At 71.6% G+C, this 50,869-nt stretch carries 40 protein-coding genes and 1 pseudogene (1 of these 41 only partly in view); 22 read left to right on the top strand and 19 right to left on the bottom strand.

The window, feature by feature from the left end; translation table 11 throughout:
• The 4 genes from AB0M95_RS05275 to AB0M95_RS05260 form a co-directional block, all read right to left on the bottom strand.
• Window positions 1–745 (bottom strand): DUF6444 domain-containing protein (locus AB0M95_RS05275; protein ID WP_363759781.1); only part of this gene is annotated, 745 nt, incomplete at its 3' end.
• A gap of 219 nt (window positions 746–964) precedes the next feature.
• The gene (locus AB0M95_RS05270) at window positions 965–2,341 is read right to left on the bottom strand and encodes an IS1380 family transposase (protein WP_363759778.1); all 1,377 of its coding nucleotides are present in this window, start codon (window positions 2,339–2,341) and stop codon (window positions 965–967) included.
• A gap of 522 nt (window positions 2,342–2,863) precedes the next feature.
• Window positions 2,864–4,270, bottom strand: a complete 1,407-nt coding sequence (locus AB0M95_RS05265; RefSeq protein WP_363759775.1) for a replication initiator — start codon at window positions 4,268–4,270, stop codon at window positions 2,864–2,866.
• A 707-nt stretch (window positions 4,271–4,977) separates the two neighbouring features.
• Window positions 4,978–6,498: a recombinase family protein gene (locus tag AB0M95_RS05260; protein ID WP_363759772.1), complete on the bottom strand. Its 1,521-nt coding sequence runs from the start codon at window positions 6,496–6,498 to the stop codon at window positions 4,978–4,980.
• A gap of 47 nt (window positions 6,499–6,545) precedes the next feature.
• Between AB0M95_RS05260 and AB0M95_RS05255 the strand changes: the two genes are divergently transcribed.
• The 3 genes from AB0M95_RS05255 (at window position 6,546) to polX (ending at window position 10,408) form a co-directional block, all read left to right on the top strand.
• Complete coding sequence (locus AB0M95_RS05255; protein ID WP_363759769.1) at window positions 6,546–6,953, top strand: aldo/keto reductase; 408 nt, start codon at window positions 6,546–6,548, stop codon at window positions 6,951–6,953.
• A gap of 174 nt (window positions 6,954–7,127) precedes the next feature.
• A complete protein-coding gene (locus tag AB0M95_RS05250) occupies window positions 7,128–8,645 on the top strand; it encodes an alpha/beta fold hydrolase (RefSeq protein ID WP_363759766.1) in 1,518 nt (505 codons plus the stop codon).
• A gap of 77 nt (window positions 8,646–8,722) precedes the next feature.
• Window positions 8,723–10,408 (top strand): DNA polymerase/3'-5' exonuclease PolX, encoded by a 1,686-nt coding sequence (gene polX, locus AB0M95_RS05245; protein ID WP_363759763.1) that lies wholly within the window; start codon window positions 8,723–8,725, stop codon window positions 10,406–10,408.
• Window positions 10,409–10,595: 187 nt separating this feature from the next.
• Here polX and AB0M95_RS05240 read toward each other — a convergent pair whose 3' ends face one another.
• From AB0M95_RS05240 to AB0M95_RS05200, 9 genes are all read right to left on the bottom strand, one after another.
• Window positions 10,596–12,206 (bottom strand): cation acetate symporter, encoded by a 1,611-nt coding sequence (locus AB0M95_RS05240; protein ID WP_363759760.1) that lies wholly within the window; start codon window positions 12,204–12,206, stop codon window positions 10,596–10,598.
• A complete protein-coding gene (locus tag AB0M95_RS05235; RefSeq protein WP_363759757.1) occupies window positions 12,199–12,531 on the bottom strand; it encodes a DUF485 domain-containing protein in 333 nt (110 codons plus the stop codon). Before AB0M95_RS05235 ends, AB0M95_RS05240 begins: the two co-directional genes overlap by 8 nt.
• 186 nt (window positions 12,532–12,717) lie before the next feature.
• Window positions 12,718–14,448: a cation acetate symporter gene (locus tag AB0M95_RS05230; RefSeq protein ID WP_363759754.1), complete on the bottom strand. Its 1,731-nt coding sequence runs from the start codon at window positions 14,446–14,448 to the stop codon at window positions 12,718–12,720.
• A 16-nt stretch (window positions 14,449–14,464) separates the two neighbouring features.
• Window positions 14,465–14,845, bottom strand: a complete 381-nt coding sequence (locus tag AB0M95_RS05225; RefSeq protein ID WP_358509280.1) for a hypothetical protein — start codon at window positions 14,843–14,845, stop codon at window positions 14,465–14,467.
• Window positions 14,846–14,923: 78 nt separating this feature from the next.
• Window positions 14,924–15,709 (bottom strand): LytTR family DNA-binding domain-containing protein, encoded by a 786-nt coding sequence (locus AB0M95_RS05220; protein ID WP_358509283.1) that lies wholly within the window; start codon window positions 15,707–15,709, stop codon window positions 14,924–14,926.
• A 132-nt stretch (window positions 15,710–15,841) separates the two neighbouring features.
• Window positions 15,842–17,035, bottom strand: coding sequence for a histidine kinase (locus tag AB0M95_RS05215; protein ID WP_363759750.1), 1,194 nt, complete (start codon window positions 17,033–17,035; stop codon window positions 15,842–15,844).
• Window positions 17,036–17,046: 11 nt separating this feature from the next.
• Window positions 17,047–17,568: an HIT family protein gene (locus AB0M95_RS05210; protein WP_363759747.1), complete on the bottom strand. Its 522-nt coding sequence runs from the start codon at window positions 17,566–17,568 to the stop codon at window positions 17,047–17,049.
• A gap of 91 nt (window positions 17,569–17,659) precedes the next feature.
• Window positions 17,660–19,180, bottom strand: a complete 1,521-nt coding sequence (locus tag AB0M95_RS05205; RefSeq protein ID WP_363759744.1) for a HAMP domain-containing sensor histidine kinase — start codon at window positions 19,178–19,180, stop codon at window positions 17,660–17,662.
• Window positions 19,177–19,917, bottom strand: a complete 741-nt coding sequence (locus AB0M95_RS05200) for a response regulator transcription factor (protein WP_363759741.1) — start codon at window positions 19,915–19,917, stop codon at window positions 19,177–19,179. The genes AB0M95_RS05205 and AB0M95_RS05200 overlap by 4 nt, the downstream gene beginning before the upstream one ends.
• 139 nt (window positions 19,918–20,056) lie before the next feature.
• Between AB0M95_RS05200 and AB0M95_RS05195 the strand changes: the two genes are divergently transcribed.
• The 4 genes from AB0M95_RS05195 (at window position 20,057) to AB0M95_RS05180 (ending at window position 24,116) form a co-directional block, all read left to right on the top strand.
• The gene (locus AB0M95_RS05195) at window positions 20,057–21,445 is read left to right on the top strand and encodes a ferredoxin reductase family protein (RefSeq protein WP_363759738.1); all 1,389 of its coding nucleotides are present in this window, start codon (window positions 20,057–20,059) and stop codon (window positions 21,443–21,445) included.
• 40 nt (window positions 21,446–21,485) lie between these two features.
• On the top strand, window positions 21,486–22,058 hold the full coding sequence (locus AB0M95_RS05190; RefSeq protein ID WP_363759735.1) for an FMN-binding protein: 573 nt from the start codon (window positions 21,486–21,488) through the stop codon (window positions 22,056–22,058).
• Entirely contained in the window at window positions 22,058–22,834 is a 777-nt protein-coding gene (locus AB0M95_RS05185) for an FAD:protein FMN transferase (RefSeq protein WP_363759731.1), read from the top strand. Before AB0M95_RS05190 ends, AB0M95_RS05185 begins: the two co-directional genes overlap by 1 nt.
• Window positions 22,835–22,907: 73 nt before the next feature.
• Window positions 22,908–24,116 carry an aminotransferase class I/II-fold pyridoxal phosphate-dependent enzyme gene (locus AB0M95_RS05180; protein WP_363759728.1) on the top strand — a complete coding sequence of 403 codons (1,209 nt, stop codon included), beginning with the start codon at window positions 22,908–22,910 and terminating at the stop codon, window positions 24,114–24,116.
• A gap of 16 nt (window positions 24,117–24,132) precedes the next feature.
• Here the strand turns inward: AB0M95_RS05180 and AB0M95_RS05175 are convergent, their stop codons facing one another.
• Window positions 24,133–25,071, bottom strand: coding sequence for a YegS/Rv2252/BmrU family lipid kinase (locus tag AB0M95_RS05175; RefSeq protein WP_363759725.1), 939 nt, complete (start codon window positions 25,069–25,071; stop codon window positions 24,133–24,135).
• Between the two features lie 131 nt (window positions 25,072–25,202).
• Window positions 25,203–27,974, bottom strand: coding sequence for an immune inhibitor A domain-containing protein (locus AB0M95_RS05170; RefSeq protein WP_363759722.1), 2,772 nt, complete (start codon window positions 27,972–27,974; stop codon window positions 25,203–25,205).
• A 328-nt stretch (window positions 27,975–28,302) separates the two neighbouring features.
• On the opposite strand from AB0M95_RS05170, the gene AB0M95_RS05165 reads away from it, so the two are divergent.
• The 12 genes and pseudogenes from AB0M95_RS05165 to AB0M95_RS05110 form a co-directional block, all read left to right on the top strand.
• Complete coding sequence (locus AB0M95_RS05165; protein ID WP_363759719.1) at window positions 28,303–29,661, top strand: FAD-linked oxidase C-terminal domain-containing protein; 1,359 nt, start codon at window positions 28,303–28,305, stop codon at window positions 29,659–29,661.
• Window positions 29,662–29,752: 91 nt separating this feature from the next.
• Window positions 29,753–31,525, top strand: a complete 1,773-nt coding sequence (locus AB0M95_RS05160; RefSeq protein WP_363759716.1) for a protein kinase — start codon at window positions 29,753–29,755, stop codon at window positions 31,523–31,525.
• Window positions 31,526–31,670: 145 nt separating this feature from the next.
• On the top strand, window positions 31,671–33,203 hold the full coding sequence (locus AB0M95_RS05155) for a carboxyl transferase domain-containing protein (RefSeq protein WP_363759794.1): 1,533 nt from the start codon (window positions 31,671–31,673) through the stop codon (window positions 33,201–33,203).
• A gap of 4 nt (window positions 33,204–33,207) precedes the next feature.
• Window positions 33,208–35,352: a biotin carboxylase N-terminal domain-containing protein gene (locus AB0M95_RS05150; protein WP_363759713.1), complete on the top strand. Its 2,145-nt coding sequence runs from the start codon at window positions 33,208–33,210 to the stop codon at window positions 35,350–35,352.
• Window positions 35,353–35,368: 16 nt separating this feature from the next.
• Window positions 35,369–36,166, top strand: coding sequence for an enoyl-CoA hydratase-related protein (locus AB0M95_RS05145; RefSeq protein WP_363759710.1), 798 nt, complete (start codon window positions 35,369–35,371; stop codon window positions 36,164–36,166).
• The gene (locus AB0M95_RS05140) at window positions 36,163–38,004 is read left to right on the top strand and encodes an acyclic terpene utilization AtuA family protein (RefSeq protein WP_363759707.1); all 1,842 of its coding nucleotides are present in this window, start codon (window positions 36,163–36,165) and stop codon (window positions 38,002–38,004) included. Before AB0M95_RS05145 ends, AB0M95_RS05140 begins: the two co-directional genes overlap by 4 nt.
• Complete coding sequence (locus tag AB0M95_RS05135) at window positions 37,970–38,473, top strand: DinB family protein (protein WP_363759704.1); 504 nt, start codon at window positions 37,970–37,972, stop codon at window positions 38,471–38,473. The genes AB0M95_RS05140 and AB0M95_RS05135 overlap by 35 nt, the downstream gene beginning before the upstream one ends.
• Before the next feature lie 79 nt (window positions 38,474–38,552).
• Window positions 38,553–38,795: a hypothetical protein gene (locus AB0M95_RS05130; protein WP_363759701.1), complete on the top strand. Its 243-nt coding sequence runs from the start codon at window positions 38,553–38,555 to the stop codon at window positions 38,793–38,795.
• Between the two features lie 72 nt (window positions 38,796–38,867).
• Window positions 38,868–39,719 carry a helix-turn-helix transcriptional regulator gene (locus tag AB0M95_RS05125; RefSeq protein WP_363759698.1) on the top strand — a complete coding sequence of 284 codons (852 nt, stop codon included), beginning with the start codon at window positions 38,868–38,870 and terminating at the stop codon, window positions 39,717–39,719.
• 176 nt (window positions 39,720–39,895) lie between these two features.
• Window positions 39,896–40,153 carry a hypothetical protein gene (locus AB0M95_RS05120; protein ID WP_363759695.1) on the top strand — a complete coding sequence of 86 codons (258 nt, stop codon included), beginning with the start codon at window positions 39,896–39,898 and terminating at the stop codon, window positions 40,151–40,153.
• A 179-nt stretch (window positions 40,154–40,332) separates the two neighbouring features.
• The gene (locus AB0M95_RS05115; protein ID WP_363759692.1) at window positions 40,333–40,566 is read left to right on the top strand and encodes a hypothetical protein; all 234 of its coding nucleotides are present in this window, start codon (window positions 40,333–40,335) and stop codon (window positions 40,564–40,566) included.
• Window positions 40,563–40,868 (top strand): annotated as a pseudogene (locus tag AB0M95_RS05110) (PIN domain-containing protein); the annotation flags it as partial. The gene AB0M95_RS05115 and the pseudogene AB0M95_RS05110, both read left to right, overlap by 4 nt.
• Window positions 40,869–40,966: 98 nt before the next feature.
• Here AB0M95_RS05110 and AB0M95_RS05105 read toward each other — a convergent pair.
• Both AB0M95_RS05105 and AB0M95_RS05100 read right to left on the bottom strand, forming a co-directional pair.
• Window positions 40,967–41,266 (bottom strand): hypothetical protein, encoded by a 300-nt coding sequence (locus AB0M95_RS05105; protein WP_363759800.1) that lies wholly within the window; start codon window positions 41,264–41,266, stop codon window positions 40,967–40,969.
• A gap of 121 nt (window positions 41,267–41,387) precedes the next feature.
• A complete protein-coding gene (locus AB0M95_RS05100) occupies window positions 41,388–44,864 on the bottom strand; it encodes a BTAD domain-containing putative transcriptional regulator (RefSeq protein ID WP_363759689.1) in 3,477 nt (1,158 codons plus the stop codon).
• A 132-nt stretch (window positions 44,865–44,996) separates the two neighbouring features.
• Between AB0M95_RS05100 and AB0M95_RS05095 the strand changes: the two genes are divergently transcribed.
• Both AB0M95_RS05095 and AB0M95_RS05090 read left to right on the top strand, forming a co-directional pair.
• Window positions 44,997–46,196, top strand: a complete 1,200-nt coding sequence (locus tag AB0M95_RS05095) for an SGNH/GDSL hydrolase family protein (protein WP_363759686.1) — start codon at window positions 44,997–44,999, stop codon at window positions 46,194–46,196.
• Window positions 46,197–46,351: 155 nt separating this feature from the next.
• Complete coding sequence (locus tag AB0M95_RS05090) at window positions 46,352–47,059, top strand: DUF998 domain-containing protein (protein WP_363759683.1); 708 nt, start codon at window positions 46,352–46,354, stop codon at window positions 47,057–47,059.
• Between the two features lie 343 nt (window positions 47,060–47,402).
• On the opposite strand, the gene AB0M95_RS05085 is transcribed toward AB0M95_RS05090, so the two are convergent.
• Window positions 47,403–48,053, bottom strand: a complete 651-nt coding sequence (locus AB0M95_RS05085; RefSeq protein WP_363759680.1) for a TetR/AcrR family transcriptional regulator — start codon at window positions 48,051–48,053, stop codon at window positions 47,403–47,405.
• Between the two features lie 347 nt (window positions 48,054–48,400).
• Here AB0M95_RS05085 and AB0M95_RS05080 point away from each other — a divergent pair, with 347 nt between their 5' ends.
• The gene (locus tag AB0M95_RS05080; RefSeq protein WP_363759677.1) at window positions 48,401–48,970 is read left to right on the top strand and encodes a DUF6328 family protein; all 570 of its coding nucleotides are present in this window, start codon (window positions 48,401–48,403) and stop codon (window positions 48,968–48,970) included.
• A 119-nt stretch (window positions 48,971–49,089) separates the two neighbouring features.
• Here the strand turns inward: AB0M95_RS05080 and AB0M95_RS05075 are convergent, their stop codons facing one another.
• Window positions 49,090–50,869 carry the 3' portion of a glycosyltransferase family 39 protein gene (locus tag AB0M95_RS05075; protein ID WP_363759674.1) on the bottom strand. The gene runs 470 nt beyond the window's last position, so the window shows 1,780 of its 2,250 coding nt (coding positions 471–2,250); its start codon lies off the right edge, out of view; its stop codon occupies window positions 49,090–49,092.

Here is a 50,869-nt window from a genome sequence, read left to right as displayed (position 1 = left end):
CGCGGAACCCGGTCTCATCGAAGTGCGCGATCGGGGCCGCGGCGATCTCCTCACAGGCGCGGGCCAGGAACCCCTCCAACCGCCCGGCGGCTCGTCCGGCCATGTTCAGCACGCTCGCGCCCGAGATCGGAACGCCGAACAACTCCTCCAGGGCCTTGGCGGTGCGGTCCTTGGACAGGAACTGCCCCATGTACAGGTACACGATGATCGCGGTGATCCGGGAGCCGTACTGCACCGGCGCCGTCACCTCCTGCGGGGCGCTGCCGCGGGTGACGACCCCGCACCCACACCGCCGCTCGATCAGCTGATGCTCGGTCACCTCGACCGTGACCGGCGGGATATCGAACACCTGCCGGCGCTTCACGCCGGCCTCGGGCGCGCCGGCCAGGTCGTGCCCGCAGCCTCGGCACCGCTCCGGCTCGTGCCGCAGGCGGATGTCAGGCCGATCGACCTGCATCAACGTAGCCCCCGGGGTTCCCTTCGGACGTCCCGGCTTCCGCTGACCGCTCTTGCGCAGCGATTTCGGCGCGGGCTTGACCAGCCCATCGGAGCTCGGCGGCTTGGAGGAGTTACCCGAGTTCAGCCCCAGCCGGGCCTCCAGATCCGCGATCCGCGCGTTCGCCTTGTCCAACGCAGCCCGTGTGTCCGCCAGTTCTCTGCGCGTGGTTTCCAGCGCCGTGTCCAACCGCACCACCAGCGCTGCGAGCTCGTCGTACGACGGCTTCGGCACGGAGGACGTGGACACCCGACAGATGATCGCGGATCACGCACTGCCGATCAAATCGGACAGCCTCACGAAAGACGTAACCAGTTACTCACGATCTTCGTTTGGTCAGCTGAGCGGTTCGGCTGGGTGTTGAATTCGCCGTCGTGTCAGCCCGGTGGCCCGGCTGTCGCGCCGGGTGGGCGGGGTTCCACGGGCCCGGGATGTCCTTTCTTGGTTGTTGGGGCGGCTTTGTGCTGGTCAGGTCGGTGTGGGCAGTGCTTGGAGCCGGGTGAGGGCGGCAGTGAGCCAGCCGGCCCAGGGCCAGCGCGCGGCGATGCGTAGTCGTAGCCTGCGGCCGCCGCGAACCAGCCGGCCGGCGACGGCGAACAGGCGTAACCGAAGGCGCTTGGGCTCATACCGGCGGGCGTCGACGCCGTGCAGGGCGAGCATCTGCATCCAGGCCAGCAGTTCACAGGCCAGCGCGACAATCTCGCACCAGATCTGGTTTTGAGCGAAGTCGTGCAGCGGCAGATTGCGCAGGCCGGTGTCCTTGGCAGCGCGGATGCGGTCCTCGCAACGCGCACGGCGGCGGTGGCGCAGCTCCAGATCGGCGAGCTGACCCTGCTTTGTGCTGGTGACAAAGCAGGTGAAGCGGTGCCCGTCGAGGTCGGTGAACCGCAGCTGGGCGCCGGGGTGCGGGCGCTCCTTACGGACGATCAGGCGCATCCCGCGCGGCCAGGCCGACAGATCGAGCATGCCGGTGAGCTCGGCGACCCAGGCGCCGGGCCGCACCTGCCGGTCGGCGTCGTAGGCGGGCGTCCACGCATCGGCGGGCAGGGCCAGGATCGCCTCCCCGATGTCGGCGGTGAGGGTGAACCCGATCGAGTAGGCGAGCCACCGGCCCGGCCGGGTCAGCCAGGACAGGAACTCATGGGTGCCGCCGCCGGAGTCGGTGCGGATCAGCACCTTGCGACGGCGCTGCTTGGGAAGCTGGGCCAGGGCGAGTGAGGTGGCGTCGATGTGGTCGGCGGCGGTGTTGGACCCGGCGTTGCCGGGGCGCAGCAGCAGGGCCAATGATTCGCCGGCGCCGGCGGGGCCGTGGTCGGCGAAGACCGTCATCGGGTGGAAGCCGAAGGTCTTCTTCCAGGTCGGCGCCGCATCCTGCTTGTCGGAGTGGGCGGTGACGATGGTGGCGTCGATGTCGATGGGGATCAGATCGCCATCGGCGCCGGGCGCATCACCTCCAGCCAAGGCCCAGGCCCGCTCACGCGCGGCGGCACGGGCGGCGCGGATGGCCTTCAATGCCCGGGCCGGGTCGGCAGCCAGCCGGTCGATCAGCCGGGAGACGGTGGGATCGGAGGCCACCAGGCCGAACATCTGCGGCTGGGCGCGCAGCATCGCGATGTCGGCCAGGCAGTCCCCGCCCAGGGCGAGAGTGATGGCCAGATCAGTGATGACCTTGCCGGGATCGTGGATGGCCCGCGCGGGTCGCCATCGCTGCAACTGCTGCGATAGCGCCCGCTGCAGACCGGTGACGCGCAACGTCTCCAATAGAAGCAGCGCGCCGGCCTGTGAGATGAGTCCGGATGCGTCGGCGGACGCCACGATCTTGCGCGGGGAGACGATAGTCTTCACGTGAAAAGTGCCTTCTGAACTGGCGTGGACTGGACCCTAGACAAGCCCTATCCTCCCAGTTCAAAGGCACTTTTCTCATGTAAACGATCAAGCTGGCTCAAATTCGCCATGAAAGCCGCAGGCTAGTTAACTGCTAGAAATGCCTCCGGCGGGGGATTCGGCTCCGGGACTGGCACGAGCGTTGCCGAAGGTCCGTAACGGGTTGCTGTGGAAGCCTGCCCATCCCGTGCGCCGTCATCCCGGGCAGAGCCAAGCAGACCAGGGCCAGGGGCACAAGACCGTTCGTCCGGTAGGGCGCTGCGTCTTGTGCCCCTGGCCCTGGCCCGCTTCCCCTCCGAGGCGGGATGACGGCAGACGGGACCACCAGGCAGGCCCCTTGCCGCCGGGGAAAAGACCCGCGCTCATGCGCGTCGGTGTCTCTGTTCCCGTCGCGGTGTCGCCGGCCCCAACCGCTTCGCGGCCCCTTCGGGGTGCTTCGCATTGGCGCCGGCCACACCACTACCGCACGGGGATAGCCCGCCATCAGCCGGGCGACTGTTCCCGAGCCTGTTGCCGTGCGATCTGCCGAGCTGTGGAGATGCGTTGCCGTGCCAGCTCAGCCCAGAACCGTTCCCCGTCCCGGTGGCCGCTTCCAGTGAACCGCCATTCCCCGACCGTGACCGTCTGCCGTTCGGCCGGATCGGGCAGCCCCCGACGCTTGCGCGCCTCTTCCGACTGATAGTCGGCCCGAGCCTGCCGCAGCGTGCCCAGGGTCGTTGAGTAGTGACGGCTCTTGGTCGAGAAGTGCCCCCGGTAGCCGAGCATGTGGGCCCACCGCCGCAGCGGGATGAGCCGATATTCGGGAAGGTCGTTCAGGACGAAGCACGTGTAGATCATGCGCCGGGCGTGCTCGGTGACGTCCAGGAAGGCGACGTCACGCATCTGCCGGATCGGCCGGTCCACCGTTCCGGAGGCTTCCGCGCCCTTGGTGGCGTACTTGGCGATGTAGGAGGCCACCCGCTGATCTGCGATCCCTTCCAGCGAGGTAGAGACGTAGATGGGTTCGACGTCGAGTTGCCGGCCCCAGCGAGCGACGAACGAGGCACCGTCCTCCGGCACCGGGACCGAGAGGGACGCCGCAGCCTCCCCAATGGCCGCCTGTAGTAGGGGCACGCTGGCCCAGCCTGGGGGGGCCGCCCCGGGGCCGTCCGGTCCGTCCAGCCGGATCACGGCATGGAAGTGGACCAAGCCCCGCGCCTGATACTCGGCAACCTTGGCGTAGGACAGCCGCAGCCGCCGTCGTAGCTCCGCGCGCGTGATGCCGAGCTGGCGGGCAAAGACGGCAGGGAGAGCTTGAGTGAAGCGCCGCCACAACTCGCCCGCATGGGCGTTCCACAGCACCGCGCCCGCGTAGTCGTAGCAGTCCACGCAGACCGGTTGCCCGACCTGGGGATCATCCTCCTCATGGCGTGCGCCGCAGCCTTGCGGCCGTCCGTGCTCACACACCGGGTTGTCCCGCCGGGGACGACACGGCAGCACCTTGCCGTCCCTCTCACGACGAGCATGGACCGCGCCGAACGAGGGGGCCGTGAAGGTGGCGAACACCCGGGGATGCGCGCTCACGTCCTCCGGGACGTCCTTGCCGCCCCGCAGGCCGGACAGGATCAGGTGATAGGTGTCGTCCCGGTAGACCTCCGCACAGGCAGGACACCGGGACGCGCGACGGTTGCCGCACGCGGTGAGCAGGTACCCGGTTGGCTCATCAGCCGTCCGGTAGACATCCAGGACCTCTAGAGCAGAGTCGAAGGTGATCCGGTGACCCTGAAGCCGGATCGGCTCAGCACAGCCACCAGTGCCGCGCACCATCTGTTGCCACCGGGCGAAGTCCGGCATGGCAGCGCGCTGAGCAGCGGCGTAGATCTCGGGAGAGAAGCCGGGGACCTCGCTCACGCGACCCTCCCGTTCGGGTCGAGCACGGGGTTGGGAACGTGGTTCGCACTCACTTCGACGCCGAAGACGGCAGCAACGCGCCGCCATTTGTCGGTGGACCACCGGGGGGATTCAGTGGCTTTGCGCTTGCCCCACTCCTGAGCAAGCGCGAGATTAGGCACCAACGCATCGGGTACCAGCGGGGGGCTCCTTTCGCCGCAGGGAGCCACCGACGCACGGGAAGAAGAAAGCACCATCGCGGCATGCCAAAGAAGCGGCATGATGTGACGATGATGCTTTCAGCGAGAGCAATTTGGAGTGTTTGTAAGTTTATGCGCGATGTTTTATAGACCGGTTGGCGCGCCAATTTTTTGGCCTACCGCTGGGCCGGGCACATCCAGCGGAACGGCAACCATGTATTTATGTTTTAGTATTCCCGGTAGTTTATTCGCGCCGAATCGTATCGCGTGCCGGTTTCTCGCTGTTCCTGTCTCTCGTGATCGGGTGGCGTGGACGTACTCAGATCTACCATGCCGACAACGAGTAAGGCCAGGTCAAAGTTCCCAGCAGGGGGCGAACCAGGGACTTTCCATCTACGTCCCGCAGCGTCCACGAGCGTCCCATGACGTCCGCAGACGTCCCCCTTTCCCAGGCACATGGCAAGGGCGCTGTCACCGGAAGTAAGGGTTACAGCGCCCTGGCAAGCCGGAGACGTCTTGGACGTCTCGTCAGTCCTCCCGCCAGACAGGCTCTAGAAGATCAGGATCGAACTTCTTTTGCCCCCTCCCTGCGGGACGCATGATCACAGTGTGCAACGCCTCGCGGATGTATGTCCGCTTTGTTGAGATCGGTAGACCTCCCTCTGACTCTGGCAGGTACCACCGCCGCCGGATCTCCGCCATGTCGGTGACCGCTCGCCTACGCCGCAGTTCCGCCGAAGCGGAAATCTTGCTCACCTCTCCGCGAAGCCGCGCGATTTCCTGCTCTAGGCCAGGGGCGAGTTTGAAGAACAACTCATTACCGATGTTGCCCATGTTCCATTGGTTGGTCAGCTCATCCAACCGCTCTTGTGCGGCTTTGAGACGCTCCTCAGTTTGCGAGTCGCTCTGATCCGATGAGTCGGTGAACGTCGCCTCATCAAGCTTCGCCAAGACCGCCTCAGAGACGAAGAGGTCGACAAGGTCACCGCGACGACTACACCGCCCACAGCCCCCGTCCGCCTTGCTCCGGCACACGTAATCGTGGTGCTTCGCGCTCTTTCGCACGTTGACGCGCATGGGGGTGTTGCACATCTTGCCGTCCTCGCCCACGCGTCCGCATCGAAGGATTCCCGACAGCAGATAGGCCGGGTCCCGGTAGTCCGGGGGATGCGCCCTGCCGATCTCCATGTCTCTGGTGATGAAGTGGCCCTTACGGGCGTTGAAGACGGCCCGGATGGCGGTCCACTCTTCCCGCGTGAGAATGGTGGCCCACTTGCCTTGGATCGGCTCACCATCGGCACCACGAACCAGCTCACCGCCGAGCTCCCGCAGCCCGCACATACGGGGGTTCATCAAGGCGACCTTGAGCGATCGCACGCTCCAGTCATTGCCGAGTGAGGTTTTGACCCCCTGAGCCTGCAACTCCCGAGTGATCGAGTGAAGCGAGCGCCCGCCGAGGAAGTCTTTCGCGGCCTGCCGAAGGACTGCGGCTTCCTCCTCGTTCACAGTGAAGCGGTCTTCACGCCAGCCGAAGGGACGCGGCCCGCCGCCCGCTGGCCTGCCCTCCTCAGCACGGGCCCGGTGTGAGCGTCGCATGCGACGCTGCATCTTCCTTACCTCCATCTTGGAGATCACCGCCCCGAACAGGCCCATACTCTCGACATCTTCGCTGGACAGGTCCTTGCTGCCCCGAGCATCGGCGAACACACGACCGTCGAGGTAGGTGATCGCCTCCACGAAGCGCTCATAGTCACCCGGACGACGAGCGAGCCGGTCCTCCGCGACGATGACCACGCCCTGGACAGGTTCGCCGTTCGGCAGCTTTCCCGCACGTAGAACGCCTAGCATCGCCTCGAACTCATCACGGACAACGCCCTCTTTCGCAGCCGACTTGTCGTTGTCGGTGAACTCGTGGACGACGGTCCAGCCGTGCCGCTCAGCGGTCTCCCGATTGACCCTGTGCTGGTCTTGAACGCCATGCTCGTCACGCCTGACGTCAGCCGAGATACGGGCGTACGAGACGACAGGGACGGGGGGAATCTCAGACATCCTGTGCACCTCCGATGCACATCATGCCTGAGATTCATCATTACAATTTGCTTTACAGAGAAGAGGAGCGGGAGATGATCCCGCTGTGCCTGGACCAGGGCGTGGGGCTGATTCCCTGGAGCCCGCTGGCGCGCGGCGTGCTGGCACGGGCCGGGTCGGACGAGGCGACCACCCGGGCCGGGACCGACCCCCGCATCGAGTACCTGTACACCGACCCGGAGAACGACCGGCAGATCCTCGACCGGGTGGCGGAGACGGCCAAGCAGCGCGGCGTGCCCGCCGCTCAGGTCGCCCTGGCCTGGCTGCTGCACCAGCCGGGCCTCACCGCGCCGATCGTCGGCGCCACCAAGGACCGGCACATCGAGGACGCGGTCGCGGCCGTCGACCTGCCCCTGTCGGACGAGGAGCTGGCGTTCCTCACCGAGCCCTACCGCCCGCGGGCCGTCCGCCACTGAGCTCCCCCGGGGGGTCGGCCCGCCACGGTAGGGCCGGCCTGTTCGGCCAGGCCATCTCGGCGCGGGAGTCCCGTGGGGACGACTGGGCCAAGGAGGAGGGTGGGGTTTTCCCCACCGTGTTTCGAGAGGCCACGACCATGTCGCCGAGCGGACCGTGATCTCTACGGTGGGCGCATGATCTTCACAGAACGCCCCGGTCCGTCCCTCTGGACGCGATTCCGACTCCCTCTTTCCGGCACGTTCCTGCCGGTTCTGTCCGTGCTTGTCGGCCTGGCCGTGGCGCCTGCGCCGGCGATGGCGAAGGCCGTTTCCGCCTCTGCCCGCACCGGATCCGCCGCGAGCCCGGTCGGCGAGCTTGCCTGGAGTGCCTGTCCCGGCCCTGCGGGCATGGAGTGCGCCACGATCGAGGTGCCGGTGGACTGGGCCGCGCCCCAGGGTGCCCGGATCAAGCTGGATGTGGCCCGGCTGCCCGCCACCGATCCGGCGGGCCGCCTCGGGAGTGTTCTGACCGTGCCCGACGGCGGTCCGGGCATCCAGGGCGTCCTGGCCGCGGCACCGGAATCGTTCGCCGGGCTGCGCCGCCGGTTCGACGTGGTCGGCTATAACCCGCGCACCAGCGTGGCGGGACGCCATCTGCCGCCCTCGTGCGGTGTTCCGGGGCGGCCGCTCGGGGACCCCGGGGACCGCGCCGCGTACGAGAGCCAGGCTGCGGCGCTGGAAAGCCTGGTGGAGCGGTGTCGCCGCGACGACACGCTCGGCCTCGCCGACCACCTGGACTCCGTGTCGGTGGCCAAGGACATGGAGGCCCTTCGGATCGCCCTCGGCGAGGATCGGCTCAACCTGATGGCGCTGTCCTACGGCGGGGTCCCGGCCGCCGCCTACGCGCGTCTGTATCCCGGCCGCGTCCGTGCCGCCGTCTTCGACAGCACCCCCGACCCGGCGTCAGGCTGGCGTGGCATGGAACGCGTTCAGTTGCGCGCCACCGAGGCCGCGTTCAGGCGGTTCGCCTCCTGGTGCGCGGGAGAGGGCGCCTGCCCGCTGCGTGGGCGTGACATGCGTGGTGTCTGGCGTGACCTGATCGGGAGCACCGAGCGCGAGCCGGTGACCCACACCTCCGCCCGGGGGACGATCCGGCTGACCGATCTGCATCTCAAGGCGATGGCCCGGCTGGTCCTCGCGGTGCCGGAGCGCTTCGCGGAGTTCGCCGGCGCGCTGGCGGCGGCGAACGAGGGTGACTTCACTTGGTTCGGCGACCAGATCCTGGGCATCTCGGCGAGTTGGAGCTCCCCGGGCGCGGCGGCGACACGCTGCCCGGACGGTCTGGTGCGTCTTGGGTACGATGCCCTCGTCAGCGACCGGCGATACAGCGAGCGGCTCTCTCCGGACTTCGGCGGGGGTGTCGGCACCGGGCTGGAGGCCCTGGCCTGCTCCGGCTGGCGGCACCGGCCGGTGGCGGCGCCGCGTCGCCTTCCCCCTGGTCTGCCCCCGGTGCTCGGGCTCGGCGGCGACCGTGACTTCGCCGTCACCTCGCTTCTGGTCCGGCAGGTGCCCCGCTCGGCCGCCGTCCGCTACGACGGTCCCGTGCACGTGGTCTATCTGCGCGCCAAGAACTCGTGCGTCACCGGGTACGCCGATCGGTACCTGACGACACGGGCCCTGCCTCCCTCCGGTGCCGTCTGCTCGCCTAGGTAATGGGGTCGTCGGCGTTGGCGGTCGTCGCCGGGAGTCGGGGCCGCGGATTGTCGGCGGGTTTCCGTAAGCTGAGGCGCATGGGACGGGCGAATGACGAGGCCGCGGCGGCGCTGGAAGAATACGCCGATCTGTTCGCGATGACCGGCGGGGACGCCTTCCGGGTGCGCAGCTACCAGAAGGCCGCCAAGGCCATCGCGGGGTTCCCCGAGGACATCTCGCGGGTCGACGTCCGCAAGGTGCCCGGGGTCGGCGAGGCCATCGCGAAGAAGGTCGAGGAGTTCCTTCAGCGGGGCGCCTTCCGCCAGCTCGACGACCTTCGCTCGCAGGTGCCCGAGGGGGTGCGCCGCATGACGCGCATCGCCTCGCTCGGCCCGAAGAAGGCGGTGTTCCTGTTCCACGAGCTCGGCATCGACTCGCCGGAGGCGCTGGCCGAGGCGATCCGCGAGGGCCGGCTCACCGGGCTGAAGGGCTTCGGCGCCAAGACCGAGGGGAATTTGCTCAAGGGCATCGAGCAGCTACGCCAGGCGGGTGAGCGGGTGCACCTCGGCGTGGCCATGGATCTCGCCGAGCGCGTCCTGGCCTCGCTGCCCGCCGAGCGCATCGCCTACGCCGGGTCGCTGCGCCGCATGAAGGACACCGTCGGTGACATCGACGTGCTCGCCGTCGGCCCGCAGAGCATCATGGAGGTGTTCAAGGAGCAGCCGTATGTCGCGGAGGTCATCGCGAGCGGCGAGCGCAAGACGTCGGTGCGCACGACGGCGGGCCTCCAGGTGGATCTGCGGGTGGTGCCCGCCGAGTCGTGGGGCGCGGCGATGCAGTACTTCACCGGCTCCAAGGAGCACAACGTGCGGCTGCGCGAGATGTGCGTGAAGCGCGGCTGGAAGCTGTCGGAGTACGGGCTGTTCGAGGGTGAGAAGGTCATCGCCTCCGAGACCGAGGAGGAGATCTACGCGGCGCTCGGCATGCAATGGGTGCCGCCGCCGCTGCGCGAGGACGGCGGCGAGGTCGCGGCGGCGCTGCGCGGCGAGCTTCCCGAGCTGGTGACCGTCGAGGACGTCAAGGGCGACCTGCACACGCACACGAACCTGACCGACGGCATCGCGACGCTGGAAGAGATGCTGGACGCGGCCTCCAAGCGGGGGTACGCGTACTACGCGGTGACCGACCACGCGCCCAATCTGTTCATGCAGCGCATGACGCTGGACAAGGCGCTGGAGCAGCGCGAGGAGCTGTACCGGCTTCAGGCGTCGTATCCGGGCATGCGGCTGCTGCACGGCACCGAGCTGAACATCGCGCCGGACGGCACGGTCGACTGGCCGCTGGAGGTGCTGGAGGGTTTCGACGTCCGGGTGGCGTCCGTCCACTCGCATTTCACGCAGTCGCGGGACGAGATGACCCGCCGGTTCATCGCCGCCTGCGAGAACCCGGGCGTGCAGATCATCGGCCACCCGACCACGCGGAAGATCGGCAAGCGTCCGCCGGTGGACGCCGACTGGGAGGCCGTCTTCGCGGCGGCCGGGCGCACCGGCACCGTCATGGAGATCGACGCCTACCCCGACCGCGCGGACCTGTCGTCCGATCTGATCCGCCTCGCGCGCCACCACGGGGTTAAGTTCTCCATCGACAGCGATTCGCACGCCGTCCCGCACCTGGGCAATCTGCGGTTCGGCGTCGGCCTGGCCCAGCGCGCCTGGCTGACGACGGACGACGTCATCAACACCTGGCCGCTGGACCGCCTGCTGGCCTTCCTCGGCCGGTCCTGAGCGCGACGCCCTCGTCGTTCGGACAACGCGCCGCCTTTACAAAGTAGATCAAAATCGGACGAATACGGCGAGACCCGGTCGCGGGCCTCGTGAGAGGGAGGGGGTGCCCGCGACCGGGCCTCGGGCGGCGGCGACGAGGGTCGCCGCCGCGGGACCGGCGGGCCGTGGCGGCGGCCCGCCGGGGGCGTCAGTGCGAGGTGGCCTTCTCGGCGCCCGCGCCGGTGAGGGAACGGACCTCCATCTCCGCGTACTTCACCGAGTCGTACCGCTTGCTCAGGACCGTCCCGAGGTAGCCGCACAGGAAGCCGATCGGGATCGACACCAGTCCGGGGTTCTCCAGCGGGAACCAGTGGAAGTCGACGTCGGGGAACATCGCCGTCGCCGACCCCGACACCACCGGGGAGAAGATCACCAGGATGACGGCGGACAGCAGGCCGCCGTAGATCGCCGAGACCGCTCCGGCGGTGTTGAACCGCTTCCAGAACAGGCTGTAGAGGATCGCGGGCAGGTTGCCGGACGCGGCGACGGCGAAGGCCAGCGCCACCAGGAACGCGACGTTCAGGCTCTGGGCGAGGATGCCGAGCCCGATGGAGACGGCGCCGATGACCAGGGCCGAGATCCGCGCCACCGTGATCTCCTGCCGCTCGGTGGCGTTGCCCCGCCGGAAGACGTGCGCGTACAGGTCGTGGGCGAAGCTGGACGAGGAGGCCAGCGTCAGGCCCGCCACGACGGCGAGGATCGTCGCGAAGGCGACGGCGGCGATGACGGCGAGCAGGATCGTGCCCCCGACGTCGCCGAACAGCAGCTGCCCGATCTTCAGGGCGAGCTGCGGGGCCGCGGTGTTGCCCGCCTTGTTCTGGTCGGCGATGGCCTTGCTGCCCACCAGCGCGGCGGCGCCGAAGCCGAGCACCAGGGTGAACAGGTAGAAGACGCCGATGATGCCGATGCCCCACAGGACGGACTTGCGGGCGTCCTTGGCGGTGGGCACGGTGTAGAAGCGGATGAGGATATGCGGCAGGCCGGCCGTGCCAAGGACCAGCGCGAGGCCCAGGCTGATCAGGTCGAGCTTGCTCGCGAGCCCCTTGGCCTCGACGCCGTACTTGAGCCCGTGGTTGAGGAACGCGTCCCCCTTGCCGCTCTGCTGGGCGGCCGTGCCGAGCAGGTCGGACAGGTTGAAGCCGAAGTGGCCGAGCACGAGCAGGGTGATCAGGGCGGCGCCGGCCATCAGCAGCACGGCCTTGACGATCTGCACCCAGGTGGTGCCCCTCATGCCGCCGACCACCACGTAGATGATCATCAGCAGGCCGACGACGACGATGGTGAGGGCCTTGCCCGCGGTGGAGGTGATGCCGAACAGCAGGCCGACCAGCGCGCCCGCGCCGACCATCTGCGCGAGCAGGTAGAAGATGCTGACGACGATGGTGGAGACGCCGGCGGCGGTGCGGACCGGGCGCGGGCTCATCCGGAAGGCCAGCACGTCGGCCATCGTGTACTTGCCCGAGTTGCGCATCAGTTCGGCGACGAGCAGCAGCGCCACGAGCCAGGCGACCAGGAAGCCGATCGAGTACAGGAACCCGTCGATTCCGGACAGGGCGATGATGCCCGCGATGCCGAGGAACGACGCCGCCGACATGTAGTCACCGCCGATGGCCATGCCGTTCTGGAAGCCGCTGAACGACCGGCCCCCCGCGTAGTAGTCGCTGGCGCTGCGGTTCTGCCGGCTGGCCCAGAAGGTGATGGCGAGGGTGGCGGCGACGAAGAGCACGAACAGCGTGATGGACAGCGCGTGGTCACTCACCGCGCACCCCCTCGATCTCGCCGCGGAGCTTGTCGGCCAGCGGGTCGAGTTTCCTGTCGGCGTGCCGCGCGTACAGCCAGGCGATCAGGAACGTGGAGACGAACTGCAGGGCCCCGAAGATGAGCGCGACGTTGATGTCCCCGAGGACCTTGGTGCCCATGAACCCGCGCGCCCACGCCGACATCACGACGTACAGCAGGTACCACACGAGGAAGGCCACGGTCACCGGGAAGGCCCAGTTGCGGTAACGCCGGCGCAGCTCCTGGAACTCGGCGCCGGCCTGCACCTGTTCGTACCCGGAGGATTCATCTTGTCTAGTGGTCACGTGACCTCCCACATGGTGACTTGGATCACGCTCACCGTAAGAGGATCGTGAGGAGCCGCGAAGGGCGCCGGGCGGCGTTCTCGCCAAGCCGCCCCGACCCATCGCTCACAGGGGGCCGCCTTGCGACGAAAGGTTCGTTACACGCGACGAGCGGTCCGCCGGCGCCGCCGGGTCGAGCGCGGGCGCTCACGTGGAGCGCGGACTCCAGTCGCCGCGGTTGACGTCCAGCGTGTCGGGCGCGTGCAGCCGCACCATCGTACGCGCGACGCCCCGCGGGGTGCGGCCGGGGGTGAGCAGCGAGACGGCGATCATCACGAGGAACGAGATCGGCACCGTCCACGCCGCCGGCTGGGCGAGCAGCGCGCCCGCCCAGCCCGTCGTGGGGCCCCCGGCGATGACGGCGAACCCGGCGCCGCCGGCCAGCCCGCCGCCGATGAGCAGGCCCGCCATCGCGCCGGTGGTGGTCAGCCTGCGCCACCAGATGCCGAGCACGAGCAGCGGGCAGAACGAGGACGCGGCCACCGCGAAGGCGAAGCCCACGACGTCGGCGACGGCCAACGAGCGGGCGACGGTGGCGAGCACGAGCGGCACGCTGATCGCCATGAGCGTGGCGGCGCGGAAGGACGGCACTCCCCCGCGCAGGATGTCCTGCCCGATAACGCCCGCCACCGACACCGCGAGCCCGGACGAGGTGGACAGGAACGCGGCGAACGCGCCCGCGGTGACGAGCGCGGTGAGCAGGTCGCCGGCCATGCCGCCGACCAGCCGCCCGGGCAGGGTGAGCACGACCGCGTCGGTGCGCCCGGTCATCAGCAGCTCGGGCGTGTAGAGGCGGCCGAGGAAGCCGTAGATGGCGGGCATCAGGTAGAAGGCGCCGAGCAGGGTGAGCACGACGAGCGTCGTCCTGCGCGCGGCCCGCCCGTCGGGGTTGGTGTAGAAGCGGACGAGCACGTGCGGCAGGCCCATGGTGCCGAGGAACGTCGCGAGGATCAGCGAGTACGTCGCGTACACCGGGTGCTCGCGGCCGTGCAGCGGCAGCGCCCACTCGTGGTCGCTGAGCACCGGCAGGTCCGCGACGTGCGGCACGGGCGTGCCGGCGGGGAAGGTGACGGTGGTGTCGTGGGCGATGCGGTGCGGGCCGGGGCCGAGGGCGACGGGCTCTCCCCGGACGGCGCGGCCGTCCACCCGTCCGGTCGCGGTGACCGTCACGGGCCGCTGGACGCGCACGGTGACGTCGGCGCCGACCGCGACCGTCACCGCCTCGGCGAACACCGGCGGGACGTCCCCGTGCGGGGCGGGGCGTCCGGCGTGGTTCCAGGCGAGCAGCAGGAACGCCACGGGCAGCGCCAGCGCGGTCAGCTTGAGCCAGTACTGGAACGCCTGGACGAACGTGATGGACCGCATGCCGCCGGACAGCACGTTGACCCCGACGACGACGGCCACCAGCAGGCCGCCGACCCACGCGGGCGCGCCGGTGATCTCGCGGAACACCAGGCCGGCGCTCTGGAACTGCGGCATGAGGTAGAGCCAGCCGATGAGGACGACCAGCACGCTGGCCACGCGGCGCACGGCCATCGACTCCAGCCGGGCCTCGGCGAAGTCGGGCAGCGTGTACGCGCCGGAGCGGCGCAGCGGCGCCGAGACCAGCACGAGCAGCACCAGGTAGCCGCCGGTCCACCCCACCGGCAGCCAGAGCATGTCGGCCCCGTAGGCGAGAATCAGCCCGGCGATGCCGAGGAAGGACGCCGCCGAGAGGTACTCGCCGCCGATCGCCGAGGCGTTCCACAGCGGCGAGACCGTCCGGGAGGCCACGTAGAAGTCGGAGGTCGTGCGCGACAGCCGCAGCCCGAACGCGCCGATGAGGAGCGCGGCCACGACCACGATCAGCACGGCGGTCAGGCCGAGCCCGGCGCTCACCGCGCCCGCCCAGCGCTCACTCGCGCTCGACCAGGTCGGCGAAGTGGCGCTCGTTGCGCTCGGCGCTGCGCACGTACAGCCAGGCCCCGGCGACGAACGCGGGGTAGATCAGCCCGGCGAGCACCACCCAGGGCAGAGGAAGGCCGAGCAGACGGGCCTCGCGCAGCGCGGGGACCAGCATGAACAGCAGTGGCAGGCCGCCGATCAGGCACGCGAGCACCGTGCACACGAACAGCGCCAGCCGGAACTGGGTGCGGATCAGCGAGCGCATGTAGACCTCGCCGAGGCTGGTCTGCTCGTCGATCTCCATCGTGGCCGGGTACCGGGGGCGGCGGGCGGCCCGGGTGCGCGGGCTGGTCACGACCTCGCGGCGCGGCGGGCCTTTGTGCGGCGTCATCGCGGCGTCACTTCGCCCTCATCCGGCCGCGTCCGGCAACATCCGGTCTCATCCGGTCTCATTCGGTCTCATTCGGTCTCATTCGGCACGGCCCTTGCGGGCGCGGCGCACCAGCAGGTCGCGCAGCTCGCGCGTATGCCGGCGGCTCACCGGGATCTCGGTCTCGCCGATGCGCACCGTGCAGCGGCCCGAGTCGATGTGCAGCTCGTCGATGTGCTTGACGGCGACCAGGTGGCTGCGGTGGACGCGGACGAACCCCGCGCCGGCCCAGCGTTCCTCCAGGGCGGCCAGCGGGATGCGCACCAGGTGGCTGCCGGTGGGCGTGTGCAGCCGGGCGTAGTCGCCCTGCGCCTCGACGAAGCGGACGTCGGAGCTGGCCACGAACCGGGTCACGCCCGCCAGCTCGACGGGGATCGTGTCGGCGTCCGGCGTGGCGCGGCCGGGTTCCTCCGGGAGCCGGGGCCCGGGGACGGCGGCGTCGGGGACGGCCGCGCACACCCGGCGGATCGCCTCGGCGAGCCGCTCCGGCCTGACCGGTTTGAGCAGGTAGTCCTCGGCCTTGATCTCGAAGGCGTCCACCGCGTGGTCCTCGTACGCGGTGACGAACACGACCCGGGGCGGGCGGGCGAACTGCGTGAGCAGGCGGCCGAGCACGACGCCGTCCAGCCCGCGCATGCGGATGTCCAGGAACACCGCCTCGATGGGCCGGCCGTCGGCCATGGCGCGGTCCAGGATCTTCAGCGCCGAGGCCCCGTCGCGCGCCGTCGCCACCTCGCCGATGCGGGGATCGGCGCGCAGCAGGTACGCCAGGTCCTCCAGCGCCGGCTGCTCGTCGTCCACCGCCAGCACGCGCAGCGCGGTCACGTCACATCCATTCGCCGGTCAATTCTGAGGAATGTTTTTCGAGCGTGATGAATCCGGGCCGGGAAGTCAACCGGTCGCGGCCCGGACCTGCGCATACTTCGATAACTATCCGGAGACGGCGGACTCGGCCGGCTAGACCGAGACGCCCTGCCGGTACTTCGGCAGCCGGACGCTGACCTTGGCCCCCGCGCCGAGCGCCGTCTCCACCACCAGGCCGTACTCATCGCCGTACACCTGGCGCAGCCGCTCGTCCACGTTGGCCAGGCCGACGCCGCTGGTGCCCGACCGCTCGTCGGGGTCGCCCGCCAGGATGCGCCGCAGCCGCTCGGGGTCCATGCCGATGCCGTCGTCCTCCACGCTGATGCGGCACTCGGCCCCGGCGTCCTCGGCGATGATCGTGATGTGGCCGACGCCGGGCTTGCCCTCAAGGCCGTGCCGCACGGCGTTCTCGACCAGCGGCTGCAGGCACAGGAACGGGACGGCCACCGGCAGCACCTCGGGCGCGATGCGCAGCGTCACCAGCAGGTGGTCGCCGAAGCGGGCGCGTTCCAGGGTGAGGTAGCGGTCGATCGAGCGCAGTTCCTCGGCGAGCGTCGTGAAGTCGCCGTGGCGGCGGAAGGAGTAGCGGGTGAAGTCGGCGAAGTCGAGCAGCAGCTCGCGGGCGCGCTCGGGGTCGGTGCGGACGAACGAGGCGATCGTCGTCAGCGAGTTGTAGATGAAGTGCGGGGAGATCTGCGCGCGCAGCGCCCGCACCTCGGCCTCGATCAGCAGCGTGCGCGAGCGGTCCAGCTCGGCGAGCTCCAGCTGCGAGTCGACCCAGGTGGCGACCTCCTGCGTGGCGCGGACCAGTCCCGCCGAGGCGTGGCCGCCGTACGCCGCGAGCGAGCCGACCACCCGATCGTCGGTGGTGAGCGGCACCACGACGGCGTACCGCACCGGGCACTCGGGCAGGTCGCAGGCGACGGCCTCGGGGCCGAGCACCTGGATGCGGCCGTCGCGCAGGGTCTCGGCGGCGTGGGCGAAGGCGTCGTGCGCGTGGTGCTCCCCCGCCCCGTCGTACACCAGCAGTTCCTCGCCGCTGGTGATCGCGATGGCGGGCGAGCCGAGCAGCTCGCGCAGGTAGCGGGACGCCTTGAGCGCGCCGGCCGCGGTGAGCCCGGCGCGCAGGGGTGGCGCGGCCAGGGACGCGGTGTGCAGCGTCTCGAAGGTGGCACGCTCGGCGGGGCTGGTGCCGAGCTCGCGCCGGCCGCGCAGCATGCGCCAGAGCACGACCGAGGGAACGCCCAGGAGGACCAGCACGACGGGGACGGCCAGCAGCGGTTCCACGCGGCCGCAGCCTACTCCACCTCGCGGCCCGGGGCCTGCCCCGTTCCCAGCATCTCGGCGGCGACCTTGGCGGCGTAGGCGGCGGCCTCGGCGTCGTCGGCGTACTTCGTCCGGGGCCAGAAGAAGCCGCGCAGGCCGTCCTTGCGGTTGCGGGGGACGATGTGCGCGTGCAGGTGCGGGACGCTCTGGCTGATCTTGTTGTTCATCCCCACGAACGTGCCCGCCGCCCCGAGGCCCTCCTCGACGGCGCGCGCGAGCTCCCGCACCCGCGTGAAGAACGGGCCGACCGCGTCCACGGGCAGGTCGGAAAGGGTCTCGACGTGCGTCCTCGGGACGACCAGGACGTGCCCCTTGAACACCGGGCGCGCGTCGAGGAACGCCACGGCGACGTCGTCGGCGTGGACGACGTGCGCGGCCAGCGTCCCGGCGGCGATCTCACAGAACGGGCAGCCCGGCACGGTCCCGGCGGGGGCGCTCAACTCGCGCAGCGTGCGCTGGAACAGCCGCTGCTCCTCGTTCAGCTCGAAATCCATGGACGTCCGACTCTCCTCGCTGTGGCCGCCGCGCGGGGACGGCTCACCCGGCCCATGGTGTCACGCCGCCGCGAACGAACAGAACCGCCCGTCAGGGGTGCGGAGCGGGCCCCGGCGCGGGGAGCAGGATGCGGAAGACCGTGCGGCCGGGGCGGCTCTCGGCCTCGGCGGAGCCGCCGTGCGCGGCCACCACCGCCCGGACGATCGCCAGCCCGAGCCCCGTGCCGCCCGAGGCCCGTGACCGGCCCTGGTCTGCGCGGACGAATCGCTCGAAGATCTCCCCCGCGAGTTCCTCGGGGAAGCCGGGCCCGTCGTCGGTCACCGAGAGCTCCACCCGCGTCCCGTCCGCCGCGGCGGCCGCCCGGACCAGCACGGTGATCAGCACGGTGGTGCCCGCCGGGGTGTGCCTGCGGGCGTTGTCGAGCAGGTTGGCCAGCACCTGGTGGAGCCGGTCGGCGTCCCCGCGGACCATCACCGGCTCCTCGGGCAGGTCGAGCCGCCAGCGGTGATCGGGCCCGGCCACGCGGGCGTCCCCGGTGGCGTCCAGGACCAGCCGGGTCAGGTCGACCTCGTCGCGCAGCAGCGGGCGCCCGGCGTCCAGGCGGGCGAGCAGCAGCAGGTCCTCGACGAGCCGGCCCATGCGCACGGACTCGGCCTGGATCCGGTCGAGCGCCCGCCCGACCTCGGGCGACACGGGGCCGGGGTGGCGGCGGGCCAGCTCGGCGTGCCCGCGGATCGCGGCCAGCGGCGTGCGCAGCTCGTGGCCGGCGTCGGCGGCGAACGTCCGCAGGCGCTGCTCCACGGCGTGCCGACGTGCCAGGGCGTCGCCGACGTGCTCCAGCATCCGGTTGAACGCCGCGCCCACCTGCCCGACCTCGGTGCGCGGGTCGGTGTACGAGACGCCGTCCGGCAGCGCCACCTCGCCGTCGGCGAGCGGCAGCCCGGTCACGTCCCGCGCGGTCGCGGCCACCCGGCGCAGCGGGCGCAGCGCCGCGCCCACCCACAGGGCCCCGGCGACGCCGGTGACGACCAGGGCGACGGCGAAGACCACGCCCTCCACGGCCTGGAGCCGGTGGACGATCCCCTCGGCCTCCACGAGCGGAAGCCCGGTGACGAGCGTGTCGCCGTCGGCCCCGGGCACGGCCATCAGCCGGTAGTCGCCGAGCCAGGAGAGCTTGACGCTGCGCCCGCGCCCGTCCGCCGGCAGCCCGGCGAGCTTCGCGCGGTCCTCGGCGGAAAGGGTCGGCACGGCCCCGGCGGCCGAGACGTCGTCCATGTCGCGGCGGGGGCTCACCACCCCGGCGTGGGTCACCGTCCCGTTCAGCACCCGGGCGCCGAAGGTGCCCGCGGCCTGGGCGCGGGTGTCGCCCCCGGCGGCGTACCGGTCTTTCCCCGGCTGGGCCGCGGAGTGCTCCAGGCTGGCGGCGAACCTGCCCCCGGCCTGGGCGAGCTGGCGGTCGATGCCCGCGTGCAGGGAACGGCCCAGGGCGAGGACGCTGGCGACGCCCACCGCCGCGCAGGCGCAGGCCAGAAGCACCAGCAGCCCGGCGATCAGCCGGCCCCGCATGGTCGCCGGCAGCCCGCGCACCCGCCGTGCCCGCGCGGGGATCATCCGGACGCCGGTTTGATCACGTACCCGACGCCGCGGACCGTGTGGATCAGTGGGGGCGCCTCGGCGTCGATCTTCTTGCGCAGGTAGGAGATGTACAGCTCGACGACGTGCGCCTGCCCGCCGAAGTCGTAGGACCACACGCGGTCGAGGATCCGCGCCTTGCTGAGCACACGCCGGGGGTTGCGCATGAGGAAGCGGAGGAGCTCGAACTCGGTCGGGGTCAGGTCGATCAGCTGCCCGGCCCGGGTGACCTCGCGCGCGTCCTCGTCCATGACCAGGTCGCCGACGACCAGCCTGCCGCCCTCGCCCGCGCGGGCCATGCCGGCCCGCCGCAGCAGGCCGCGCAGCCGCGCGAGGACCTCCTCCAGGCTGAACGGCTTGGTCACGTAGTCGTCGCCGCCCGCGGTGATCCCGGCGATCCGGTCCTCCACCGCGTCCCTGGCGGTCAGGAACAGCACGCAGACCTGGGGGATCTCCGCGCGCAGCCGGCGCAGGACCTCCAGACCGCCGATGTCGGGCAGCATGACGTCCAGGACGACGGCGTCGGGCGTGAACTCGCGGGCCGTCCTCAGCGCGGACGCGCCGTCGCCGGCCACCCGCACCTGCCAGCCTTCGTATCGCAGGACCGCGCTCAGGACCTCGGCGAGGTCGGGCTCGTCGTCGACGACCAGCACGCGCACGGGCGTGCCGTCGGGGCGTACCAGCCCCGTGACCGGGGGTGCCGTGATCTCCTCCATGGTGACTTCCAGGGTGCCGTCCGCACCGCAACGCACCCTATGCGATTCCTCTGAGAATCCTCTGAACGGCCGTCCCTGAGAGGAAACGCAGAGATTGCGCTGGCACGGTGGCCGGTGAACCCGACGAAGGGAGCACTTCGTGACCACCATCGACGCCGGCCGCCAGGGACGGGCGCGCGGGCGGCACACCCCCACCCCGGGCCGGCCCCGGGCGCGGGCCGTACGGCCGGGCGCCGCCGCGAGGGTGACCCTGGCGCTCATCGGCGCGGGGGCGGCGGCCGTGGTGGCGCTGTGGTGGGCGGACACCCCCGTGGTGGCCGGGGCCGGCGACTGGCTGACGAACGCGGGAAGGATCACCGGGCTGCTGGCCGGGTACGCGATCGTGGTGCTGCTCGCGCTCATGGCGCGGGTCCCGGCGCTGGAGCTGAGCCTCGGCGCCGACCGGCTGGCCCGCTGGCACGCGATGGGTGGGCGGTACACCGTCGGTCTCGCCGTGGCCCACACGCTGCTGATCATCTGGGGCTACGCCGTCACCGGCCACACCTCGGTGGCGGCCCAGACGGCGAGCCTGGTGCTGTCGTACCCCGACGTGCTGAAGGCGACGGTGGCGGTGCTGCTGCTGGTCGGGGTCGGCGTCATCTCCGCCCGGGCCGTCCGGCCGCGCATGCGCTACGAGACCTGGTTCCACCTGCACTTCTATACGTACCTGGCCGCGGCCCTGGCGTTCGGCCACCAGCTCTCCGACGGCGCCGAGTTCGCAGGGAACCGGCCGGCCCAGATCGCCTGGTACGCGCTGTACGGCGGGGTGGGGGCGCTCCTGGTCTGGTACCGGTTCCTCACTCCGGTGGTGCGTGCCTTCCGGCACCGGCTGCGGGTCGCGCACGTCGTGCGCGAGGCCCCGGACGTCGTCTCCGTCTACATCACCGGCCGCCGCCTGGGCGAGCTGCGGGCCGAGGCCGGGCAGTTCTTCCGGTGGCGGTTCCTCACGCGGGACCTGTGGTGGGCGGCCAACCCGTACTCCCTGTCGGCCGCGCCCTCCCCGCACGAGCTGAGGATCACGGTCAAGGACCTGGGCGACCATAGCCGGACGCTGGCCCGCCTGCGGCCGGGGACGCGCGTGGCGGCGGAGGGCCCCTACGGCGCGTTCACCGCGGGACGGGCGACCCGGCGCAGGGTGCTGATGATCGCGGGCGGGGTGGGCATCACGCCGATCCGGGCGCTGTTCGAGACGGTGCCGGGCGAGGTGACCCTGCTCTACCGGGCGAGTGGCCCGCAGGACGTGGTCTTCGCCGGCGAGCTGTCGGCCATCGCCGCCGCGCGCGGCGCCACCGTGCGTTATCTGGTCGGCCCGCGGGCGCGGACCGGCGACCCTTTCACGGCGGAGGCGCTCGCCGCGCTGGTCCCCGGGCTGCGCGACCACGACGTCTACCTGTGCGGGCCGCCCGGCATGACGGCGGCCGCGGTGGCGGCGCTGCGCCGCGCCGGGGTGCCGCGCCGCCGCGTCCACCACGAGTCGTTCGAGTTCTGACCGACCGCCGGCCTCCGGCGTCCCGATCCGAGGAGATCCCATGCGCAGAGCCGTTCTCGCCGTGCTCGTCACGGCCGCCGGCCTGGTGCTGCTGTTGTCCTTCAAACCCCACGACGTGGCCTCCGCCGGCCGCCCGCCCGCCGCCATCGCCCCGGTGCCGGTCCCCTCCCAGGATGGCGGCGGATCCGGTTCGTCCGGGAGTGACTCCGAGAGCGATTCCGGGAGCGACTCCGCGGGCGATTCCGGGAGCGACTCCGCGGGCGATTCTGGGAGTAATTCCGGGACGTCGGCGGGCGGCTCCGGCCCGACCCGGAGCGGCTCCGGCACCTCCGCGCGCTCCCGCACGGTGACCGGGGCCGCCGTCGACACCCGCTGGGGCCCGGTCCAGGTGCGGATCACCGTCGAGGGCGGGCGGATCTCCGCGGTGGAGGCCGTGGTGGTGCCGGACGCCAACCCCCGCGACCGGGAGATCAACTCCGTGGCCGTGCCGATCCTCACCCAGGAGGCGCTGGCCGCGCAGAGCGCCCAGATCGACACGGTGTCCGGCGCGACCTACACCAGCGACGGCTACCGGGGCTCCCTGCAGAGCGCCCTGGACAAGGCGGGCCTGTAGTGCGGCACGTCGAGCACGTCATGGGCACGGTCTTCTCCTTCGACGTGCGGCACGAGCCGTCCGGGGAGCTGCGCGCCGCCCTGGCCGCGGCTGTGGGGCTGGTCCACCGGGTGGACGAGGTGTTCTCGACCTACCGCGCGGACAGCCCGGTCAGCCGCCTCGGGCGCGGCGAGATCACCCTGGCCGAGTGCCCGGACGAGGTCGCGGAGGTGCTGGCGCTGTGCGAGGAGGCGGCGGCGGTCAGCTCCGGATACTTCACCGGCGCACCGGGCGGGCGGCTCGACCCGTCGGGCATGGTGAAGGGATGGGCGGTGGAGCGGGCGTCGGCCGTCCTTCGCGCGGCGGGCGCGACGCGGCACTGCGTCAACGGCGGCGGCGACGTACGGGTCTCGGGTGAGCCGGAGCCCGGCCGGCCGTGGCGGGTGGGGGTCGCCCACCCGTGCCGCCCCGGGGAACTGGTCACCGTGGTCTCCGGCCGCGACCTGGCCGTGGCGACGTCCGGAACGGCCGAGCGCGGCCCGCACATCGTGAACCCGCGCACCGATGCCCCGGCGACGGGCCTGGCGTCGGTCACCGTGGTCGCCGAGACCCTGACCAGGGCGGACGCGATGGCCACCGCGGCCTTCGCCATGGGAGAGGCGGCCTGCGGCTGGGCCGAGCGGCAGACGGGCCTGGAGGCGTTCGCGGTCACGGCGTCGGGGGCCATGTGGTGGACGGCCGGCTTCCCTCGCTACGGCCTGGTGGGAGCGGCACAACCGTCAAAACCTATGCTATGACCTGATCTACCCGCGAAACCGACGGTTACCGGGCCTCCTGCCGGGTCCGACGGCCCCCGGCGAAAGGATGATCATGACCAGCACAGGCGGCGGCCACGCGGGCCCTCTGTCCGCGTTCACCCTCGACCAGCTCCGGGAACGGCGCAGCTCCAAGTGGCGGGAGTACCCACCGGAGGTGCTGCCGCTGTGGGTGGCGGAGATGGACACCCCGCTCGCCGAGCCGATCGCGGCGGCACTTGCCGAGGCCGTCGGCCGGGGCGACACCGGGTACGCCATCGCCGGAGGGCTGCCCGAGGCGTTCGCCGGGTTCGCCGCGCGCCGGTTCGGCTGGCGGCCCGACCCGGCCGCGATGCGCCTGGTGCCGGACGTCATGGCGGGCATCCTCGAGGCGCTGCACCTGGTCACCGAGCCCGGGGACCGGGTCGTGCTCAACACCCCCGCCTACCCCCCGTACTTCCACTGGCTGCCCCGCATCGGCCGCCAGGTCGTCGAGAACCCGCTGGTGCTCACCCCCTGCGGCTACCGGCTGGACCTCGCCGCCCTCGAGCGCGACTTCGCCGCCGGGGCCTCGGCCTTCCTGCTGTGCAACCCGCACAACCCCACCGGCGTGGTCTTCGGCGAGGAGGACCTGCTGGCGCTGGCCGCCCTCGCCGACCGATACGGGGTGCGGGTCGTCTCGGACGAGATCCACGCCCCGCTCGTCTACGACGGGGCCCGTCACGTGCCGTTCGGGTCGCTGGACGCCACGGCCGCCGCGCGCTCGATCACGCTGGCCTCGGCCTCCAAGGCGTGGAACCTCGCCGGGCTGAAGGCGGCGCTGGCCGTCCCCGGCGCGGAGGCCCACGCCGACGTCGCGCGCATCGCCCCCGAGGTGGCCGACGGCGCCGGGCTGCTCGGCGTGATCGCCTCGGAGGTGGCCTTCACCGCGGGCGAGCCGTGGCTGGAGGAGCTGATGGCCGACCTCACCGCCAACCGGGCGCTGCTCGGCGAGCTGCTGTCCGAGCGGCTGCCCGAGGCCGGGTACCAGCCGCCGCAGGCGACCTACCTCGCCTGGCTGGACCTGCGCGCGCTCGGGCTCGGCGACGACCCCGCCGAGTGGTTCCGGCGGCGGGGCGACGTCGCGGTGTACCCCGGGCCGAAGTTCGGGGCCCCCGGGCGCGGGTTCGCCCGGTTCAACTTCGCGACGTCCCCCGAGCGGGTGACCGACGCGGTCGGCCGGATGGCGGCCTCGCTGGCCGGCCGTCCCCGCGCCGGCGCGAGCGGGAACCCGGCACGTCCCTAGCCGCCGTGCCCGCCGATCAGGTGTCGACGAAGCGCGGGGGCACCATCACCCGCAGGCCGTTCGGGATCGTGCGGATCGTCAGCGGCGTGCGCAGGCGGACCTCGCCGTCGACGTCGGCGGCGATGGAGGGCTCGGTCTCCAGCAGCATCTCGCCGCCGGTGACGAACGGCCCGCCCGCCAGGCTGCGCCAGCGCCCGCCCGCCGCCCGCATCATCGTCTCGGCGATCAGCCGGAGCCGCTTGCCCGAGCCGAGCTGGTAGGCGACCAGGCGGCGGTTGTCGATGCTGATGTCCCGGGCGATCTGCCAGCCGCCGTGGTAGCGCCCGTTGGCGATGTTGAGCTGGTGGGTCAGCAGCTCGTGACGCCGGCCGTCCACGGTGATGAAGGCGCGGAAGGGCCTGTGCCCGGGCAGGACGGCGAGCGCCGTCAGCGGGTAGGCCGCGCGGCCGAGCGCGCGCTTGAGCCAGGGCTTCACCGTTCCTGCGACCTCGACCGACACCCCGAAGCTGGCGAGGTTGGCGAAGGGGCGGTCACCCGCCATGCCGAGGTCGATGTCGGCGACCTTGCCCCTGCTGAACACCTTGACGGCCTGGGCGAGGTCGAGGGGCAGGCCGAGGCTGCGGGCGAAGTTGTTGGTGGTGCCGAGCGGCAGCACGCCGAGCGCTACGTCGCGGTGGGCGACGTGCTTGACGGCCTCGCTCAGGCTGCCGTCGCCCCCGCCGACCACGAGCAGGTCGGGCCGCTGGTCCAGCGCCTCGTTGATCGTCTGCGGGAGCCGCGACGGATCCATGACCGCGTACGACCGCAGCGGGCGGAACCCGTCGGCCTCCAGCAGCCGCAGCGACGCGAAGTAGCTGTGGCGCCCCTTGCGGGATCGGGTGTTCACCACCAGGACGGCCCGGCGCAGATCGCGGATCGCCGCCGTGTGCTCCGCCTTGCTCCGCAGCTCGCTCACCGATCTTCCGTCCTTAGCGTTTCCGGGGGGACATGCCGTGCAGTCGCGAAAGGTCCTGGACAGCGTACGGGACGGGCCCGGCGATGCCGTACCCGTCCCGTAGGCCTTATGGCTGGGTTACTTCGGGGGTGTTACTTCTTCGGCGCGGTGAACTGCGCGATCACGCCGAGGTTGCCCGGCAGCGGGGCGAGGAGCTGGATCTTGACGCCGAGCTGCTTGCCCTCGTCACCGGGGTTGCCGGAGCCGAGGGTGAAGCCGTTGATGTCCTCTCCGTACAGGTCGGTCGCGGGGGTGCCGTCGGCGTTGACCACGCGCAGGGAGTACGGCTCGTTGTTCTTGGACGGGACGACCGCGGAGCCGTCGCGGAACCGGTAGAACAGGCCCGTGTCGCGGCTCTCCAGGCCGGGGTACCAGCCCTTGGCGTCGGTGAACGTGGCGACCGGGTTCTGCGGCTGGAACTGCGTGCAGTACTCGGTGAACGCCGCGCCCTCGATGCACTCCTTGAAGGGGTACGTCTTGATGAAACCGAAGGCCGCGTTGGAGGCCTGCGGGCGGGACGGGATGTTCTTCAGCGTGCTGGTGTCGATCGTGGCCGCCTCGCCGGTGCGGCGCAGCGGGTCGAAGTGGGAGTCCACCAGCAGGAGCTGGCCCTTGGCGCCCGGGGACGGCAGCTCCCAGACGTTGCTCGCCGGGTTGTTGTAGCCGAGCGAGGCGTCACGCAGCCACACGAGCATGCCCGGGGCGTTGTAGCGGACCTTCTCGACCTTCCACGCGCCCTGGCGGTTCCAGGTCGTGTCGTAGGTGTAGTTCAGGCCCTTGTCGAAGCCGTCGAGGTTGCGCCACTCGGCGAGGTAGTACTGGGCGCTCTTCAGGAAGCCCGGGTGCTGCACCCAGCCCGCGCCGGTGGTGTCGACGAAGGTGCCCTTGACGGCGGTCCAGCCGGCCGCGCCGGACTCGACGTCGTCGCTCCAGACGGTGCTGCCGCCGCTGACGACCGAGAAGTCGTCGACGAACCAGCCGCGCTGGTTGGCGGCGGCGTCGGTGGCGTACCGGAGGCGGAGCTTGACGTTCTGGCCGGCGAACGGGGCCAGGTCGGCGTAGTAGTGCTGCCAGCCGCCGGAGTCGCCGGTCAGGCCGTACTTCTTGTTGCCGTAGTCCTTCAGCCGCTTGTTCGGGTCGGCGTAGCCGTCGTCGGTGGAGACGAGCGCGCCGTCCGCGCCGTAGATCTTCTGCTCGTTCCAGGTCGTGCCGCCGTCGGTGGAGACCTCGACGAAGCCGAAGTCCCAATCGCCTTCGATGGTGTAGTCGTTCCAGAACCAGAACCTGGTGTCGGCCCCGGCCGGGACGGCGATGTCGCGGGTCAGCTTGACGTCGGCCCAGTCCTGGTCGTTGCTCGCCCAGTAGACGTTGGTACCGCTGTGCGGGGTCGTGAGCGTGACGTCCTTGTCCGGCAGGTTGACCCGGACGCCGTCCTCGGTGAGCTTGGGCGTGCGCGAGGACTGGCCCACGGTGACGAGCTTGGTGCCGTCACCGGGGTTGAGGACCTTCGGGTTGGCCCAGCCGAGCACCCACTTGTCCCACAGGCCCATGTGGATCGGCATGGACTGGAAGATCGGGCCGGAGTGGGAGCCGGTGGACATGAGGTCCCAGAACTCGACGTCGCTGTCACCGGAGCCGGTCGCGTCGTAGAGGTCGGGCAGGCCGAGGTCGTGGCCGTACTCGTGGGCGAACACGCCGACACCCGAGTTCTCCGGCTGCACGATGTAGTTGGAGATCTTGATCGAGGTGCCGGGGATGGTGTAGCCGCCGGGGATCGCGCTGGAGTGGGCCCAGATCGCGAAGGTGCCCTGGGCGCCGCCGCCGCTGGACTTGTCCTCACCGGCGTGGACGAGCACCAGGTGGTCGATCACGCCGTCGGGCTCGTTGTAGTTGCCGTCGCCGTCGGCGTCGGAGGTGTCCTCCTGGTCGTATTCGGACCAGTTGAAGTTCGGGTTCGCCTTGACCAGCTCGTTCACGGCGTCCACGCCGAGCTGGGCGGCGCCGCGCGGGTTGTCGGGGTGGCCGGAGGAGTCCTGGATGGCGGCGTGGCAGGCGCCGGCGCCGTACCAGGCCTCGGAGTGCGGGACCTTGATCCAGCCGATCGCCTCACCGGTGACGGTGTAGGCGCCCTTGGACATCTCCTCGTACATGTTCTTCATGGTGTAGCCGGAGATGTCGATGCCCGGCTTGCCGTCACGGGGGTCCTTCAGGTCCGTGCGGACCCGCTGGGTGATGCCCGTGCCGGAGTAGAGCATGTTGTTGTAGTGGGCGTTGTTGAAGTCCGCCACCCACATGGAGTTGTTGTCCTTGCCGCCCCCCGCGGCCAGGGCGGGGTTCGGGATCGTGTTGTGCAGCGGCCCGTTGATCTTGGTGCCGGGCGGCTCGGTGACGCAGTCGTCCGCGTTGGCCGTCGACTTCGGGTGGCTGAACCCGGAGAAGTCGTCGTTGGCGTTCTCGTTGAACTCGACCAGCAGCGTGAGCAGCTTGGCCTTGTTCGTCGTCTTCGCCTTCTTGTACAGGAACTCGTAGGGGTTCTTGCCGGTGTGGACGGCCTGGCGCTCGTGCTTGGCGAGCTCACGCGCCGCGACCGGGTTGCCCTCGGCGAACTTGTGGTCGATGTCCTCGGCAGTGGGGGTGCCCGCCTGCCGCTTACCGGTGGCGGTGTCCACCTTCTCGTCGGACTTCGACGCGGTGTCGCTCTGCACCCGCGGCGGCGCGTAGTTGATGTAGTAGTCGCTCGCCTTGGGCACGTACCTGGCGACCGTCGTGTCCCCCGACGCCGCGGCACCCGTGACCGCGAGGCCGGCGGCCGCCAGTCCCACGACCGGCAGCACGGCGACGAGCCGCCTGATTTTACGTGACAACAGGATTCCTCCTCCGCCCGTGGCCGGGCTTCACCCGGGTTCACCGGGCGACGTCCAAGGCGCGCCGGGATGGACGCGCCAGCAGTGGAGATCCGGTGCGTCCACCATGGAACGCCCCAGAATCGGCAAAGCGGACGTTAGAGGAAAAAGTAAAGTTACAGTAAAGTCGTCCGAGGATGTTGTGAAATCGTCATACGGATCGGACGGCGGGGGCGGGGTTTGCGGCTTCCGGGACGTCCACAACCCCCTTTACCGGCGCACACGACTAGACATATCACCCCTTGACCTGATTGGTCGGGTTTTCCAGGGAGAACGTACAGTCACAGGCGTGAACGCTCTCGCTGACCTGGTCGACGCCCTCCCCGCCGGACGAGTCCTGACAGATCCAGACGTCACCGGCTCCTACGCCCGCGACCAGACCTTCCTCGTGCCGGGCACCCCGCTGTGCGTCGTGACGGCCCAGACCCGCGACGACGTCGTCACGACCCTGCGCTGGGCCACCGAGCACCGCGTGCCGGTCGTCCCCCGGGGCGCGGGCACCGGGCTCGCGGGCGGCGCGACGGCCGTCGACGGCTGCGTGACGTTGTCCCTCGCGCGCATGACCGCCATCCGCGAGCTGTCCCCCGCCGACGAGATCGCCGTCGCCGAGCCCGGCGTGATCACCGCCGACCTGGACCGCGCCGCGCGCGAGCACGGGCTGATGTACGCCCCTGACCCGTCGTCCTACGAGATCTCCACCATCGGCGGCAACCTCGCCACCAACGCGGGCGGGCTGCGCTGCGTGAAGTACGGCGTCACCCGCGACTCCGTGCTCGGCCTGGAGGTCGTGCTGGCCGACGGCAGGGTCATCTCGACCGGGCGCCGCACCATGAAGGGCGTGACCGGGTACGACCTGACGGGCCTGTTCGTCGGCTCGGAGGGCACGCTCGGCGTGATCACCTCGGCCACCCTGCGGCTGCGCCGGGCCCCCACCCTGCCGCCGGTCACCATCGCCGCCGAGTTCCCCTCGCTGCGCGCCGCGGGCGACGCCGTGGCCGCCATCGTCGCGGCCGGGTGCCGGCCGTCGCTGCTGGAGCTGATGGACCGCAACACGCTCAAGGCGATCGACGACTGGAAGAACATCGGCCTCGAACCCGGCGTCCAGGCCATGCTGATCGCGCAGGCGGAGGGCGACGCGCCCGGCGACGCCGCCGAGATGGCACGGCTGTGCGAGCGGAACGGGGCCGGCTTCGTCGCGGTGTCCTCAACGCCGGAGGAGACCGAGGAGCTGATCGGCATCCGGCGCCTGGCCTACTCCGCCAAGGAGCGGCTCGGGGCGTGCCTGGTGGAGGACGTGTGCGTCCCCCGCTCGGTGCTGCCGGACATGATCTCCGCGGTCGAGCGGGCCGCCGTCCGCCACGACGTGCTGATCTGCACGATCGCGCACGCCGGGGACGGGAACCTGCACCCGGTGTTCGTCTTCGACCGGAGCCTGCCCGAGCCGCCGGAGAACGTATGGGCGGCGGCCGACGAGGTCTTCCACGCCGCGCTCGACCTCGGCGGCACGCTCACGGGCGAGCACGGCGTCGGGCTGCTCAAGCGGCGCTGGCTCGGCCTGGAGAACGGGCCTGTGGTGAGCGAGGTCCAGCGGGGGATCAAGCAGGTCTTCGACCCTCTGGGCATTCTGAACCCCGGCAAGGCCATCTGACGCGGAACTGACCATGAACCCCCGATATCACGTGTCTCGCTGGTAGCGTTCTTTCGCAGAACGGGCAGACGGGCGGATATCGGGGGTCGGGGTGGCACAGGCGCTCACGGACGAAGATCCGCGCCGCCTCGGCGCGTTCGAGATCACCGGGCGCCTCGGCGAGGGCGGCCAGGGCGTCGTCTACCTCGGCAGGGCCACCGACGGGCGGCAGGTGGCGATCAAGCTCCTGCACGCGCGGCTGTCCTCCGACCCCGAGGCCCGGGGGCGCTTCCTGCGCGAGGTCTCGGTCGCGCAGCGCGTGGCCCGGTTCTGCACCGCCGCCGTCCTGCACGCCGACCTCGCCGGCAACCGGCCCTACATCGTCAGCGAGTACGTGCCGGGGCCGTCCCTGCGCCAGCTCGTCGAGCGCGAGGGGCCGCGCCAGGGGGCCGCGCTGGACCGCCTGGCGATCAGCACGGCGACCGCGCTCTCGGCCATCCACCGGGCGGGCATCCTGCACCGCGACCTCAAGCCCGCCAACGTGCTCATGGGCCCGGAAGGCCCCGTGGTCATCGACTTCGGCATCGCCAAGGCGCTGGACTCCCCCGGCGCGACCATCACCCAGGACACCCTCGGCACCCCGTCGTACCTGGCGCCCGAGCAGCTCAGGGGCGCGCCCGTCACGCCCGCCGTGGACCTGTTCGCCTGGGGCGTCACGATGGTCTTCGCCGCCACCGGGCGGCCGGCCTTCGGCGCGGACTCGATCCCCGCGGTGATCAACCGCATCCTCAACGAGAGTCCCGACCTGTCCGCGCTGGACGGGCCGCTGCGCGACATCGTGGCCGCGTGCCTGTCGAAGGACCCCGCCCGGCGACCCGCGGCCGACGACGTCGTCGCCCACCTGATGGGCCGGGCGTCCGCCCCGCCGGGGACCCCCGCCCCTCCGGGGACGCCCACACTGGGGACGCCCACACTGGGGGCGGCCGCACTGGGGGCGGCCGCACGGCCGGGAACGCCCGGGGCGGCCGGGCCGGACCGGCGCGAGACGCGGCGCGGGCGCAGGGCCGTCCTGATGCCGGTCACGGCGGGAGCGGTGGCCGCCGTCCTGGCCGCGGGCGGCGCGCTGATCGTCCAGACGGTCGCCTCCTCGGCGGCCCCGGCCCCGTCACCGGCCGCGCCCACGAGCTCCGAGCCGCTGGTGGAAGGCATCTCGTCGGCCGTGCCCTCCCCGGTCCCGAGCACCCCGCACCCGTCGCGGAGCCGCACGCCCCGCCCCACGGCCGGGACGACCCGCCAGGCCACCGCCCCGGCCAAGCCGACCCACGCCGCGAGGGCCTCGGCGTCCCCGTCACCGTCGAAGGCGCCGTCGAGGAAGCCGTCGAACTCCCCGTCCGCCTCGGCCGAGCCCACGCGCTCGCCGACCCCCACGGCGAAGCCGACCGCGACGAGCAAGCCCACGGCGAGCCCGACGGCCAAGCCCACCGTCACGCCCACGCCCAAGCCGACCGTCACGCCCACGACGCAGCCCACGGTGAAGCCGACCCCCAAACCCACGCCCAAGCCGAACCCGTACACGGCGGCCCAGGTGTGCGGGGCGGGGTACAAGGTGCTCGAATCCCACGCGTTCGGCTCCGGGACGGCCTATCTGCTCTACAACGCCACGGCGGGCAAGAACTGCGTCGTCACGCTGTCGAAGTACGTCGTGCCGCAGAAGGTCAGGATGATCGCGATCCTCCAGGTGAAGGGCGGCGCCACCGGGAACGACACGGGCAACTACACGGCCTACGCCGGGCCGGTCCGCCTCGCCGCCAAGAATGTGTGCGTGATCTGGGGCGGCGGGTACGGCTCCGTCACGTGGAAGAGCGGCTGGTCCCACTGCGGCTGACCGGGTCCCGCGCCGAAACCGTCGGTGCGGTGTACTACCTTCTGGGCCAGGCTTCTGGATCAGGCCACCGGCATCCGGGGAGTGAAGCGTGATCGACAGCAGGCTCGACGCCGCGAGCGCCGACCACCGGGCGAGGCGCGAGGCCATGCTGGCCAAACTGCGCGACCTGGAGGCCGAGCAGGCCAAGGCCGTGGCGGGCGGCGGGCCCAAGTACGTCGAGCGCCACCACGGGCGCGGCAAGCTGCTCGCCCGCGAACGCGTCGAACTGCTCCTGGACCCCGACTCGCCCTTCCTGGAGCTGTCGCCGCTCGCCGCGTGGGGCACCGACTTCCCCGTGGGCGCGAGCGTGGTCACCGGCATCGGGGTGGTCGAGGGCGTCGAGTGCGTGATCATCGCCAACGACCCGACCGTGCGCGGCGGCGCGTCGAACCCGTGGACGCTGCGCAAGACGCTGCGCGCGGCCGACATCGCGCTGGAGAACCGGCTCCCGCTGATCAACCTGGTCGAGTCGGGCGGCGCCGACCTGCCCACCCAGAAAGAGATCTTCATTCCCGGCGGGCGCGTGTTCCGCGACCTGACCCGCCTGTCGGCCGCCGGAGTCCCCACCGTCGCCATCGTCTTCGGCAACTCGACCGCGGGCGGCGCGTACGTCCCGGGCATGAGCGACCACGTGGTCATGGTCAAGGAACGCGCCAAGGTCTTCCTGGGCGGCCCGCCGCTGGTCAAGATGGCCACCGGCGAGGAGGCCGACGACGAGTCGCTGGGCGGCGCCGAGATGCACGCCCGGGTCTCGGGCCTCGCCGACCACCTCGCGCTGGACGAGCACGACGCGCTGCGCCTCGGCCGCCGCATCGTGCGGCGCCTCAACCACCGCAAGCCGGGCCCGCCGCCGGGCCCCGCCCGGCCTCCCCTCTACGACGAGGAAGAGCTGCTCGGCATCGTCCCCGAGGACCTGCGCGTCCCGTTCGACCCGCGCGAGGTGATCGCCCGCGTCGTCGACGCCAGCGAGTTCGACGAGTTCAAGCCGCTGTACGGCGAGAGCCTGGTCACCGGGTGGGCCGAGCTGCACGGGTACCCGATCGGCATCCTGGCCAACGCCCGCGGCGTGCTGTTCAGCGACGAGTCGCGGAAGGCGGCGCAGTTCATCCAGCTCGCCTGCCGCGCACGCACCCCGCTGCTGTTCCTGCAGAACACCACCGGCTACATGGTCGGCAAAGAGTACGAGCAGGGCGGCATCATCAAGCACGGCGCCATGATGATCAACGCGGTGTCCAACTCGACCGTCCCGCACCTCACCGTCGTGATGGGCGCCTCCTACGGGGCCGGCAACTACGGCATGTGCGGGCGAGCGTACGACCCGCGCTTCCTGTTCTCGTGGCCGAGCGCCAAGTCGGCCGTCATGGGCCCCGCCCAGCTCGCCGGGGTGCTCTCGATCGTCGGGCGGGCCGCCGCGCAGGCCCGCGGCCAGGTCTACGACGAAGAGGCCGACGCGGCGATGCGCCAGATGGTCGAGACGCAGATCGAGTCGGAGTCGCTGCCGTTCTTCCTGTCCGGGCGACTGTACGACGACGGGGTGATCGACCCGCGCGACACCCGCACCGTCCTCGGCCTGTGCCTGTCCGCCATCGGCAACGCCCCCGCCCCCGCCGGACCCGGGTTCGGCGTCTTCCGGATGTGAGCCCATGATCAGTCGCCTGCTGGTGGCCAACCGCGCCGAGATCGCCCGCCGTGTCTTCCGCACGTGCCGCGACCTCGGCATTGAGACCGTCGCGGTGTACTCCGACGCCGACGCCGGCTCCCCGCACGCCGCCGAGGCCGACCACGCCGTGCGGCTGCCCGGTGCCAGGCCCGCCGACACCTACCTCGACATCGCGGCGGTCGTGGACGCGGCGCTGCGGGCGGGCGCCGACGCCGTCCACCCCGGCTATGGCTTCCTGTCCGAGAACGCCGCGTTCGCACGGGCCGTCCTTTCCGCCGGGCTGACGTGGGTGGGGCCGTCGCCGGACGCGATCGCCCGCATGGGATCCAAGATCGAGGCCAAGGCGCTGATGGCCGAGGCCGGGGTGCCGGTTCTCGCCTCGGTCTCCCCCGAGTCCGCGGACGGCCTGCCGTACCCGCTGCTGGTGAAGGCCTCGGCGGGCGGCGGCGGGCGCGGCATGCGCGTCGTCCGCGACCCGGCCGGGCTCGCGTCCGCGCTCGAAGCGGCCGGAGGCGAGGCGCTGGCGGCCTTCGGCGACGGCACCGTGTTCGTCGAGCCCCTGCTGGAGCACGCCCGCCACGTCGAGGTGCAGGTCCTCGCCGACGCCCACGGCACCGTCTGGACGCTGGGCGAGCGCGAGTGCTCGATCCAGCGCCGCCACCAGAAGGTCGTCGAGGAGACGCCCTCCCCGGGCCTGTCCCCCGCCGTCCGCGAGGAGCTGCGCGAGGCCGCCGTCCGGGCCGCCAAGGCGATCGGCTACGCCGGGGCGGGCACCGTCGAGTTCCTGGTCCGGGAGGACGCTCACGGGCACACGGTCGCGTTCCTGGAGATGAACACCCGCCTGCAGGTCGAGCATCCGGTGACCGAGTGCGTGTACGGCGTCGACCTGGTGCGCCTGCAACTGGAGGTCGCCGAGGGCGCCCGCCTGGCCGCCGAGCCGCCCGAGCCGTCCGGCCACGCCATCGAGGTCCGCCTGTACGCCGAGGACCCCGCCGACGGGTGGCGTCCCCAAGCGGGCACGCTGCGCCTGTTCGAGGTGCCGGGCGTGGACGCCCGCTTCGGGACGCCCGCCGGGGCGGCGTACGGCCTGCGGCTGGACTCGGGGGTCGAGACGGGGTCGCGCGTCGGCACGCACTACGACCCGATGCTGGCCAAGGTGATCGCCTGGGGGCCCGAGCGCGCGGCGGTGGCGCGGCGCCTCGCGTCCGCGCTGGCCCGCGCGCGCGTGCACGGCCTGACCACCAACCGCGACCTGCTCGTGCGCGTACTACGGCACGAGGCGTTCCTGGCGGGCGACACCCACACCGGCTTCCTGGACGTCCACGACCTCACGTCCGTGCCGGCGCCCGCATCTGGAACGGCGTCCGCGTCCGGCACGGCGTCCGCGCCCGTGGCCCGGTCCGCTTCCGAGACCGGATCAGAGTCCGGATCCGAGGCCGCTTTCGAGACCGGATCAGAGGCCGAGCCCCGGGCCGAGTCCAGGGCCCCGGCCGTCGCGGGGGTGCCGTTGTCGGCGCTGGCCGCCGCGCTCGCGCTCGCCGCGGGTCGCCGGGCCGCCGCGCCGGTGCTGGGCGGGCTGCCGAGCGGCTGGCGCAACGTCCCCTCCCAGCCGCAGCGCGCCGCGTTCGAGGGGCCGGGCGGGCGGGTCGAGATCGCCTACCGGCTGACCCGCGACGGCCTGCGCGCCGAGGGCTTCGATGACGTCCGGCTCGTCTCGGCCACCCCCGCGCTGGTCGTCCTCGACGTCGCCGGGGTCGCCCGGCCCTTCACCGTCGCCCGGTACCCCGGCGGCGCGCGTGCCCGCGCGCACGACGCCGCGCATGACGACGTGTGCGTGGACTCCCCTCTCGGCTCGGTCCGGCTGACGGCGCTGCCCAGGCTCCCCGAGCCGGTCGCGCGGCTCGCCCCCGGTTCCCTGCTCGCCCCCATGCCGGGTACGGTCCTGCGGGTCGAGGTCGCGTCCGGGGCCCTGGTCGCCGCCGGGCAGCCGATCCTGACGCTGGAGGCGATGAAGATGGAGCACGAGATCCGCGCCCCCTCGGCCGGGGTGCTGTCCGCGCTGAACGCGACGCCCGGCCTCCAGGTGGAGGCGGGGGCGGTCCTGGCCGTGATCGAGGAGGCTCAGTGAGAAGGAAGGTGCTGCGGTGACCACGCTGGTCCACCACGAGACGGGGGGCGGGGTCGCCACCGTCACCCTGGACTCGCCGTCCAACCGGAACGCGCTGTCGGTGCGCCTCCTCGGCGAGCTGGAGCGCGCGCTGCAGGACGCCATCGGCGACGAGGCCGTGCGCGTGATCGTGCTCACCGGCACGGGCCCGGTGTTCTGCTCCGGTGCCGACCTCAAGGAGCAGGCGCCCGCGCGCGCCGAGCGCCCGGACGACGCGCCGGTCACCGCCTCCTTCCCCGGCATCATGAGCCTGATCTGGCAGAGCCCCAAGCCGGTGGTCTGCCGGCTGAACGGCACCGCGCGCGCCGGAGGGCTCGGGCTCGTGGCCGCGTGCGACTTCGCCATCGCGCCCGACTCGGCGACGTTCGCGTTCAGCGAGGTGCGGCTCGGCGTCGTCCCCGCGATGATCTCGGTGACGGTGCTGCGGCGGCTCGACCCGCGCGCCGCCGCCGAGTACTTCCTCACCGGCGAGGTGTTCGACGCCGCGCGCGCCGCCGAGATCGGCCTGCTGACCCGCACCGTCCCGGCGGAGGAGCTCGACGCCACGGTCGCGCGGTACGCGGACATGCTCCTGCGCGGCGGCCCCGAGGCGCTGGCGATCACCAAGCGGCTGGTCCGGGAGGTTCCGGGCATGACGGTGGACGAGGGCATGCGGCGCATGGCCGAGCTGTCCGCCCAGCGCTTCACCTCCGCCGAGGGACAGGAGGGTCTGCGGGCCTTCATGCAGAAGCGCCCGGCCTCGTGGGTCCCCTCCGCCGGGAACCCCGCCACGTGACGACCTCCGGCGCCCCGCTGCGCGTCGCCAACTGCAGCGGGTTCTACGGCGACCGGCTGTCGGCCGCCCGCGAGATGGTCGAGGGTGGGCCGATCGACGTGCTCACCGGGGACTGGCTGGCCGAGCTCACCATGCTGATCCTCGCCGGCAACCGGCTGAAGGGCCGCCCCGGGTACGCGCGCACGTTCCTCACCCAGATGGAGCAGGTCCTCGGCACGTGCCTGGACCGGGGCATCAAAATCGTGTCGAACGCGGGCGGTCTGGACCCGGCCGGGTGCGCGCGGGCCGTCGCCGAGCTGGCCGGCCGGCTCGGGCTGGACGCGCGGGTCGCGCACGTGACCGGCGACGACCTGACCGGGCGGGATCTCGGCGCCCTCGGCGCCCTGGTGAACCTCGACACCGGTGAGCGGCTGGAGGCCGCGCCCCTGACCGCCAACGCCTACCTCGGCGGCCGGCCCATCGCCGCAGCCCTGGAGCTCGGCGCCGACGTCGTGGTGACCGGCAGGGTGACCGACGCGGCGCTGGTGACCGGCCCGGGCATGTGGCGGTTCGGCTGGGGTCCGGGCGACCTCGACGCGCTCGCCGGGTCGGTCGTCGCCGGGCACGTCATCGAGTGCGGCTGCCAGGCGACGGGCGGCAACTACGCGTTCTTCGCCGAGGTGCCCGATCTCGCGCACTGCGGCTTCCCGATCGCCGAACTGCACGCCGACGGCTCCAGCGTGATCACCAAGCACCCGGGCACGGGCGGCCGCGTGTCGGTCGGCACGGTGACCGCGCAGCTCCTGTACGAGATCGGCTCGCCCCGCTACCTCGGCCCGGACGTCGTGGCACGGTTCGACACGATCCACCTGGAACCGGACGACGAGGACCGCGTCCGCGTCTCGGGCGTCCGGGGCGAACCGCCGCCGGGCACGCTGAAGGTCGCCCTCAACCACCTCGGCGGCTACCGCAACACCATGACGCTCGTCCTCACCGGCCTGGACATCGAGGCCAAGGCGCGGGTCTCGCTGGACGCCGTGTTCGCCCGCGTCCCGCGCGAGTCCTTCGACCAGGTGCACGTGGAGCTGACGCCCCTGGCCGCGCCGGACGGGCCGGGCGCGCTCGCGCTGCTGCGCGTCACGGTGATGGACGCCGACCAGAAGAAGGCGGGGCGCGCGTTCTCCTCCGCCGTCGTCGAGACGGGGCTCGCGAGCTTCCCGGGGTTCTACGCGCTCACTCCTCCGGGCGAGGCGTCGGCGTACGGGGTGTACTGGCCGGGCGCCGTCCCCGCCGGCGCCGTGCGGGCCGAGGTGTGGTTCGGCGACGCGCGTGCCTGGCAGGACTCCCCCGCCGATCACCCGCCCGCCGAGGCCCTGGCTCCGGGCGGCGAGGCCCTGGTTCCGGACGGCACGACGGGCGATCCCGGCGCCGCGAGCCCGGCGGCGGGCGGGGAGTGCGGCGGCACCGTCCGGGAGGTCCCGCTGGGGACGGTCGCGGGGGCCCGGTCCGGCGACAAGGGCGGCAACGCCAACCTCGGCGTCTGGGTGCGCACGGACGCCGAGTACGCCTGGCTGGACGGCTTCCTGACCGCCGAGCGGCTGCGGAGCCTCCTCCCGGCCCTGTCCTCGTGCCGGATCGACCGCCACCGGCTGCCGAACCTGCGCGCGCTGAACTTCGTCGTGCACGGCCTGCTCGGGCGGGGCGTGGCGGCGAGCCCGCGCATGGACGCCCAGGCCAAGGCACTGGGAGAGGAGCTCAGGGCGGTGGTGGTCCCGATTCCCATAACCGTTGGACAGGCAGGCGCGGGTCTAGCAGGCTCCTTCCATGACGCGAACGGACACACCTCCCACCTGGGATGAACGCGCCACACTGACCACCATGCTCGACTACGTCCGGGCCACGGTCCACGCCAAGTGCGAGGGCCTGGCCGAGGACGACGCCCGCGCCACGCCGCTGCCCACCTCGCCGCTGATGAGCATCAGCGCGCTGGTCGGCCACGTGCGGTGGGTGGAGCACTCCTGGATCCAGGTCCGGCTGCTCGGCGAGGAGGACCGCGGCCCCTGGACCGACGAGGACCCCGACCGCGAGATGCGGATCGCGACCGAGATCCCGCTGGAGCGGCTCCTCAAGGAGTACGAGGAGCAGTGCGCGCGCTACCGCGAGCTGGTGGCCGTGACCGACCTCGACACCGTGGCGAAGAAGCCCACGAGGAGCGGCACGTACGTCACGCTGCGCTGGATCATGCACCACCTCATCGAGGAAACCGCCCGACATAACGGACATATCGACATTCTTCGAGAGATGGCGGACGGCGTCACCGGGGACTGACCTCCGCGACATGTCCAGATAATCTACAATTGCGCGCAATTGTGCTGTTTCGGCAGCATTACGGGGAAGGAGGACATTTATGCGCCTGCGGTTCCTGGGGTCCACATCCGAGGCCGGCGCGTGCCCGTCGCTGTACGAGACCGACCGGGGCACGATCGTCGTCCAGGGCCTCACGCTCACCGACCCGGACGCCCGGGCCGACCTGCGCGATGTCCTGGACGGCGAGTCGGCCGTGGAGGTGCCGCGCGCGCTCCTGATGGAGGTCGCGCGCACGCTCCTGTCCGGGCCCGAACCGGACATCACGGTGGTTGATCACCAATAGGGAGATCCCTATGGCACCGGAGCCCCGACCGGTCTAACCTCGTGCGAGTTCGAGGCCGACCGGAGGGTGAGGGTGAGCAGCTTTCAGCAGGCGCGGATCGACCTGGGCACCCGGCTCCGCCACCTGCGCGAGGCGGCCCAGCTGTCCGGCAAGGACCTCGCGGCGCGCCTGAACTGGCAGGCGTCCAAGGTCTCCCGCATCGAGAACGCCCGGCAGACCGCCACCGAGGACGACGTCGTGGTGTGGGGCCAGGCCGTCGAGGCGGCGCCCGAGGTCATCGACGAGCTGATCGCCGAGGCCATCGGCCTGCTGGAGCGGCACGACTCCTGGCGCCAGCGGCACAAGAGCGGGCTGGCGGCGCTCCAGGAGGACATCCGCGACCTCGAGTCGCGCACCAGGCTGTTCCGCGCGTTCGAGCCCGGCGTCATCATGGGCCTCCTCCAGACGGCCGAGTACGCGCGCAACATCTTCTGCAAGGTCCGCCGCATCTACGGCGCCACCGACGACGTCGACGCCGCGATCCGCGTCCGCATGCGCCGCCAGGAGATCCTCTACGACCCCGAGCGCCGGTTCCGCTTCGTCGTCCCCGAGGCCGCGCTGCGTTACCGGCTCGCCCCCGACGAGGTGATGCGCGGCCAGCTCGACCGGCTACTCGCCGTGACCACCCTGCCGAACGTCGAGTTCGGCGTGATCCCCTTCTCGGCCGAGCTGCCGTCCACGTTGCTCAACGGTTTCTGGATCTACAACGAGTCCCTCGTGGGCGTGCCCACCCGCACCAAGGACCTCCAGCTCCGCGACCCGGAGGACGTCGCGTTCTACGCGAGCGCCTTCGAGGATCTGTGCGAGGTCGCGGTGTTCCGTGAGAGGGCGCGCGAGGTGATCGTCCGGGTGCTCTCGGACTTCGCCCACCGGACGACCCCATAACTCACTGAAAGCCACGTAACCGAAATATTTGGATGAACCCGCCCTAACCCTCCGGCCTGGAGCCCGAAAATTCCGGTTGGGGCCAACAATCGCTCCCTAATACTCACAATTGCTTGCCCGCTACGCCAAGATCATGCAATCCTGACTTCTACGGTAGAAGTGGAGGTGAGGAGTGCATGCTGGACACCATGTCCTGCCTTGAGCGGTTCGCCCTCGCGGCCCGCGAACATATCGACCTTTCCGTGCGCGTCCTCGGCGGCACTCCGGTCACCGTCCGCGTCCGGAACCGTTTCAGCAGCACGCTGAACGAGGTCGTCACCTGCACCTCCGACGGAGTCTTCCTCACCTCCTGGGGCTACCGGCTCGGCACCGCCGACAACGTCGAGGCCGCCGCGGCCCGCCTCGCCTACCTCCTCGCCGCCATGCCCGCCTGAGCCCCACTTCGCCCGGCCACACGCGGAGCCGCCGACGGTTTTACAGCGGATGACCGTTTCCGATTCTGCGATGCTCTTGACCTGCGCCGGAGCCCGCTCACTCGCCCTCGTCGGCAAGATCATTACACGCATATCGCACGGCTCGGAAACGATCAGTTCCAGCGCGTAGACTCAGAGCCATGAGCGCTGCCGCCCCGGAAGAGTACGAGGACATGCATCGGCTGGTCGACCAGCTGACCAGAGACCAGCTCCGGGAGATCCGCGCGCACACACTGCGACTGGTCCACTCCGCCGAGCACGCCGAGAGCGACTCATGGCCTCCGGCCTTCTTCGGCTCCGTCCGTGCCGGTCGCTCTGACGTAACCGCCCGGACCGAGGAGATTCTTGCCGAGGGCTTCGGACGCGACAAGTGATCGTTGTCGACACCGGCCCACTTGTGGCCGCCACGATTTCCGATGATGCCGATCATGAACGCTGTGTCGGCGAGTTCAAGCGCCTCCACGATGCGCGACGTGAGCTCCTCGTTCCCAGCTTCGTGGCAACCGAAGTGTGCTACATGATCTCCAGATTCGGCGGTGCTGCGCCGGAGGCCGCATTTCTCCGCGCTCTCGAGTCGGACGTGTTCACGCTCGTCGAACTGACCAAGCCTGACCTCTCCAGAGTCGCCGCGCTGGTCGAGCGGTATGCGGACTTCCCCCTGGGCGCAGTAGACGCCTCGGTTGTCGCAGTGGCCGAGCGTCTGAAGATCAACGAGGTGTTCACGCTCGACGTGCGCCACTTCGCGGGCGGTCCGCCCTGTTCACGTGCCCGCGTTCACTCTGCTTCCCGGAAGATAGCGTCCAGGGCGTTGCCGTCCAGGTGGATCTCGCGTAGCCCCCGGAGCCGCGCGACCTCGGGTGGCAGGCCCGTCAGCCGGTTGCCGTCGAGCCGCAGCACCTCCGGGCCGGACAAGGTCGCGATCGAGGGCGGGAGCGCGGTGAGCCGCCGCCACGCGAGATCGACGAGACGCGGGCCCGGCCCGCGGATTTCCGCGGGCACCTCGTCCAGGCCGAAGCCGGCGGCCCGCGCCTCGGCGCCGCGGGGACGGATCGGCGTCCCGGGAGTCGTTTCCACCGCCGTACCGTACCGCCCTGCTCCCTTCCCCTTGAAGCGGGACGCCCGCCTGAAACGGGCCGCAGAGTGAAATGGCTACTGGTCAGAGTGGCGAGTGGTGCGGGCGGCTCCGGTGATCGAGCTACCTCTTGACGGTGCCGTGCATTCCCGAGGCCGGGTCAGCCGCGGTCACGGCCGTCTTTGCGTCCAGCTTCCAGCCTTTCGCGTACGCCGCGGCGAACTCTTCCCCGCCCAGCGCGGCCTGACCCCGGCGGGTGAGCTCGCGGACCTGCGGATCGGTGTGGTCGTGCGCGCCCCGCAGCCGGGCGGCGGCCCCGAGCAGCACGGCCGACTCGTGCTGCCGCCCGCGCGTCTCGGCGAGCGCGGCCGCGTTCACCGTCACCAGCGACAGGATCGGCAGTTCCCGGGTTGCCAGCGCGGCCGCGTACGCCTCCCGTAGCGACTTCTCCACGCCGGGCAGGTCGCCCAGCGCCAGGCAGAGCGCGGCCCGTGCGCTGCGGACCAGCGTCCGGGCGTGGTCCGCGGGGAACGCGGTGTCGCCGAGCAGGCCCCGTTCGGCGTCGTCGAGCAGGTCGGCCGCCCTGTCCAGGTCGCCGAGCCGCACCCGCAAGTCCGCCTCCCGCGCGTCGACCAGAACCAGCATCTCCGCCGAGGACGCGTGCAGCGCCCGCTCCCGGGCGGAGTCGATCATCGCGATCGCCCGGTCGGTGTCGCCGCGCCGGATGTGCACGTCGATCCAGCGCAGGTCGCTGTAGAGCTGGTCGCCGAGGCTGAGCGAGCCGAACTCGCGCGCCAGCGTCCGGGCCTCGCGCAGGTCGGCCAGCGCGCCGTCGAGGTCGTCGTATCGCCGCAGCCGGGCGCGCATCGGCAGCGTGGCGGCCTGGCCCCAACGGTCACCGACCTGCCGGAAGCAGGCCAGGGCCGCCTTCACGTGAACACGCGTCTGGTCGAGCGCGCCCGCGTTCTCGGCGATCTCGGCCTGGAACATGTGGGCCAGCCCGGACAGCCACACGTCGTCTCCGTCGGCCAGGCGCTGGAAGATCGCGAGCGCGGCCTGCTCCTCCTGCAGGAAGAGCAGGACCGGGCCGAACACGCGGTAGTGGCTCGGCAGCTCCGGATGCGCGAGCAGCCGCTCGGCCACCTCGCGCATCTCCGCCCGGTCGTCCGCGGCTTCCCCGGCGGTGATCCCCGACAGGATGTCCGCCCGGTTGAGCAGGTAGACGGCTCGGGCGCAGTCGCGCTCCGGCGTCGGCCCGCCGCCGGGCAGCGCCAGGGCCTCGCCCAGCCAGTAGGCGGCGTCGGAGTGGCGGCCGAACATCTGCCAGTACCAGGTCAGGGTCAGGGCGAGGGCGGTCGCGCCGGGAGAGTCTCGGGTGGCGCACAGGTGGCGCAGGGCGGCGAGCGTGTTGTCGTACTCGGCGCTGATGATCTTCATGGCTGTCAGCTGGCCGGCCCCGCGCAGCTGAGAGTCTTGGCGGGCCATCAGCTCGGTGAAGTGGGCGGCGGCCAGGTCGCGGGCCGTGCCGAGGTCGCCGGTGCCGGTCAGGCGGTCGGCGCCGTACTCGCGGATGGTTTCGAGCATCCGGTAGCGGCCGGTGCCGGGCGCGAGCTGCAGCAGTGACCGGTCGACGAGGGTGGCGAGCAGTTCGGGGATTTCGGCGGTGGGCACGGTGGTGCCGGCGCAGACGGCGGCGGCTGAGGCGGGGGTGACGCCGCCGGGCAGGATGGAGATCCGTTCGGCGACGATGCGTTCGTGCTCGTTGAGCAGCTCCCAGCTCCAGGCGATGACCGCGCGCAGGGTGCGGTGCCGGGGCGGTGCGGTACGGCTGCCGGTGGTGAGCAGCCGGAACCGCTCGGAGAGCCCGTCGGCCAGGTCGGGCAGTGACAGCGTCCGCAACCGGGCGGCGGCCAGCTCGAGGGCCAGCGGCATGCCGTCCAGGCCGTGCACCACGCGCACTATGTCGGGCAGCGTGATCTCATCGACGTCGAAACCGGGTCGCACGGCGGCGGCCCGCTCGGTGAACAGGCGCACCGAGGCCGCCCTTCGGGCCTGTTCGACGCTATCGTCCGGGTCGGGCAGCGCGAGCGGGGCCAGCGGCACGAGCGCCTCGCCGTCGACCGCGAGGGGTTCGCGGCTGGTGGCGAGCACGCGCAGCCCGGGGCAGCGGGGCAGCAGCGCCGCGACCAGGTGGGCCACGGCGTCGATCAGGTGCTCGCAGTTGTCGACCAGCAGCATGCTCTCCCGGCCGCCGAGCTCGCCGACGAGAACGTCCAGCTCGTCACCTTCGACTCGCTTGCGGGCGTCGAGGATCGCGCCGCCCCGCAGCCCGATCCCGGCGAGCACGGCCGTGGCGATCTTCGCTGGTTCGGTGACGGACGCGAGGTCGATGAGCCAGGAGCCGTCGGGGTATTCGTGGCGATGGCGGCGGGCGGCCTCCAACGCGAGCCGGGTCTTCCCGGCACCGCCGGGGCCTAGGACGGTGACCAGCCGTCCGGTAGTGAGCAGGCTGCCGATGCGAGTGAGGTCGTCGTCGCGGCCGATGAAGCTGGTCAGCGGCGCGGGCAGGTTGGTCGGCCGGATCTGGTCGGGTTCGGTGGCCGCCTGCCACCCGGCATTGCGACCGGTTACAGCCGCAGCGCTCCCGCCCTCGCTGTTCGCGCCCGCCGGGCTCATGCCTGCCGCGCTCGCTTCCGTCACGCTTGTGGCCCGGGCGGTCGCCACCGTAATCGGAGCCGAGGCCCTCGAATTCACCGCGCTCCCGGCCGAGGCTCTTGAAGCCGCCGGGCTCCTGGCCGGAGCGCCTCCAGGCGAGGCGTCTGGCACCAGGATGGGCTGGTAGGGGCGCAGCAGGCGCAGATGGCGTTCCCGCAGGGCGGTGCCGGGGTCGGCGCCGAGCACGTCGGCCAGGGTCTGGCGGACCCTCTCGTAGACGGCCAGCGCCTCGGCCTGACGCCCCTGAGCGGCGAGCGCGTCCATCAGCAGCGCGGCCACCCGCTCGTGGACCGTGTGCTCGGCCAGCACCCCCGTCAGCCGGGCAGCGGCCACCTCGGCCCGCCCCAGCGACAACTCGGCGTCGGCGAGGTCGGCGACCGCCTCGATCGACACGTGTGCCAGCCGTGTCGCGACCGTGGGCGCGACCGCGGCGATGACCGCGGGTTCGGCGCCAGGATGGTCGCCCCACAATGCCACGGCCTCGGCGAGCGCGGCGCCCGCGGCCTCCGGGTCACCTGCCCGCAGCCTCTCCCGACCGGCGGCGGTGAGCTGTTCGAAACGCAGCGCGTCCACATCGGCCGCATCCACCGCCAGCCGGTAGCCGCCCGCGACCCGCACGACCACGCCACGGGCCGCGCCGGTCGGGGTGAGGGCGCGACGCAGCCGGGAGACGAGGGTCTGCAGGGCGGGGGCGGGGCCGGACGGCGGCTCCTCGGCCCAGATCGCGTCGACCAGCACGCCCGGCTCGACCGCGCGGCCACCGGCGAGCGCCAACCGGACGAGCAGGCCCTGCAACCGCGCACCCGGAACGGGCAGGGCGGCGTCACCGCGAGACACCTGGAACGCGCCGAGCAGCGTGATGCGAAGCCGTGCAACCCCGTCCATTTCCCAATCTTCGCGCGCTCACCCGCAAGACCCAAAGCAGAGCAGCCGTGTCAGCGCCGTATTTGCCCCGTGTCAGCGACCCGCCTCAGTCTTCGCATGCCGCAGCACCTTCACGAACAACGGAGGCAACAGATGACCATGACGAACAACGCCGGCAGTTGGGTCCGGAGCTGGGGCGCCTCGCCCCAGGCGGCCCACGATGGGCTCGGCTCGCTGGACGACCACCCGCCCCTCGCCGACGTGACCCTGCGCCAAGTGGTGCGCATCAGCGGCGGCGGGCGCCGGGTGCGCATCCGCTTCACCAACGAGTTCGGGACCGCGCCCTTCACCATCGGCGCGGCGCAGGTGGGCCTCGCGGCGCCCGGCGGCGGGGTTCAGCCGGGCAGCGAGCGCGTGCTGACCTTCTCCGGCGCGTCGGCCGTCACCGTCCCAGCGGGCGCGCCGATCCTCAGCGATCCGGTCGACCTGCCCCTGCCCGCCCTCGCCAAGCTGTCCATCGGCCTCTACCTGCCGGGGCGCGTGGAGACCTGCACCTGCCACGACCCCGCCCTGGAGACCGGCTGGACGATCCCGGGCGACGCCGTTGCCGCCCCCACCCTGCCGGAGAACGCCGAAGTCCTGCCAGTGCGGGCCCTGATCTCCGCCGTCGAACTGCTCCCCGACGCCCCAGCCAAGACCATCGTCGTGGTGGGCGACTCCCGCACCGACGGCGCCGGCTCGACCCCGGACGCCAACCACAGCTGGCCGGAACTGCTGGCCGAGCGTCTCACCGAGCGGGGCGTGGCCACCGGCTACGTCTCCAACCAGGGCATCAGCGGCAACCGGATGCTCAACGACGGCATCGGTGTCGCCGCCCTGGCCCGCTTCGACCGTGACGTGCTGGCGACGCCCGGCCTCGGCTACGTGGTGCTCTCCGCGGGCGGCAACGACATCGGCATCTCCTTCGCCCCACGGGACGACGACGGTCCCCTGGCCGACTTCCTGAAGATGTTCCCCGGCGCGCCGGTGACGACGGACGACGTCATCGCGGGCTACCACCAGCTGATCGCCCGGGCGCACGAACGCGGCGTGAGGGTCTACGCCACCACGATCGCGCCCTACGAGGGCGCGGAGATCTACACACCGGAGGGCGAGAGCGCACGCCAGACGGTCAACGAATGGATCCGCACCGGCGGCGCCTTCGACGCTGTGCTGGACTTCGACGCCGTCTGGCGCGACCCGGACCGCCCCAGCCGAATCAGGGAGGACTTCCACTGCGGCGACCAGCTGCACGGCAACGATGCGGGCTACCAGGCCCTGGCCGACTCCATAGACCTGTCGCTGTTCAGCTGAGTCAGCCGGAATCCAGCCGGCCCGCCGCTGAGAACACCCCCGTGTTCCGGCGGTTCCACACACAACCACGACATGTAGCCCAGTCCTGGACACCGAGCAGTGTTCTGGCGCGACAGCATGTGCCCCTAAGACGATTCGAACCACAGGAGGAAACCTTGAACGACATCAAGCCCGAATCGGCAGTCCACCAGCCGCTTCAACCACCCTCGGCCCCGCAGCGCCGCAGGGCGGGGGCGGCGCTCATAGCCAGCGGAGGCATCTACTTCACCGCCGAGTTCATCGCCGCGGCAGCATGGACGGATCCGCCCTACAGCTACACGTACCACTTCATCAGCAACCTCGGGGTTCGCGGCCCCTCAACCGCGTTCGGGCAGTTCATGTACTCGCCGCTCGCGTGGGTGATGAATACGGGCTTCTTCCTCTTCGGACTCGCCGCACTAGCCGGCGTCGTCATGCTGAGGGGACTGCCCGGCAGACGTCGAGGGCCGGCGGTCGCAATGGCGGCGCTGCTGGCGGCCGGCGGCGTCGTACTGGCATTCTTCCCAGGATCTGGCGAAGCGACGGACAACGGCGCGACCGACTACCACGGACTGGGCGCTTTCATGGGGTTCATCAGCGGCAACGTGCTTGCCATCCTTATCGGCAGGATGCATCAGCTCCTCGGATTCCCCCGCAGACTGGGGAGGGCCCTGGTGGTCGCCGGGATACTCGGCTTGGTTTCGCTGGTGGCCTACGGGGCCGTCCTCGAATCGGGAACCGGGGTCCTCATCGGCTTCGTCGAACGCGGTATCGTATATCCATTCCTGATCAGCTTCATCATTGTGGGAGCGGCACTGCGGAAGCGCCACATTCCAACACGATAGACGTGGACTCCGGCAACGAGCCCGGGTCCGCGTTTCCGGGGGTCCTGGCGGTGCGGGGTGACGATCATATGCTGGTAGGGGGCGACTGCTCACTTCTGCCTCATAGGTGGTCCAGTCACCGCAGCAAGCGCGTTGCCAGGTGGTAGCGCTGGAGATGTGGATGCCGAGTAGCCGGGTCGGCAGCACTGGCGCGCCCCGGGTTGGCCGAAGGCCCTGATACCTGGAACATCCTCCATACGATCCTCAAAGTGACACTAAGCCGGATTTCTGCTCGCCAGCAGAGGTACCGTCAGGTCCATAAACACAGCCCGAGCGAAGCGAGGACCATTTCCCGAGTGCAGGGTCAGGAGTCCGGGAACACCGAGCGGTCGATGCCGACCTCGCGGGCCGCGGCGATGCGGGCGTGCTCCAGCAGGCGGCGGCGCGACAGCACCGACGGGTGCAGCGTGTAGCGGATGATCAGGCCGTCGAGCATGCCGTCGATGCGCTCGGCGGCGCCGCGCGGGTCGTCGCAGACGAACTCGCCGGTGTCGACACCCGAGCTGATCACCTGTTCCAGCGTGCCGATCCAGCCGGACTCCAGCTCCAGCAGGATCTCCTGGACGACCGCCTCGCGCAGCCCGGCCGCGAACGCGTCGATCCAGAGCAGCCAACTCTGGTCGGCTCGCGACCTCGGGATGTAGTAGCGCAGCACGCGGTCCAGCCGGTCGGTCGCCGTGCCGGGCTCCTGGATCAGCTCTCTGAGCCGCCCCACCTCGCCGTCGATGGTGGTGCGGAGCATGGCGGTGATCAGGTCGTCTTTGGTGGCGAAGTGGTAATGGATCAGGCCGCCGCTGACGTTGGTCGCCTTGGCGATGTCGGCGACCCGGGTGCTCGAGATGCCGCGTTCGAGCACGACCCGCCGCGCGGCCTCCAGGAGCTCAGCCCGACGGTGATCCGCCTGGTCGGCCCGGCTAACGCGCGTTCCTCCCGCTGCACCATCAGCACTGCGCACGGCCTGATCCTACTACCCGGACGACCGTCCACCCGCCGCGCCGATCGGCGGGCGCACCGGCGCGCGGAGACGTCCTCACCGGCCTTCCCGCGCGACGCTCGCCACCGCGGGGGCCAGATGACGTAGTGCCTCAGGTGACGAAGTCCGGTCGCTGCGGTGAACGGTGATTGTGAACCGTTCGCCCTTGCCACTTTGCCGTTCATCCAGACACTCCTCCCATTCCCCGCCCACTTCGTCCATCCATCGCATTCGCACTAACGGATGAATGACAGATGAAGTAACAATTCCAGGAAAGAACGTGCCACCCCGGTCCGCGCACCCCCCACCGCCCTTCGTCAAGGAGCGCCATGGCACAGTCCACCCGCATCCGCCCGTCCGTGCCCCACGCCCTGGACACGCAGACGGTCCTCCCATCACCGGATCGGGCGCCTCACGTCCCCCCGCCGGCCGATTCCCACGAGAGCTCCCACCAGGTTCTCAACCGCCGCTACGCGGAACTGTTGCAGGAGGTCCGCATCGGCCAGACGTGCGTCCAGTACCTGGCGAGTTTCCTGATGGCCCTCGCCTTCATGCCGAGGTTCGCCGACATCACCGCGCAGCAGCGCGGCATGTACGTGACGGCCCTGATCACCACCTTGCTCGCCGCGGCCCTGCTGACCTCCCCCGCCCCTTTCCACCGCGTCGTGTTCGGGCGCCGTCTGAAGTCGCGGCTGGTCGTGATGTCCAACCGGCTCACGCTGGCCGGGCTGCTCCTGCTGGTCGTCGCCCTCGGGTGCGCGCTGATGCTCGTCCTCGACGTGGTGGGCATCACGGCCGGGCCCTACATCGGCATCGCCACGCTCACGGGATTCGTGGTGATCTGGTTCGGCCTCCCGCTGTGGTGCCGCCTGCGGCACAGCGCCCGCGACGAGATCTGACCTGTTCGGGGCGCCTCCGGGGCGCCCCGAACACGCCGAGCGAAGCGAGGCCATAGGCACAACCCGGCACCGACGACGCTGCCGGGCGGACCTCCCCTCACCTCGCAGGCCGTTTCGGCTCAGCCGAGGCGGTAGAGCGTTCCTCCTGTACCGGTTCCTCCTGTACCGGTTCCTCCGTACTCCTCCGCCGGGACCGCGGTGCCGTTGGCCCGCACCCACGCGGTGACCTCGTCGTTTCGCTCCCCCGGCCCGCCCATGCGACCGCCGAGCAACACATACGTCAGCCGCCCCTCCGCGACGTACCGCCGGAGCTTCTCCACGGTCATCGCCGGGTCGCTCCCCGTGAAGCCGCCCATCGCGATGACGGGCCCGCCGCCGGTGGCGAGGATGATGGACGACGCCTCGCGGGCACTGCTCACCGCGACCAGCCACGTGGCCGTCCCCTTGTTCGCGCGCAGGTAGGAGACCAGCGCGGCGTCGACACCGCCCTCGGGACCGCCGAGACCGCCGGACGGCGGCGCCCCCACGCCCGCGGGCGTCCGCGTGCCGCCGGGCGCGCCGGCAGAGGTCCCCGCGCCGGGGGGCACGCCGTCCTCGGCCCCCGCAGGACGACCGTCCGCACCGCCGGGGCCGTCCGGACCGCCTGCACCGCGCGGCCCGACTCCCATACCGCCGAAGCCCGTCTGCGGCCCGGCCGTGGGGTTGGTGCCGTTGACGGGGGCCGACAGCGGGGTGAGCGCGTACGCGGCCGGGCCCGCGAGCCCGCCCGCCAGGGCGAGGACCAGCGCGACGGCGGCGAGCCGGGTCCGTCCCCGGCGGCCGAGGCGCAGCACCACCAGGCCGAGCACGGCCGCGGCGACCGCGGCGGCGACCGCGAACGGCAGCCAGGGCGCCCAGCCGGGCGCGCGGCGCAGGACGGTGAACGCCCACGCCCCGGTGACGGCCACGCCGAGCGGGAGGGCCCAGCCGGCGACCGGCCGCCGCGAACGGTAGGCCCGCCACATCAGCACGCCGCCGATCCCGGTCAGCGCGGCCACGGCCGGGGCCAGGGCCGTGGCGTAGTACGGGTGGAAGATGCCCGCCGAGAAGCTGAACACCGCGTAGTGCACCACGAGCCACCCGCCCCACAGCAGCAGGGCCGCCCGCACGCCCGGCGTCCGCGCGGCGGCCCACGCGGCGTCGGCGGGAAGCGGGCTGACGTAGGGCTCCACGGGACCGCGCCGCCACGAGCAGACGAGGAGGCCGGTGACGAGGGCGAGGACCGCGAACGGGATCAGCCAGGAGATCTGACCCGCCATGATGTCGTTGAACAGCCGGCCCGCGCCCGCCTGCCCGCCGAAGCCGCCGCCCCCGCCCGGCCCGCCCCCGCCCGGCCCGCCGCCACCACCTGGGCCGCCCTCACCGCCGAAGATCCGGCCGAGGCCGTTGTAGCCGATCACCAGGTCCCAGAGCGTGCCGTCCGTGCTGCCCCCGACGTACGGGCGGTCGCCCGCGGGCCAGAGGTCCACGACGACCATCCACCACGCGCTGGACACGACCAGCGCCGCGCCCGCGACGGCCAGATGCCCGAGCCGCCGCCACATGCCGGCCGGCGCGGCCAGCAGGTAGACCAGCGCGAAAGCCGGCAGGACCAGGTATGCCTGGAGCATTTTCGTCGTGAAGCCCATGCCGACGAGGACGCCGCACAGCACGAGCAGGCGCGGGCGTCCCATCCTGACCGCCTCGGCGCAGGCCCAGGCGGCGGCGACGAGCAGCAGCACGAGGATCGTGTCGGGGTTGTTGTCCCGGTTGATCGCCACGCTGATCGGCGTGAGCGTCATCACCAGGGCGGCCAGCAGCCCGGCGGCATGACCCGTCGCGGAACCGCGACCAGAGCCGATCACGGGGCCGACCACGGAG

The sequence above is a fragment of the Sphaerisporangium sp. NPDC051017 genome (genome assembly GCF_040683095.1).
GTDB lineage: Bacteria > Actinomycetota > Actinomycetes > Streptosporangiales > Streptosporangiaceae > Sphaerisporangium.
This window is presented reverse-complemented; position numbering and strand designations above follow the sequence as displayed.

Excerpts from the sequence above, each read along its gene's own strand:
- AB0M95_RS05260 (WP_363759772.1), bottom strand. The coding sequence starts at position 6,498 with ATGTCTGAGATTCCCCCCGTCCCTGTCGTCTCGTACGCCCGTATCTCG.
- AB0M95_RS05250 (WP_363759766.1), top strand. The coding sequence starts at position 7,128 with ATGATCTTCACAGAACGCCCCGGTCCGTCCCTCTGGACGCGATTCCGA.
- polX (WP_363759763.1), top strand. The coding sequence starts at position 8,723 with ATGGGACGGGCGAATGACGAGGCCGCGGCGGCGCTGGAAGAATACGCC.
- AB0M95_RS05225 (WP_358509280.1), bottom strand. The coding sequence starts at position 14,845 with ATGACGCCGCACAAAGGCCCGCCGCGCCGCGAGGTCGTGACCAGCCCG.
- AB0M95_RS05210 (WP_363759747.1), bottom strand. The coding sequence starts at position 17,568 with ATGGATTTCGAGCTGAACGAGGAGCAGCGGCTGTTCCAGCGCACGCTG.
- AB0M95_RS05205 (WP_363759744.1), bottom strand. The coding sequence starts at position 19,180 with ATGATCCCCGCGCGGGCACGGCGGGTGCGCGGGCTGCCGGCGACCATG.
- AB0M95_RS05200 (WP_363759741.1), bottom strand. The coding sequence starts at position 19,917 with ATGGAGGAGATCACGGCACCCCCGGTCACGGGGCTGGTACGCCCCGAC.
- AB0M95_RS05190 (WP_363759735.1), top strand. The coding sequence starts at position 21,486 with ATGCGCAGAGCCGTTCTCGCCGTGCTCGTCACGGCCGCCGGCCTGGTG.
- AB0M95_RS05180 (WP_363759728.1), top strand. The coding sequence starts at position 22,908 with ATGACCAGCACAGGCGGCGGCCACGCGGGCCCTCTGTCCGCGTTCACC.
- AB0M95_RS05155 (WP_363759794.1), top strand. The coding sequence starts at position 31,671 with ATGCTGGCCAAACTGCGCGACCTGGAGGCCGAGCAGGCCAAGGCCGTG.
- AB0M95_RS05150 (WP_363759713.1), top strand. The coding sequence starts at position 33,208 with ATGATCAGTCGCCTGCTGGTGGCCAACCGCGCCGAGATCGCCCGCCGT.
- AB0M95_RS05135 (WP_363759704.1), top strand. The coding sequence starts at position 37,970 with ATGACGCGAACGGACACACCTCCCACCTGGGATGAACGCGCCACACTG.
- AB0M95_RS05130 (WP_363759701.1), top strand. The coding sequence starts at position 38,553 with ATGCGCCTGCGGTTCCTGGGGTCCACATCCGAGGCCGGCGCGTGCCCG.
- AB0M95_RS05120 (WP_363759695.1), top strand. The coding sequence starts at position 39,896 with ATGCTGGACACCATGTCCTGCCTTGAGCGGTTCGCCCTCGCGGCCCGC.
- AB0M95_RS05115 (WP_363759692.1), top strand. The coding sequence starts at position 40,333 with ATGAGCGCTGCCGCCCCGGAAGAGTACGAGGACATGCATCGGCTGGTC.
- AB0M95_RS05100 (WP_363759689.1), bottom strand. The coding sequence starts at position 44,864 with ATGGACGGGGTTGCACGGCTTCGCATCACGCTGCTCGGCGCGTTCCAG.
- AB0M95_RS05095 (WP_363759686.1), top strand. The coding sequence starts at position 44,997 with ATGACCATGACGAACAACGCCGGCAGTTGGGTCCGGAGCTGGGGCGCC.
- AB0M95_RS05080 (WP_363759677.1), top strand. The coding sequence starts at position 48,401 with ATGGCACAGTCCACCCGCATCCGCCCGTCCGTGCCCCACGCCCTGGAC.